This window comes from Burkholderia sp. HI2761 (assembly GCF_002223355.1).
Classification (GTDB): domain Bacteria; phylum Pseudomonadota; class Gammaproteobacteria; order Burkholderiales; family Burkholderiaceae; genus Burkholderia.
Genome location: NZ_NKFN01000007.1, coordinates 631,012 through 688,682 on the forward strand (window position 1 = coordinate 631,012; position 57,671 = coordinate 688,682).

The following is a 57,671-nucleotide window of genomic DNA, read 5'->3' on the forward strand; positions in this document are numbered from 1 at the left end:
TGTTATGCCTTAAACACAAAATTCCTGACAGGCCCACCCGTTCCACTGCTCGCGCAGCGTATCGATCAGTGCAGCAGGCAGACGCTCTGCAAGTCGCCCCAACGCCGCCGGAATCTCTGCGTCGAGCTTCACCCGGCCCCGGCTCATCACCTCACCATATTCGGCCATCAGTCCGCGAAGTCCGTTGATCTGCATCGTGCGGAACTTCACCAACTGCTCACGCATCCTGTGCAACGCCAACATTGCTTGCTGCATTTCTGTCTTCACCGCCACCGGCTTGCCCGGCTGCTGCACTGCTAGCCAGATCGCCCGTGCATCCGCCGCATCATTCTTATTGCGGATGTTGAACGCCTTCACGAACGCGGCTGGCATCAATCTGACTTCGTGACCCAATCGCATCAGTTGCCGGGCCCAGTGGTGTGCACCGCCGCAGGCTTCCATTCCGATTAGGCATCTGGCTCGGTTAGCAAAATGCTCCAGAAATTTGGCCCGCCTGATCGGCTTGTTCACGATCTCGCCCGTTTCCGGGTCGATGTAATGGACCTGAAACACTTGCTTGGCGATGTCGACGCCCACAGCGATACTGTTCATGGTGGATCCTCCGGTTGCCTGGACAATGCGTGCATTTTCCATCTGGGCACTTCGATGCCGTCGGCCCGTGAGGGTCCACCTTTTCCGTTCCTCTCACCGGACCACGGGGTGGGACGCGTTCATTTCATTCTCCTTGGCCATCAATTTATGCCTCACACACAAACGTTCGGATAGGCCCGTCGTCGTCGCCGCCAGCGTCACAGTGTCGAGACGGTCGCGGGCAAATACGCAAAACCGGGAGTTGACGACTTTGCTTCGCTCTACGAATGCTGCGTTTACGAACCTGAGTCACTCGCTCGATGGCGGCCCGGACGTCAGCGTGTGCAACTGGGGCGCGGGGACGCATTACCATATCAGAGCTGGGTTGCGAACATACTCTTCACCATCGTCCACAATTTGCTGAACGCTGGCGCGGTGTATAAGGCATCGGTTAGTACCGACTACAACTTCACGCCCCCGTTGAGCGCCGGCGCTTCGTATATGTATATGAAAGGCAACGATGTCGAGGACAACCACCACGGGCATCAGCTGGCGGCGATTGTCAACTATGCCGTGTCGAAGCGGACCAGCGTGTCCGTAATCGGTCTCCGTCAGCGCGCGAGCGACGGTGGGCTCGCAGAGCTGAATGGGATGAACACGCCGGACGATGCGTCCTCAGGGGCGACTCAGGATGTCGCCCGCATCGGCCTGCATACGCACTTCTGAAGCGCCTCAGCGCGCGGCCGTAGAGCCGGCTCGAAAGGCTCGTACGGCACGAACCGCCGACGAGAGTCCAGTTCGCCATTCGTTTGTGCTGTTAAGCCGCCTGGTCCGCCGGCAATTCGGCACCATCTGCTTCATCGAACCCAATATTATCGATACGTTCAGCAGGTAGCGCGTAAAGGTCCCGTGTTCAAGGAAGCGATCCTGCAATAGCCTTGTTTGTCGGAGAAGAAAGTGAAAATTGCTGCCCCGGAAATCGTCCAGCTCGCGTCGGCAGCAAGCTGCCGCCCATGCCCGTCAGGCCCATAGCCTTTCGGGTGCCGGGATGGTCGTGGCCGCCCTGCGCGAAGAAGGCGTCGATACGATATGGGGCTATCCCGGCGGCGCAGTGCTGCCCATCTACGATGCGCTGCTGCCGGAGCAGTCGATCACGAACATCCTCGTGCGCCACGAGCAGGCGGCCGTGCACGCGGCGGACGGCTACGCCCGCGCAACGGGCAAGGTCGGCGTTGCGCTCGTCACCTCTGGGCCAGGTGTGACCAATGCCGTGACGGGCATTGCGACGCCGTACTTCGACTCTATTCCGATCGTCGTGATCTGCGCCAACGTGCCGACGGATGCCATCGGCAAGGATGCTTTTCAGGAGTGCGATGCGGTCGGCCTGACTCGTTCGATCGTGAAGCACAATTTCCTCGTTGTGGAGGTCAGTCAGCTCGGCGCGACGTTGAAGAAAGCCTTTCATATTGCCGCCACGGGGCGGCCCGGTCCCGTCGTCGTCGATATTCCGAAGGATGTTCTGCTGGCGCAGGAGCCATTCACGTATCCGCGAACCGTCGAATTGCGCTCGTACAAGCCACGTCTCGACGGTCACGCCGGTCAGATTCAGCGCGCCGCCGAAGCGTTGCGTCGCGCACAGCGGCCCTGCATTCTCATGGGAGGCGGGGCCATTGCTGCGGGCGCGGTCGATGAACTAGCCACCCTCGCACAGCGTCTTGATGCGCCGGTCGCATGCACGCTGACGGGACTCGGCACATTTCCCGGTAAGCACATCCAGAGTGTCGGCATGCCGGGCATGCACGGGACTTACGAGGCCAATCTTGCGATGCAGCATAGCGATGTGCTGATTGCATTCGGTGCACGTTTCGACGATCGCGTGATCGGTAATCCAGAGGACTTCTGCAAGGCCGACCGCACGATCATCCAGATCGATATCGATCCGGCGACCATCGATAAACGTGTCCGCGTCGATGTGCCGATTGTGGGCGACGTCAAGGCGGTGTTACGCGCCATGCTCGCGCTGCTCCCGGCTGAACCCGCGGCCTCGCCTGCGCGTGCCGCATGGTGGCGCGACATCGACTCGTGGCGCGCGCGGCGTTGTCTCGCCTATTCACACGACACCACGGTCATCAAGCCGCAGTTCGTGCTGGAAAAACTGTGGGAACTCACGCGCGGCGACGCGTTCGTTTGCTCCGATGTCGGTCAGCATCAGATGTGGGCCGCACAGCTCTTGACCCTAGCCCACAAAACTGTCCCATTCGGAAGTGGAAAATTCCGGCATGACGTTGTCATCGAGACCAGGAGGTCATGCCGTGAAGAAGAGCAAGTTCAGCGAAGAACAGATCGCCTATGCGTTGAAGCAGGCCGAACTGGGCACGCCGGTCGCAGAGGTCTGCCGCAAGATGGGGATCAGCGACGCGACGTTTTACAACTGGCGGACCAAGTACGGTGGGCTATCGCCCTCAGAGCTGCGCCGGCTGAAGCAGCTTGAGGAAGAAAACGCGAAGCTCAAGCGGCTCGTGGCCGATCTGTCGCTGGACAAGGCCATGCTGCAGGACGTGCTGTCAAAAAAGCTCTGAAGCCTTCCCGGCGCCGTGAACTGATCACGGACTTGATGCAGCGCTTTGGCGCGAGCCAGCGGCAGACCTGTGCGTTGTTGCAACTGTCCCGCACGGTCTACCGTTACGAGTCGGTCGCGCGGGATCAAAGTGCGCTGGAGATGCGCATCAAGGAGATCACGGAAGTGCGGGTGCATTACGGTGCGCCACGCGTGTACGTGATGCTTCGCCGGGAAGGCTGGCGAGATAACCATAAGCGTGTCGAACGCGTGTACCGCGAGCTGGGGCTTTCGTTGCGCCACAAACGACCTCGACGTAACAAGTCGGCCAGACGCCGGCAGCCAAAGCAATCCGTGAGCGCAATCAACGAAATCTGGAGTATGGATTTTGTCGCTGACGCGCTGTTTGATGGTCGGCGCTTGCGCACGCTCACGATCGTGGACAACTACACGCGCGAATGTCTGGCTATAGAGGTCGACGGCTCACTGCGTGGCGAGCACGTTGTCGCCGCACTGACTCGGCTTGCACAGCGTCGTCCGCTTCCCCGCTATATCAAGGCAGACAATGGCAGCGAATTCATATCGAAGGCGCTCGACAAGTGGGCGTACGAGAATGGCGTGGAAATTGACTTCTCGCGCCCAGGCAAGCCGACCGACAACGCGAAGAACGAATCCTTCAACGGACGATTTCGGGAGGAATGCCTCAACGCACATTGGTTCTTGTCGCTGGAGGACGCCAGACGCAAAATCGAAGTCTGGCGCGAGTACTATAACGAGACCCGTCCTCACTCTGCGCTGCAGTGGATGACGCCGGCGGAATTCGCCCGCGAGTGCACCGATCGGGCCGATCCGGCCCACCCCGAAGAGCCGGAATTTTCCAACTAAGACCGGGACGGAAATTGGGCCAGCCTCAGCTCATCCTGACCTCCTCGGTTGCCATAAATTATGGCTCGAAGATGTCTACGAAAGGCTGGCCGGTCCAACGGACCATAGATTTATACGTTTGACAGATTCCCCACTGCACCCAGCGGGGAATCTACACACTGATTCTGTACTTATCAAGCACGATAAAATTACCTTACCCGATAGCCGAACGCACCCTCGAACTGTTGTCCGGTTGCGCGTTAAAGCTAATGCGACTCAACCTCTCTGAAGCATCACGATCTGACCAGCTGTCATCGGGATGCTCAGGATGTCGGTTCCCATCGACGAAATATCGATCGAACCTCGGACCGAACCACCAAGATTGTGCTTAATTTTGATGGTGCCCCCGACTTCGCTGAAAATCGTGATCGACTGATTCACCCCTCCTTCCCGTGTTGCTGAAATTAGAAAAGCACCGTCCGTGCGGAAATTACTGAACGAAACATTCTTCCAACTACTCGGCACTGCCGGGAAAACACGCGTGACACCGCTAAAACACTGCAGACTCAACTCTTGCAAGCTCGTCATCATCGACAGCGGCGATTCGATGACCGGGGAGGCCAAATCGCCGATATCGCTCACTTCCCCATACAGCGTATTCGCATGGACGGGGCTCTCGGCCATGTGCAAGAAGGTCGTAAGCTTGTCGATTGCTCCGTCGCCATCGCCCATCATCGCGAGCATTGATCCCCAACCGGTGAATGAGTAACCACGAAACGCGTTTGTGGTTTTCGTCCAAGTATTAATCGATTGTTTCATCAAGGCGATTTTGTCAGGTTGATCGACTGTGACAAGACAAAGTGGGTAAATCATAAAAAGATGCGAATAATGTCGATGCGGAACTTGAAATGGATAATCAATCGATATTCTATACCCTGTTGCGCTGTCGCTTGAGTAATCGACATAATTATCCAGAAAATTTCTCCACGAGGATGCGTCTGGGCTATTCATCCCCAGATCGCGATCCAGTTGAAGCAGCGCACCCAAGCTCCACCTCACAATCGCAACATCGTAGTTCGGGTTATCGAATGCGCTCCTCCCATTCGTTGCCGAATACTCCGGCGAACCGGTCTTGACAGCCAGCTGGTACCGCCCCGCGCTGTTCTTTTTCGACAAATGAACGGCATACTGAACGCTTCTTCGCAGCAGCGGGTATAGTTTTTTGCCGATCGCAGGATCCATCGTAAATCGATAATGCTGATAAACATAGAATAGCAACCATGACAAGTTGCCGAGATATTCCCCGCTGCCGGAAGTTGAACCCGTGGTACTATCGTACGCAAGCGACACGATACCAATGAGATCATTAGAAGTGGTTGTAGTCAATGCAGCCGAATCAGCCTGATATTGGGTCGGTACATTCTTAGCGAGATTGGTTTCATTTTCAGTTAGAATGTCGATCAGTGTCGTCGCAATATCCAGCCGATTGGCAGCGTAGAGCGGTGCGTAAGTTAGCTGCATGTTCAAATTGAACCAATATCCGGCCCACCAGGTTGTGCCGATGGCCCAAGGCCCCTGCAAATCAATTGCCGGCCCGCCGCGGCGGCCTGCACACCCAAACTTGTAGACCTGCATATCGTAGAAACTTTGAAATTCCGGGTCTGGAATTCGATACGTCGAAAGTGCGTAATATTGATGCCAGCCATTGCGATGTGCATCGATTTTTTCTGGCAATTCCTCAAGGGAAAATGCTGCCAACTTGGCAACAGCATCATTGCCGGCGGCGGAATCTGTCGTTGAATAGAACGTCAGCGCGATCACTTTGATACACGTGGTCGTTTCGATTTTTCTATAACAGATTCCGTATGCCCCCCCCGCACTCATCGGCTGAGTACATAACACGCAATCGCCAATGCTCGACGTCGTTGGAGCCGGGTTACCACCAACGTAACTCGCTAACGGATGATTCGAAATTCTCGGACTCACGGAGGGAGCCGGCATCCAACTAACGTTAATTGCCGGCCCGGTCGCGGACTTGCTCACATCGATAATGACGAAATCCTCGTCGCGAAGCGTCGTCGTCGATATCTGAACGTTTCGAGCGGTGGCCGTCGTAAATGTGCCTGCTGCGTAGGCATCGTACAAATACATGGTCCCCGATTTTTTTGTAATCGTTTCGCCTATGTCGACCAGGAAGTGCCCCAGAGGCAATCGTGGGCTAGTATACAGTACGGTGTTGCGTGCCCCATGTGGCCGATGATCGTAAAGATCGGTACGGCCCACATCGACCCGCACACCTGTTGCTGGATCTCGCGACGCAATGTAGGTCATCGTTCCAACCAACCCGTTTCCGGTGAACACCCCGTCGAAAATGCTGGTCTTCAATTCACTTACTGTGAAGTTGCCAGGTACATAAGCAGGACCCGACGGCGCGTTGACCGATGTCGACGTCGCGACCGTCGCCGGATTTGGTGGTGGCAATGCCACAGGCGTCGTCGGATCTAACATGACGGCCTGACTCTTCTGATCGCCATCGCCGCACCCACTCAATAACCCGCCCACGGCCAGCCACGTACTGTTCCTGAGGAATTTCCTGCGATAACGATTCGGTTTTGTCATCTCTTCACCTGATGTAAACGTGGAGTTCAAAGTTAATTACAACGACCGGCGCTTTCATGAAATCGATGTCGGCGCTCCAATTGTTTTTCCTCCTTCTTCTTGGCGATGGTTTTCGCGACTTGCGCCCCTTTCTTAATCGAATGCCCACTCGAAGCTACTTCGTAATTTTAATATCTTGGCCGATGATGATAATGAAAAGTTATCTTAAATTTCAGAGATGGACAGCACGGTGCGTATTTCTGACAATAATTTAGCCTTTCAGGTGTCGCGAAGTTGAAAATAGGCGTTCGTATCCGTGAACTGAATTCCGCTCGCACGGCCAGCAGGCGTTGTGCCGTTCCCGTTCGTCGCATTCGATAGTGAATACTGCCCATGTACGTCGAAGCTGTGGAATTCCAGCGACTGATATAGCATGTTGCTGCTGTTTCGTGATCCAGTTACGGCCACGCACCAGCGAGGCCAACGACCAGTCCGTCTGACCGAACGGACCGAAGTCCCCTACGCCGTTCGTGATCACTGGTTCTTGGCCCCAGCAACAACGTGCCGTATCGATAGTTCGGCAGCCCGACCGCCACAAAACGATTCCGGTTCGTGCCGTCCTGGCCGAGCGCCCTCGTCACCGCATTGAATCCGTCTTCCAGGCGGAATACCGCCTTGGTTTCGGCACCGGGGTCCTCGCTCCCGTTCAAGCCCCCAAATGGGTGCCCGAGTCTCCACTCCCCGCGCTTCAGCGGCTCATCGACCCACCGCAGCTGGTCGTGAGGCCACTCATATTCTCGATCCTGCATCCGGACGACCGTACAGCGTCACGCCGCTCTGCGCGTGCGCCATTCGCCAGGAAGCCGGAAGCCGGAAGCACCATAGCAATCATCGTCATTCTCATTGTCGAAACACCGCGCCGAACCTGCATGAAGTCCAAGCGCAAGAGGCCACGTCAACTAAAAACCCAGATATACAAGAGAGGTTGCGCTACCTGATTCCAGTGCGGAATTTTTATCTACACTGCAGACAATTGGGAAGCAAAGCTGCGACTCGGCCGCAATTCCGCCCCTCTGAATTGGGCCCGTCTATTTTGACGTACATTTAACCGGACCATTGGTCCATCCAATGGTATCTATTATTCTGGCGCGTGTGTTGCACGTCTACCTAGGGATAGTGCTAAGAACTTTGAAAAATTGACTGTAAATTTCTCGTCAATCGCGTAGATTTTCAAACCACTTTCAACAAATGGTATCGAATAAGTCGCTCGCACTCGCGGCGCAGCACAATCGTCGCGCCACTAAAACGAGTATGGAAATTTTCAAGCTAGTTGTCGCCTCAACGAATAAATAGCAGGCGGCCTTTCTCTCTTGCGGCGTTGTGGTGTGACATCCAGGTTATCAATGCGATCAGGATTCAGATGCACGGCGTCCATCGCGTCATGCGCACGCACGGGTTGCTGATGCAGCGCCGGCCGCTTCCGCCTCGCCCCCAACGTCGGCACGACGGCAAGGTGGCCGTCGCGCGCAGCAATCAGCGATGGTGCTCCGATGGATTCGAGTTTCGCTGTGACAACGGCGAGCCGCTGCGCGTGACGTTTGCGCTGGACTGCTGCGACCGCGAGGCGATGAGCTGGGCGGCTACGACGGCAGGTCACAGCGGTGACATCGTGCGCGACGTGATGCTGGCTGCAGTGGAAAATCGGTTTGGCAACGAACTGCATACACCGTCCGAAATCGAGTGGCTGAGCGACAACGGTTCGGGCTATACGGCCGACGATACGCGCCGGTTTGCAGCGGCCATCGGCCTGAAGCCATTGACCACGCCGGCGTGCAGCCCACAAAGTAATGGGATGGCCGAGAGCTTCGTGAAGACGATGAAACGCGACTACGTCGCCTTCATGCCGAAGCCAGACGCAGCGACTGCTGCACGCAACTTGGCCATCGCGTTCGAGCATTACAACGAGAAGCATCCCCATAGCGCGCTGAAATACCGCTCGCCTCGCGAATTCCGGCGCTCGATGGATTCAACAACCTTAGTGTGACGCTGTGTCCGATATTACAGGGGCAACTCCACTCCGCGATAAAAATTTCAGCTTCGCCTGTTTCTCCAGGCCTACAAGCATGTGGTGGCGGCCCGGGCTGAACGTCCCGTAGTACAGCGGACGTCCATGTGCATTTCGGCCGGACTTTGCAGTTCGACGGTCGCGCATTCCGTGTGTCCAAAGTAGCTCCCATCACTTGAAATAACGGACACTACTTTGGACACCGGCTTCAGCTTTATCCAAGCGGCCACGGAATAACGCTAATCTCGCGATCGAACTACTTTGAGAAATCAACCACCATCGCCTGCACTGGAGGCACTGTGAAGGTGTAAGTTCCATCAGCATTCGCTCGAGACGCTGCAGTCCATACACCACTCCACGCACCATCGCTTGCCACGCCGCTTCCGCCAAGCGAGATTCCCGTAGGTGACATAGGATTCGATCCGCTTTGCGCCAAACTCATAGTACGGGCAGTGGAGTAGCCGCTCGGGACAGTGACCGTTGCAATCACTGGATCGTTACCGTTGTCTGTCCAGTTTCGGTTGATGATTAACATGCGAAGATGCCCGTCAGGTTGTAATGCTCCGAATACTGAAATACGAGAAGTCAATCCAACGACCGACGGAACGATAATCTTGCCTCCTTGGTTGAATTGGCCGTATGTGAGCATCCCGTATCCGTCCGCCTTGAGCGTCGGCAAAGCGTTATTACCGCTACCATTCGTGAATGGAGGTGTAATCGGCGAGTAACCACCGTTGGTCGCACCCAAGTGCAGGTTCAATCCCGCCAATTTACTGTTCTGTGCAAACCAACTCACGTTATTCAGCGCCCACAATGCCGCAGCGAAAGAGTCGCCAGCTCCAGCAATTCCGCCGCCGTACATGCTGTTTATCTCCATCAACCTAGGCGAGAGATTTACCTTCGAAAGCGTCGCCGTGAAATTCGAGGGGTCATACGCTCCCTGCGCCAACAATTTACTTACCAGCGAAAGACATGTCGTCCCCGAGCCAGTCACACCGGGCGCGAGACATGGGGACGTATACCCGCCACCCAACGGATATTCATGGGTATTTACATACGAAATAAGTGATTTAACCCCTGCTATCTGAGCCTCCGAAATATTATCCGTCACAAAATAAGAGTCGTTAACGATATTAGAATTCCACCCTTGACCGGCTGTGCTTGGTCCCGTAAAATAAAGATTTTTCTTCAGAGAATCGGAAGTTAGCTTATAAATTCCCGAAACATAAGATTTAAAGGAGGCCAGCCAAGAGGCATAACTCATCCTCGTATTGTTGTCCTCATTTCCAATTTCGAAGATAAGCTTTAGCTTTGGATATGTTGAATTTTTGTACTCCAATAATGAGGCAGCGTAGTTAAAATATGTCGATACGTCCACCCCATAAACTGGAAGGTTCCACTCAAGTTCAGTCAAACCGACTTCCTTGGCGAAATCAATCACGTTTTTGGCTGTTTGGAGCGGCGGATAGGCACGCGAGCTTGCATCCCCAACGCGCTGCTTGACGCTGTCTGCTGAAGTTCCTCCAACACGAATATTTTTTATATTCAGACGCCGAATCAAATTATTGAAATTGTCTTGAAATGCTTGTGCTGTCGCTGAAGTTTTTGTGTTTTTCGATCCCACTCCTAGCAGCCCCTCATTTCCGCCGGGTGAATCTTTATCGGAATTGCAGCCGTTTTTCCAATTTGTAATTTGCATTCCGTTATTTATGCCACTGGTGTCGGGAGGGGCGTAAGCGACCAGCCAACCCGTCTTGACGAGCGAGTTTAGGCGGCAGTCGAGAGAGGTTGCCAACGATGCGGCAGTAGCGCGTCGATGTCGTTGGCCTTGTGGGTCGGCAAGCGTGTGAGGACGTCCTTCAGATAGGCGAGCGGATCGAGCCCGTTCAGTTGCGCCGATCGAATCAAGCTCATGATGGCGGCCGCGCGCTGACCCGCACGCAGTGATCCGGCGAACAACCAATTGGACCGACCGACTGCCCACGGTCGGATCTGGTTTTCGACCCAGTTGTTGTCGATCGGCACATTGCCGTCATCGAGATAGCGCGTGAGTGCGTCCCATCGTTTCAGGCTGTAGTCCAGCGCCTTCGCAATCGCCGAGCCGTCCGCAACGAGTTTGCGCTGCGCCATCAACCATTGATAGAGGGCGTCGCACACCGGCTTGGCCCGACGCTGTCGAAGCCGCTGCCGTTCGTCGACATCCAGTGCTGCGGCCTCGCGTTCGATGTCGTAGAGCGCGGTAAAGAACGGCAGGGCCTGCCCCGCAACATGGCTGCTGTGGTTGGCATGCAACTCAAAGAACTTGCGTCGAGCATGGGCCGCGCATCCGATCTCGGTGATGCCGTGCTGGAACGAGGCCTTGTACCCGCTGTAGTCGTCGCATACCAGTTTGCCGTGCCAGCCCGTCAGGAACGTGCGAGCGTGCGCACCGGCGCGGCTCTCGGCGAAGTCGTAGACCACCGCGCGCAGTTCGCTGAACTGAGTCGACGTATACGCCCACAGGTATGCCCGGTGCGTTTTGCCCTTGCCGGGACTGAGCATTTGCACCGGCGTCTCGTCGGCGTGCAACACCGCCTGTTGCCGGATGGCCTGGCCGAGTGCGTCGACCAACGGCTGCAACTGCATGCCACACCGGCCCACCCAGGCACCCAGCGTGGATCTCGGGATGGCCAGTCCCGCACGACCAAAGATCTGTTCCTGGCGATACAGAGGCAGGTGGTCGCCGTACTTGGCGACCAGCACCTGCGCGAGCAACCCGGCGGTGGGCATGCCCTTGTCGATCACATGCGGTGGAACCGGCGCTTGGATCAGCGTCTCGCACGCTTTGCACACCCACTTGCCGCGGATGTGCCGTTCCACCGTAAACAGGCCCGGCGTGTAGTCCAGCTTCTCGCTCACGTCCTCGCCGATCCGTATGCGTTCGCAACCGCACTGGCATGTTGTGCTGTCCGGTTCGTGATGGACGTCGGTGCGTGGCAGTTGCGGCGGCAGTGGTGCCCGTTTCGGCTGCTCGCGTTGCCGTTCAGCTGGCGTAGGCTCGAGTTGCTCAAGCTCCATCTCGATGGCAACCAAGTCGCCATCGATCGCCTCGTCGAGCAGGTTCATCTGCTCGCTGTTGAGCTGTTCGCTGCGCCGGCCGAACTGCTGGCGCTTGAGGATCGAGATCTCATGGGTAAGCTGGTCGATGCGGGTCTGCTTGTAGCGGAGTTCCCGATCTCGTTCACTGGCTTCCCGCTCCTTCTCGTGGATCGCCTGGTCCTTCGACTGGACCTCTGCAATCAGTTGCGCAGTCAGGGCGCGCAACTGTTCCGGGGTGAGTGCGTCGAGGTCAGCGGGATTCATGCAGGCCAGTCTGCCAGAACGCTGTAGGCGGTGGAAGCTGAACTGTTTACGCCTCTGTCGTACTCAGACGACACGGATCACGCCACTCTCGCCAATGCGTTGCCACGGCAGGCCCAGCACCAGGCCGGCCAGTTGTTCGTGCGTCAGTTCATGCTGCTTCGATTCGCTGCCGGCGTGCGGCCAGGCAAATTGCCCCTGATTCAGACGTCGTGATGCCAACCAAATGCCGATCCCGTCGTGGATCAGGACCTTCATGCGGTTGGCGCGGCGATTGGCGAACAGATAAGCATGGTGCGGGTGCGCGGCACCGAATACCTTGACCACGCGCGCCAAGGCCGTGTCGAAACCGGCACGCATGTCTAGCGGATCGGTCGCCAGCCAGATCTCGTCGACGCGGATCACCGCATCCACTCGCGCAGCCAGGCGGCACACTGGGCGGCTTCGGACACGGGCCAACTGACCGTGATCGACTGATCGCCCCGGCGCACCTCGATGCGGATCTCTGCCGAGTGCGGACTCGGCGCTCCCAACGGCACCGACACAAAGGCTGGCAGCGACGGTGGCGTGGCCGGTGGACGACCCAGCGGTCTCTTGGGAAGTCGCCCCTCCGCCTGATCGATCCAGCGCCGCAGCAGATTCGCGTTGAGCCGGTGTTCCAGTGCGACCGCAGCAACCGATACGCCGATTCCCTGGCACGCAGCTACCACCTGCGCCTTGAACTCCTCGCTGTACCGTTGCCGGCGACGACGCTCGGGGAGTGCTTCCGATTCGATAGTGTTCACGTGTCCGCTTATTCGTTAGGTGGACACGATACTCCCAAGAGCTTTACCCCAACTCAAGACGGGTTGCCCGGCTGCTTACCGATGAGCGGCGAGCGCACCGACAAGCACGCGCCAGGCCCTTGCTCGATCAACTCCATGCGTGGCTGAGCGCCACACTGGAGACGCTCTCGCGCAAATCCGACACGAGTCGGGCGATCCTCTACGCGTTGAACCGGTGGGAAGCGCTCATGCGCTACTGCGACGACGGGCATCTCGAAATCGATAACCTGCCGGTCGAGCGCGCGTTGCGCGGAGTGGCTATCGGGCGCCGAAACTACCTGTTCGCCGGCGCGGACTCAGGTGGGGAGCGTGCTGCCGCGATCTACAGCCTGATCGGGACGGCCAAGCTCAACGGCATCGATCCCGAGGCGTATCTGCGCGTCGTGCTTGCGCGCATTGCAGACCATCCGATCAACCAGGTCGAAGGCCTGCTGCCCTGGAAAATGACCACCCCGGCATCGTAAGGCGATAATGCCGCTGGCTTCCCGTTCCCCGGAGATCAGATGGCGAAATCGTTCCAGCGCTTTACCCTGCACGTGCAGCTTCAACACATCGAGCCGCCCATCTGGCGCCGGCTCGAGGTCGAAGGAACCGAGTCACTGCGCAAGCTGCACCATATCCTGCAGGCGGCCTTCGGCTGGGAAGACTCCCACCTGCACGACTTCCTGATCGACGGCATGACCTACGCCATGTTCGAGGTCGATGACGTGCTGGACTTCGCCGATCCGGGCACGACCGCCGATGACCGCAAGGTTCGACTGCAGAAGGTCCTGAAACCTGGCTCACGCTTCCTCTACCGGTACGACTTCGGGGACGGGTGGGATCACGCCATCGTCGTTGAGAAAGTGGAAATCGTTGAAAGCGAACCGAGGGGCGCGGCCCAGGTCATCGATGGTGCTCGTGCCTGCCCGCCAGAAGATGTGGGCGGCCCGCCTGGCTACGACGCGTTCCTGAACACGCTATCTAACGATCCGAATAGCGAAGAGGCAGAACATTACCGAAACTGGGTTGGCCCCGGATTCGATGCCGAACGGTTCGATCTACGTGCTGCCAATGCCACGCTGCTACGTATGGCATCCAATCGTTGGGGAAACCGGTAACTCACCCCGTCAAGATGGTATCGGCTCCACGCTTACGCCACAACTGGGAAGGCATGCTCGTCACGGTTTTCTTGAGTGCATTGGCCATCGTGACAGTGACCTGCCCCCGGTTTTAGTCCGAACTGCAGTTAGAGTCCGAGGTTAAAAACTGCTGCTTCGCGTCGTGCGCCCGGGCGAACTGCGCAGGCGTCAGATAGCCGAGCGAACTATGAGGCCGCTCGGTGTTGTACTCGATACGCCATTCTTCAATCAGCCGCTTGGCGTGGCGCATTGAGGCGAACCAGTGCTCGTTCAGGCATTCGTCGCGGAACCGCCCGTTGAAGCTCTCGATATAGGCATTCTCCACCGGCTTGCCAGGCCGAATGAACGACAGCGTGACGCCGGCTTCGTAGGCCCATGCATCCAGCACCTTACCAGCGAACTCCGGCCCGTTGTCGACCGTGATGGATGCGGGTAAGCCTCGCATCTCCTTGAGTCGCGCGAGCACTTGCTGCACGCGTAGGCCCGGCAATGAAGTATCGACCTCAATGGCCAAGCACTCGCGCGTGTAGTCGTCGACCACGTTCAGGCATCGAAACCGCCGACCATAGGCCAGCCCGTCAGAAACGAAGTCCATCGACCAGCTCTGATTCGGGCCTGTTGGTAACGGCAGCGGCGTGCGCTCGACAGCCGCAATACGCTTGCGTCGCCGCTTGCGCACGCTCAGTCCCGCCTTGCTGTACAGGCGCCAGATGCGCTTGTGGAAAGCAGCCATCCCGCTGCAACAACACGTGAATCCGGCGATAGCCGTAACGGCGCTTCTGCGCGGCGATGGCCATCATCCGGCCAGTCAGCGCTTCGTCGTCAACTCGGCGGCGTGATTCGTAGTGGAACAGCGAGCGCGAAATCCCTACCAGCCCGCAGGCCCGGGTAACACCCATGGCGCGTTCGGTCATCAATATCCGGACCGCTTCGCGCTTGGCCTGCGGGCTTGCTACTTTCGAGCCAGCAAGTCCTTCAGCGCGGCGTTGTCGAGCATTGATTCGGCCAACAGGCGCTTGAGCTTGTTGTTCTCCTGCTCTAGTTCCTTCAAGCGCTGCGCTTCGGAGACAGTCATCCCGCCGAACTTCGCTTTCCAGTTGTAGTAGGTCGCTTCCGAGATGCCGTACTTGCGGCACAGCTCCGCCGGCTTCAGGCCAGCCTCGGCTTCCTTCAAGATGCCGATGATTTGTTCTTCGGTGAATCGCTTTTTCATTGCCGTTCCTCTCTGGAACGGACTCTACACCGTCACCGTACTAAACGCGGGGAGCAGGTCAGTCAGTCGAAACAATCACACCGTCACCTGATGGCAGTTGCGACGCCCTGACTAACCCAGGTTCACGAGGCAGGGCACTGTAGTTGCGGAAAACCCCAGTCCGCCATATCGAAGCCGCTTTGCCCTCCGGATCTACCGATCAGGTCGTCAAGCTGGCCACCAGCCTGACCTAGTACGATCAGCCTCAACATCGAAACTTTTGAGACGTCGATCTTTATTTTGTTTGCAGCAGTTCCTTTCTGCATGATGCCACTATCGTAGAGCTTGTTTCCATCACCCCACACTTGGAAACTCACGGCAGCAGCAACATAGGCATTGTCATCGATACCGACGCTAGCCGAAAACGTCGAGCACTTTTGATCGAGGCGGTAGGCGATCTGCGTCGGCGCACCGAGGATACCGAACCCCTGAACGTACGGAATACCGGCAATCGACATCGTACCGCTTGGAGACGGGGTACCCAACCACCCTGCAGTCATGACACTGTCTGCCGGATTAGATGGCGCATTGATTTGCGCATTTGAAGCTGGAGGGGCATGGTCGACAAGAATGTTGGACGTGTATGGGGAAGAGCCGATCCGGTTGAACACCGCGTAAGCCCAATGCACTTTGTCGAGCTGAACGGTATTGGACAAGACCGGTTCTTTACCCTGTATCGTGACAAGAACCGTTGCGTGCGCGCGTACATTCTGTGCGGTATACGACGACGTGAATTGACCAAGATCCTGATGGGCCCATACGTCTCGAACTGAGGCGGTCCCACCGGCCAGCCCGAGATCCTGAAAATTGACTGTGATATTTGCTGGTGTATTCCCTTCATTCAAAAGGGCGACGGCGCGCGAACCCGTTTTCGTTAATGGCTTGGCCAGAACGTGAATTGAGGATTGCGTACCTGCCATCAAGCCAATTTCAGATGCTCCAAAATGGAGCGGATCCTGATCAATGGCAATCACCTCACTATTTAGCAAATAACTGAGTGCTCCATTGTCGACCGACAGGTCATTGCCAGCAATCAGCGGCGCAGACATGATCGACCAGATTGACATATGCGTTTGGGCTTCGTCAGCGGTTAGCCCACCGTTTCCGATCTCGAGCGAGTCCAGATCACCGAAGAAGCCCGGCAGGTTGTACGCCGGTGCGATCGTTCGGGCATCGTCAATATTATGCTTAACGCTTCCCCAATTGGCACTGATGTCACTGGCGATACGGGCAGAATCCCCAATGCTTGTTGCCGCCCAGCTATCGGGAGTCTGTAAAAATGAATCTGGACGCGTGACGTAATGGATATTGAGGTAGATTTTTTTTCCGCCATTCTGGGCTATCGAGTCGAGAGCAGCTCGCATCCTGTCGAAACTATCTGCAGGGCCGTCGCAGTTATCGAATTTTAGAAAGTCGATACCCCATGCTGCGAATGTGGCGGCATCCTGGGCCTCGTGGCCAAGGCTACCAACATAGGTAGGTGCGCCACGGCGGCCACGCCCTACACACGTGACCGAGTAATTCGTTGAATAGATGCCCAGCTTCAGCCCCTTGGCGTGTATGTAATCCGCCAGGGCTTTCATGCCGTCTGGGAAGGTATTCGGATTCACCTGAATGTTGCCATTGCTGTCACGGCCCTGCATCCAGCCATCGTCGATATTTACATATTGATAGCCAGCCTTAAGCATGCCGTTAGACACCATCTTGTCTGCTATTGACTTAATGTTGGTCTCACTGACATTTTGGCCAAAATTGTTCCAACTACTCCAGCCGAGCGGCGAAAGATTAAAGCCCACCCCAGACGCACCTGATGCAGTAGTCGTACTAGCTCCGTCAGGAGAACTAGCCCCACCGGGCGGCGATGTTGTGATGGAGCTTGTAGCGGGACTGCTACCCGCTGTATTAGTGATATTGCTTCCAGTGATAGATGAGCTGGGAGGGTGATCCGCGTCACCACCACACCCCGCCAATCCCGTAGCTGCGGCGATGGAAATCGTGATTGTAAATAATTTTGTGCTGTAGCCCATCACGTTAACGTCTCCTTCGGTGGTCGCGGCCTCCTAAATTGCCGCGAATTATTGAGCGGAAGTTTGTGCGACACCGCCGTCTTTCATCTGCTCTTTGCTAATCATGTGCATGACATCGACACGACCGGGAACGATGCGGGCACAATGAAAATTCTTGAACCCCAGCATCAGGCGGGTGCACCGCGTGATGGCCCGGGGATCTTGCTCGACGATGTTGTTCAGACACTTCTTCTGACGGATTTTGACGGACGTTTCCCGCTCAACGTTGATCGGCCTGCCGGTTGCCAGATTCGATCCGCTTTTGCCGATCGTCGCGACCTCCGGTTCGCCGTTCTGGTCGATAGCCTTTCTAAAGTAACGCCCGGCTACAGCCTGCCCCACCAGGCGCGCAGCAGAAATCGACCGTGTTGCCGGCCTTGTCGACGACCCGTCTGCACCGCCGGAACTCCTTTTCCAGAACCGGCAATCGTTTGAGCGACCAGCGGTGAACGGTCGAATCATCGAGAGAAATACCGCGCGTGTCCATCATCTCTTCAAGATGCTACAAGCTTCAGCGGATACGCGACGTACCAGCGCCCGTACAGCGCGATCACGTCCAGCGGATAGTGCAGCCGCTTGAACACTTTCATCATCGCCGGAGTCAGGATTTACTTCATCATCGGATCGCTCGTTCGCACCCTGCAGCATCGCAGACCGCCTTGTTGCGACAGAAGCGAACATAAGGTCGACGAAAGCGCGAACGCAAGTAATCTGCCACCGCACTAGATAGTGGGAAGCGAGAATTTTGAGATAAGCATTCCTGAATTGGCATTCCGCGAAACCCTGTCGCTAATCTTTGCTAGCGACAGGGCACCGTTTTCTGACCAAACTACCATTTCACGAAACGCGTCACACGAGATCGTCACGCCGCTGTCATTCCGCTCTCTATAATCTCCGGATGTCCAATCGTCCGCTCCCGTACCCCGATGCCGCATCGCTGGCCGCGCGACGCGCCTGGTACGCGGGTGTCGGTTCGCGTGACGCCATCGAACGTTATCGCCCGGATCAATTTGGCGAAGGCAAATCGGCACTCAGCGTGCTCGGCCGGATCCGGCGTCAGCTCGCGGATTTCGCCGTCACCCGTCATCGCGATGATCTGACGAAGCTGTTTCAGCGTGCAGCAGGCGAACGGACTCGCCACAGCAAGGCCGTAGTACGCGCGCTGGACAACCTGCCGTCTATACCGGTCCCGCATCCCCAGGTCAGCGATCCGATCGATCCGTGGCTCCCATCCCGGGCCGTCGTGGCGTTACGTGAGCACGGCATCAGGACGCTGGCCGATCTGACCGTGCGCATCCCGCGGCGCCGCCGCGGGTGGCTCGCCGTCCCGGGACTCCGTGTGAGGAGTGCTTGCGGCATCGAGGCCTTCTTCGCCACTCACTCCAGTCTGACAGAGCGGGTCCGTGCACTGGTCCCGGTCGTATCGCAGGAACCCGTGGTGCCATGGGAGCGCATCAATCTGCCTCACGAGGTCGACGGCTCGCGCGGCACGTTCCGTGGGCCACGACGGATGTGGACGCTCGACGCCAGCAACGACTATCAGGCGATCGGCGCCTGGCTCGCTCGGCACGAAGCCGCAGAAACACAGCGCGCGTACCGCAGGGAAGCTGGACGTCTGCTGCTCTGGGGAATCCTCGAGCGTGGAAGGCGCTGTCCTCGCTGACCAGCGAAGATGCGACTGCGTATCGCGCATTCCTGCGGCACCCCGCTCCGCGTGTTCGCAGGGTCGCACCAGCTCGGTCACGATCATCGTCTGAATGGCGTCCCTTTACCGGTTCACTGTCGCCGGATTCCGTTGCATATGCATTGCCGGTCCTCGGTGCGATATTCCGCTGGCTGATCGAACAGCGTTACGTGCTGGCGAATCCGTTCGCCGGTCTGAAGGTCCGTGGTGCGCGACGAAGCGGAAAGATGGACGTCTCGCACGCCTTTACTGCGGGCGAATGGGAACTGGTCCGGACCATTGCTGACGGGCTCGAATGGTCTTACGGGTGGACGATCCCCGCTGCACAGCGCCCGCGGTTCCTGCTCGACTTCGGCTACGCGACCGGCCTGCGTGCCGGCGAGCTGGTCGGCGTGGCGCTCGGCGGCATCGAAGCCGGCTCGCGCGGCGAGCACTGGCTTCATCTGAGCGGCAAGGGTGCGAAGCCCGGCAAAGTGGTCCTGCCGCCGCTCGCACGTTACGCGCTGGATCAGTACCTGATGCAGCGCGGTCTGCCCGTGAGCCCGTCACGCTGGACTCCGGACACGCCGCTACTGGGCAATCTGGAGGAACCTGGCGGCATCACTACACCGCGCCTGCGCGAGGTGCTGCGCCGGTTCTTCACCACTGCGGCAGATTCGATCCAGGCCGATCATCCGGCACTCGCTGAAAAGCTGCGCCGCGCAATGCCGCACTGGCTGCGGCACTGCCACGCAACCCACGCACCCGACGGAGGGGCAACCTGACGACCGTGCGCGACAATCTGCGCCACGCATCGATGACGACCACTTTGATCTACCTGAACGACGACGAAGTTCAACGTACGCGGCAAATCGAACAGGTATTTGCGGGGCGAGGACCGGCGTGACCACCGCGCACGAATCCATCTAGCCGATCCTGCCCGCCGAGCCAGCCGCGGCGGGGTTGAAAGTGGCGTTCACACCAACTGCGGCGGAGATCCGTTTCGTCCGCCGTCAATCCCGTCAGGAGTCAACGGCGGTCCTGATCATGGTGAAACTGAAGCTCCTGCAGCGTCTCGGATATTTCCCGATGCTGTCGGATGTGCCGCCTGCCATCATCGATCACATCCGCACCGCTCTTCGAGTTCGCGCGCTACCCTGGGCGGCGATTTCGCGTTACGACCTGTCCGGTACCCGGACCTGTCACCAGAAGTTGCTGCGCACGTACCTCGACATCCAGCCGTTCGACGCCACACAGGCCCCGTGGCTGAACGAACTCGCGTGCGGGGAAGCCAGGACGAAGGACGAGCTGCCCGACATCGTGAACGTACTGATCGAGGAACTGGTTCGTCGCCGTTGCGAACTGCCGCCGACGCTGCAGCGCATCGCCACGCAGGCCCGCAACGACGTCAACAAGACGATCTATGTGGCCATGACGGATGCGCTCGACGATGCGCTCATCGCGAGGATCGACGTGCTGCTGGTCGTCAAGGCCGGCAAATCAGGCTGGGAGGATCTGAAGCGGGAACCGAAGCAGCCCGCTGCACGTGAGATCGCCAGCTTCCTCAAGCATATCAATGGGTTCCGGGCACTTTCTGAAGGTTTGCCTGCGCTACCGGCAATGCTATCCGTCAGCAAACGGACCCAGCTGATCCCGAGGCACGTGCACTCGACGTCGTGGAAATCCGTGCGCTCAAGCCGGGGAAGCGGTACGCGCTCGCGACACTCTTCATTCAGGCTCAACTGCAGAAGGCGCTCGACGATGTGGCCAAGATTTCGTCAAGGTGACGCGCAGGTACGAGTTCTACGCCAAAGCCCGACTGCAAAAATACCAGCTTCACGCGGGTGTGCTGGAAGGCCTGGTCGGGCAGTTCCGAGACGTGCTGCAGATCCTCCAAGATGAGGACGTTCCTGGCCGTCAGCGGTTGCCGAAAATACGCGAGTCGCTCGGCGACCCGGCTGCGGCACTCAACCAGTGCAACGTGCCCATCGCCTACGTCGGGAATTTTGATGTGCCGTTCATGCTCGTGCCGTACCGCAGCCAGCGTTCACTGCTGTTCCAGTGCCTAGACGTGCTACCGCTGAGATCGAGTTCCCAGGACCGCTCGGCGCTGATTGCGCTCGCGTGGCTGCAGGGCTTCCGCAATGCGCACCGCGAATACCTGCTACTCACCGACAACGACCTCAGAAGCCTGCCGCTGGACTGGTTGCCGGAGAAAGTCGAATCCGGATTAGGGGCTCAGCCACAGTTAGATGATAGAGGGGGATTGGATCGATCTTCATAAGGGACGATTTAAGATTCGTTCTTTGTATTTTGCAATTCACATTTCGTGATGTAGATTATCAATAATTGTTGCCATACTTGCAGTGATGAGGCATTGGCGAATCGGAAAGCCTGGTATGGACGTTGATTCAATGGAATATTAACAATATTTAACATTCGTCGTTTATTGATAGATCGGCGATGTTTCGTAGCCTGGCGCACCATCATCCCGCCAAGTACTTATTACAGTTGGGAAAGGTCGCAAAGCAACTCGAAGAGCATATTTCGTCCACATCGGAATGTGAATTTTTGCACGACCTCGGACTTATGAAATTCTTCTGGTGACGAAAAATGAACTGGAATAACAAGATTGATTTTTCGTCGCGATAGCGTACGCAAAATCGATGCCCTGCCAGATGGGTTATCTGGTTTATTAAGGAGAAGTTTCGTGAAAGAACTTACCCAACAGGAAATCGCTGCTGTCTCTGGCGGTTATTATGACGGCGGTAGCCTCTTCGACTCAATCGGTAATTTGAGTGAGGCGGTTGGATCCGCCGGAGAGTCGATCGGCAATACGCTGACGTTCGGCCTGTTTTCGCCGATTGGGAAAGCCGCTTACGGAATCGGTGAAGCGATTACCACGTTGTTCGTCAATCTGGGCAACGGAATCTTCGGCGGCAAGCATTATTAACGTATTCAATTCGATCGATTTCTGATCGAGTCGAATATTGAGCGTAACCGGCAACGGGGTATTCACTCCGTTGCTGCATTTCGGCAAGCGTGGGGTCAATCCGCAGGGACCACAATGAAAGAACTTACTCAACAAGAAATCGAACAGGTTTCCGGAGCCGGCTATTTTACCGGGGGCAGTGTTTTTGATGGCCTCGGTAACGTGATAGAGGCGATTGGGGTTGGAAGCGAAAGAACGGGAAACGCGTTGACACTCGGCTTGTTCGCCCCACTTGCGCGAGCCGCGTTCGGTGTCGGCAAAGTACTGACGACTACCGCGGTGAATACGGGAAATTCTCTGTTGACGAACCTGTTTGGAATCCCGACCCAACAATATGTGGTTACGCCATTTAGCAATGACATTACATAAACTGGCGTTTCCCCCTCAAGCATGGTGCATGAAAAGCGAGGTCTGGCGGGGTGGGGTCGGCATTTCCGCGAGAAACGGTGTGCCCCAAATGTGCGTCCGGCGTTTTCCGGAACGGAATGTCGCGTCGTTCGTCGATGCACGCAAGGGCATCGCGCGCGCTTCGCCGGTGGCTTTTGGGCCTTTCTTCGCGAAATACATGGACGGCCTGCGCATACCCGCAGCGCGGCCTTGTATCCGTGTCGATCCGCGTCGCAAAAGCAGGCTTCGGATGATGCAAGGCGAATGTCCGGCCATGCGTCGGCACGCGTCTTTTTTCGGTTCGCTTCGGATCAACCAGGCGAATTTGTACAAGAGGTATCAACCAGTATGAACTGGGCGGCGCATACGCTGTTTCGCCGTGCTGCATTTGCAGCACAGCGTGGATCGATGATCGGCGAGATCGTGCTGGTACGGCCGGTTTCGCTAACATTTCTCGTCGGCGCAGCCGCATGCATGGCGCTTTCGGTTGTTCTTCTGTTCGTGTTTGGCGGATACACGCGTCGAACGACGGTCACGGGCGTGGTCATGCCGGATTCGGGGCTGGTGAAGGTGTATGCGCGCCAGCCCGGCGTCGTCGTCGACCGCAGCGTGAAGGAAGGGCAGCATGTCGATCGCGGGCAAATGCTCTATACGGTGTCGACGGACCTGCAAAGTGAGGCGGAAGGGGCGACACAGGCCGCGTTGATCGCGTATGCGCAACAACGCAAGGCATCGTTGCTGTCGGAACTGGGCAAGACGCGCGATCTGCAGCAGGTCGAACGCGATACCTTGCGGGCGAAGATTGCGAACCTGTCCGGCGAACTCGCACGGATCGACGATCAGCTCGCGATTCAACGAACGCGCACGTCGATCGCGGCCGACGCCACAAAGCGTTATCGCAGTCTACTCGAACAGGACTACATCTCAAAGGACCAAGCCCAGCAACGTGAGGCCGACTTGCTCGACCAGCAGTCAAAGTTGAACGGTCTGCTTCGTGAGCGCGTCTCGACGGCGCAGTCGCTGACGGAAGCGAACAACACGCTTGCGGGGCTCGGCCTCAAGGAACAGAACCAGCTGGCGCAGATTGACCGCAACGTGATCGACGTCGACCAAAACCTGATCGAGAGCGAGGCCAAGCGTCGCATCGTCGTGACCGCGCCGGAAGCCGGCACCGTGACGGCAGCGATCGCGGACATCGGCCAGTCGGTCGATACATCGCGCCCGCTCGCGAGCGTCGTGCCGCGCGGGGCCCACTGGCAAGCCCATCTGTTCGTGCCCAGCGGAGCGATCGGCTTCGTCCGCGTCGGCGAGTCCGTGCTGATCCGCTATCAGGCATTTCCGTATCAAAAATTCGGCCAGTATCGGGCGGTGGTCACATCCATTGCGCATACCGCGCTGTCGGCCGAGGAACTAGCGAACGAAGGCGGTGCGCCGGAAGCGGCAAGCGCTGGCAAGGACGCGACGTTCTATCGCGTGACGGTCGCGCTCGATGCGCAGGATGTCGTCGCGTACGGTAAAAAGCAGCCCTTGCAGGCCGGCATGTCGTTGCAGGCCGACATTCTGCAGGAACACCGGCGCCTGTACGAGTGGGTGCTCGAACCGCTCTACAGCCTGACCGGCAAGATCTGACGGAGGCGAGCATGTCACTACTTGATCGACTCTCGTTCGGTATCGGCCGCAAGTTACCGATGATCCTGCAGAACGAAGCGGCGGAATGCGGGCTCGTGTGTCTGGCGATGGTGGCGGGGTTCCACGGTCATCACCTGGATATCACCACGATGCGGGCGCAGTTTCCCGTGTCTATGAAAGGAGCCGGGCTCGGGCGCGTCATGGAAGTCGCGCAGCGCCTGGAACTGGGCGCACGAGCGGTAAAACTGGAGTTGGAGCAGCTCGGCCAACTCCGCACGCCGTGCTTGCTTCACTGGAATTTCAACCACTTTGTTATCCTCAAGGAAGTCAACGCTAGGACCGTGACGATTCACGATCCGGCGCACGGCATTCGCAAACTGCCGCTGTCGGAGGTGTCGCGCGCGTTCACCGGCGTCGCGCTCGAGCTGTGGCCGACCTCGGCGTTCAAGCCGCGCGCCGCACGCCCGGCTGTCAAGCTGCGCGAGCTGCTCGGCCCGATATCGGGGTTGTCGCGCTCGCTGGGTCAGATTCTCGTGCTGGCTATCGCACTTGAGATCTTCATGCTCGTTCAGCCGTTCTTCCTGCAATGGGTGATCGATGAGGTGATTGTCAGCGCTGATCGCGACCTACTAACAGTACTGGCGCTCGGCTTCGGGCTGCTGCTGCTGATGCAGCAGGCGACCAACGCGATCCGCGCGTGGACGCTCATGTACGTCGGCGTCACTCTGAACGTCCAGTGGCGATCGAACGTATTCACACATTTGCTCCGGCTGCCAGTCCGCTATTACGAGCAGCGCCATCTCGGCGACGTCGTCTCGCGGTTTGGCTCGATCGACACGATCCAGCAGACACTGACGACTTCCTTCCTCAGCGCCGTGATAGACGGCCTGATGACGGTCGTCACGCTCGCGATGATGTTGATATACAGTCGCGTGCTTGGCCTCATTTCGCTGGCGACGATGCTGCTGTACGCACTTGTCAGATGGATGTGGTATGGCCCGTTGCGCCGGGCCACGGAAGACCAGATCGTGCATGCGGCGAAGCAGCAGAGTCACTTCCTGGAGACCGTGCGCGGCGTGAAGACGATCAAGCTGTTTAACCGACAGACGGAGCGCCGCGCGCGTTGGGTCACGCTGCTGGTCGAGCAGATAAACGCAAGTTTGCACGTGCAGAAGCTGCAGATCTTCTATCAGCAGATCAATGGGCTGCTATTCGGCATCGAGAACATCCTGATCATCTGGTTCGGTGCGCGGATGGTGATGGACGGCCAGTTCACGGTCGGCGTGCTCATGGCATTCAACGCCTACCGGAGCCAGTTCGACAGCCGTGTCGGCAACCTGATAGACAAGTATTTCGAAGTGAAGATGCTCCAACTGCAGGGCGAGCGGCTGTCCGATATCGTGTTCGCCAAGCCGGAGCCGGACGCCGGCGCCCGTGGCGTGCCGGGTGAAGCCGAGGCGCTCGACGCGAGCATCGAGATTGACAACCTCTCGTTCCGCTACGCGGACGGCGAGCCACTGGTGCTGGACGGTGTGAGCGTGAAAATAGCAGCGGGCGAATCGGTCGCGATAGTGGGCCCGTCAGGCTGCGGCAAGACGACGCTGGTCAGCGTGCTGCTTGGCATTCACGAACCAACCGGTGGGACCGTGAGAATCGGCGGCCTCGACGTCAGTCGTCTCGGGATCGACCGCCTGCGCGAAATCGTCGGCACGGTGTTGCAGGACGATGCGCTATTCGCGGGGTCGATCGCGGACAACATCAGCTTCTTCGACCCGGACGCTGATGAGCAATGGGTGGCCGAATGCGCGCGGACGGCTGCGATTCACGATGACATCATCGCAATGCCGATGGGCTACAACACGCTCGTTGGCGACATGGGGACGGTGCTGTCCGGCGGCCAGAAGCAGCGCGTACTGCTTGCGCGTGCACTTTACAAGCGACCCAACATCTTGATGCTGGACGAGGCGACGAGCCATCTCGACGTCCAGCGCGAAATGCAGGTCAACGCGGCCGTCACGCAACTGGCAATGACACGGGTTATCGTCGCCCACCGGCCGGAGACGATTGCATCGGCGCAACGCGTGATCGTGCTCCAGGGCGGTAGGATTGTGCTCGATCAGTCGACGGAGGCCATGCGTATCGCGCAGGCCGCGTCACCGGAAGACTCCGACCTGACGCCCCGGTACCGGCCTGCCGGTTACGAGACACCGATCGCCGATTCTGCGGCGCCGGCGATGAAACGGTGAGCGTCATGCGGAAACCGCCATTAATTCTGACCGCTGTCGCGTTGACGGTGTTCATGGCACCGGCGTGCGCGCAGATGCTGGACATCTATTCGACACGCAGCGAGGTTCCGGCGGAGCCGTCGGCGTCAATGGCGTCCGTAACCGCATGTGGCACAGCGCGGGAGCGTGACAAGCTTCGCGCGCTGACACTGGAAGACGCGATCCTGCTGTCAATCTGCTCGCATCCGCAGTTGCGGCAGACCTGGTCGAACGCGCGCGCTGCGGCGGCCGATGTCGGCGTGTCGAAGGCCGCCTACTGGCCGACGCTGAACGTCACGGCAGGTATCCAGCGCGACAACCTGACGAGCACGTACAGCATCGGTTCGCAAACTCAGAGAAGCACCAGCCGCTACGAGATGATCAACCTGAGCTGGGTGCTGTTCGATTTCGGCGCGCGCGGCGCGAATCTAGACCGCGCGCGCGCATTGCTGCGCGCGGCCAATGCGACCAACGACGATACGCTGCAGAGCGTCTTTTACGACGCGGCGCAGGCGTTCTACCAGATGCGCGACGCACAGGCAGCGGTGGACGCCGCGTACGAGGTCGAACGCGCCGCGCAGGAAAGCTTGGCAGAAGCCACGGCGCGGCATAGCGGTGGCGCAGGCACCCTCGGCGACGCATTGCAGGCGCAGACGACCTATCGCAAGGCATTGCTTGATCGCGTGAGCGCGGAGGGCGACATGCAGGCTGCCGTCGGCTCGCTCGCGACGACGCTCGGGGTCGACGCCGATACGCCTCTGCGCATCGACGACGTGCAACCGATGCCCGACCGAGCCGAATTTACACGCGGCGTGTCCGATCTTATCAGCGAAGCAAAGCGTTCCCATCCGAAACTGATCGCCGCCCGCGAGCGGCTCGAGGCCGCTCGCGATGAGGTTCGCTCGGTGCGCGCGCAGTCGCTGCCGACGATTTCGCTGACGGGCAGCATGGGGCGCAACAACCCGTCTTATCAGCAGCAGGCATCGTTACTGCAATTGCAGAGCAGCCGTAGCAATTCGATAGGCATCCAGATCTCCATTCCGCTGTTCGAAGGTTTCGCCTCCGGCTATCGGATAGCCGGAGCTCAGGCACGGGCCGATGCGAAGGAAGCCGACGTCCGGAACACGGAGCTGCAGGTGTCTCTCGACGTGTGGAAGAGCTACCAGAGTCTGCAGACCGATACCGCAAACCTGGACAACTCGCAGCATTTGCTCGAGACGGCGCTGCATTCGCTCGACATCGCACGCGGACGCTACCGCGCCGGTGTCGGCACATTCACCGATCTGCTGAACGCGCAGTCAGCGCTGGCGGACGCGCGCCGGCAGCGCGTGCTCGCCGTGTCGAAATGGAGAATCGCGAGACTAAAGCTGGCCGAGAGCCTCGGGAGACTGGGATTATGGAACGACGCGGGTTGAACGGCGCCGCACCACATTCGGCCGCTGGTGCGCGCGGCTGCGCGTTCCTGTTTCCCGGGCAGGGCGCGTTTCATGCCGGCGCGCTGCGGCGGCTCGCCGACGAGCACGCGAGCGTGCGCGAGTTGCTCGAAACGCTCGACTCGGTTGCCCTAACGCGTGTCGGCTGCCGGCTGACAGGTCCGCTGTGGCGTGACGGCGCCGATCTCGACACGTGGTTGCAGGACGCCCCCGACCTCCTGCAGTTAGGAATTTATGGTACGTCAGTCGGTCTGTTCGGTGTGCTGCGTGCGCGCGGCATCGTGCCCGACGTACTAGTCGGGCACAGCTTCGGCGAAATTGCCGCGCTCGTATGCGGTGGCATGTATTCGATCGAACAGGGCGCGCAGATCGTCTGCGATCGGATCGCATCGCTGCAGGCCGCGGCGCCACGCGACGGAATGATGGCCGCCGTTTCTGTCGGCGCCGGCGCCACCCGAGAGCTGATCGAAGCAAGCGCGTTCACGCACGGTGTTCGCGACATCTGTGTCGCGGTCGAGAACCATGGGTCCCAGACTGTTGTCTCCGGCCCGTGCGATGGGCTCGCGCGTTTTGTCGAAGCGTGCACGGAGCGGGGCGTCGGCGTGCAAACCCTTCGGTCGCCGTATGGATTCCATCACCCTGCTCTGGACGGCGCGCGAACACTGTTCGCGGCGCGTCTCGCCGGTTACCCCCGGCGTTCGCTCGCGATTTCCGTGCACTCCCCGATCCTGGGTCGCTGTTACAGCGATGCCGACGATGCGGGCGCCCTGCTTGCATCGCACTTTGTGCTGCCGGTGCGGTTCGCTGATGCGATCCGTGCCGCATGCGCGGAGGGCATCGGGTGCTACGTCGAATGTGGCGCGCTCGGCGCTCTCGCCCGGATCGTCGTGCGTGTCGCGGGACCCGGCACGGTCAGGACGTTCGGTGGACCGACGGGTGCCGACGACGCGACCGGCGCCATCGCAGCGATCACCCGTTATTTCAAAGAGGACACCATCATGAAAGATGATATTCGCATCGACAACGCCGGCCAGGGATTCGACGCGTTCTGGAATGCGCGCGGGTCGCACATTGTGGAGTGGCTTAAGGGCGAACTACGTCAGGCGTTCGAGGTCGGGCAGGCGGCGCCCGTCGTCGCGTCACCGGCATTGACGCCGGCGCCTGCACCGAACCTGTCGACCGCGGCAGCGGCGCCACGCGCGCCGCTGCCGGTTGCGCCGGTGCAGCCTGCGATCATTCCGCGCGACCGTCTGTTCACGGAACTCGTAGATCTCTATGCGGAAGCGATGGAGTATCCGGCGGAGGTGTTTACCGAAGAGATCGAACTCGAAGCCGAGCTGGGCATCGATTCGGTTAAGCAGACGGAGATCATCCAGCGCATCACCGCGCGTTACCGCCTGCCGCCGCTGCCGGCCAATTTCCGCAGCGGCGACTTCAGGGCCATGGGCCAGATTGTCGATTTCGTCTACGCGAACCAGGGGAAGGCGCTCGCGTGACGGTAGCGAGCCGTTGAACCGGTCGGCAGGGGCCCCTGTCCGGTCATGACACATTCTCGATAAGCAGGCGATTCATGTCGAACTCCACTATGCGTGGCAAGCTCGTACTTGTGACGGGCGGCGCGAAAAATGTCGGCAAGGCGATCTGCCGGCGATTTGCCGAGCAGGGCGCGCACGTGATCCTGAATTTCTTTCACTCGCTCGAAGCGTCGAAGGAGACCGCTGCGGAGCTGCGCGCGCTCGGCGCGACGGTCGACGTGATTCGCGCATCGGTCGCGCAGCAGGCGCAGGTCGACCGGATGTTTGACGAGATCGAGCAGCGTTTCGGCAGGCTCGACGTGCTCGTCAACAATGCGGCGTCCGGCGCATTGCTCGGTATCGACGAGATCGGCGCCGAGCATTTCGACCGCGCGCTCGACACGAACCTGAAGGGGGCGTTCTGGTGCGCGCGGCGCGCCGCCGCACTGATGGCGCGCTCGGGCGGCGGGGCGATCGTCAACGTATCGTCGGTCGGCGCGACGCTTGTGCCGGCCAACTATCTCGTCGTTGGCACGGCGAAGGCGGCGCTTGAATCGCTCACGCGCTACCTCGCCGTCGAATACGCAGGCAACGGTATTCGCGTGAACGGAGCGTCGTCGACGTTGATCGATGGCGACGTCGCAGCGCAGTTTCCCGATCCGGAAAACACCAAACGCTCGAGCATCGCGGCAACGCCGCTGAAACGGCTCGCGCGCGCCGACGATCTGGCGGATCTCGTAGTGTTCCTCGCGTCGGACTCGGCGCGCTGGATCACCGGGCAAGTCATCGTCGCCGACGGCGGTCTGTCGCTGTGCAGCGAAGGATTGTCACCGCGTGCCGAATGGGCGGCGGGCAGCTCTGTTTCGCCCGCGAACGCGGTAGAGGCGGATGCAGACACGGATTTTGCAAGGCGCGATGCGGCGATGCCCGAAGCGGCTGCCGCACCAGCGGCAGCGGCGCCCGGATCCCGTGACGACACACCTGATGGCGACGACATCGCGGTGGTCGGGATGGGGCTCGCGTTGCCCGGCGCGAGCGATCCCGAGACATTCTGGCGCGCGCTGCTGGACGGTCCGGAACTGTTCAGCGACGTGCCGGCTGATCGTTGGGACTACCGATCGTTTCACTGTGCCGACACGTCGGCGGAAGACAAGAGCTATCAGACACGCTCCGTCTTCATCGAAGGGTTCGAGCCGTGGCCGACGGTGCGCGCGGAGCTCGACGCTGGCACGGCGCCGGCCGAGCTGACCACGCTTTGGCTGCGTCATGCGCTGTGCCAGTCGCTCGATGGCGTGGCGCTGCGCGGTGCCGATCGCGTCGCGTTTCTCGTCGGCTACACGGCAGACGGGAGCCAGCACCTCGAGGAAGGCATGGTGCTGGCTGCCGCGCGAGCGCGATTGAATGCCGTACTGGCCGACACCGGCGTAGAGGCGGCCGAGCGCGAGCGCCGCGTGGCGGCGATCGATGCGGTACTGAGCGCGCGCTATGCTCGTGGCGCAGGCGATCTTGCGTCGTACTTTCCGAACCGCGTTGGCCTGAATGCGATGAAGGGCATCTTGCCAGGCGACGCGCAATGCATGATGGTCGACACCGCATGTTCCTCGTCCCTGTATGCAATCGATCTTGGGATCAAGGCGCTGCTGCTCGACAAGCATGATGTCGTCGCATGTGGCGGCGCATTCGCGCTGGCGCCGCGCGGCTCGATCCTGTTCTCGAAACTGCACGGGCTGTCGCGCAGCGGCGAGGTGAGGCCGCTCGATCGTGACTGCGACGGTGTGCTGTTCGCGGACGGTGCGGGGGTCGTGATTTTGAAGCGCCTGAAGCGCGCCCGTGCGGACGGCGATCGCATCCTCGGCGTGCTGAAATCGTTCGGCTCGTCGTCGGACGGCAAGGGCAAGGCGATCTATGCGCCGAGTTCGGCCGGGCAGAGTATCGCGATTCGTCGCGCCTACGCGCAGACTACCACGGAGCCCGCCGACGTCGACTGGGTCGTCGCGCACGCGACGGGCACGCCGGCCGGCGATCTCGCCGAATTTCAGAGCCTACGCGAGACGATCCGGCGCGACAAGCCAGTACAGGTGACGTCGAATAAGTCGCTAATCGGCCATACCGGCTGGGCGGCAGGCGTCGTGTCGGTGATCCAAGTGCTGCTCGGGCTCCGGCACGGCACGATTCCGCCGCAGCATCGCTTCCGCGAGCCGCCTGCGGATTTCGACCTGGCTAACACGAACCTGCGAATTCCCGTCGCGCCCGTCCCATGGCCGCCGAAGGTGGATGCGCCGCGCGTCGCTGCGATTTCCGGTTTCGGCTTCGGCGGCACCAACGGGCACTTGATCGTTTCCGAATATCGCGACGATCTGCCCGTCGGCGGCGCGAGCGGCCGGTTCCGCCGTGAGCCGCTGGCGATCGTCGGCTGGTCGGCGAAATTCCCTGGCCTCGACGACGATGCGGCGGTCGCCGCGTGGTTGCGCGGCAGCGGTCCCGGACCCGAAGCGAGTTTCGGTATCCGCTATCCGCTGCCGAGCTTCGAGCGCGTGAAGATGCCGCCGGCGGTACTGCGTGCGCTCGATCGCTGCCAACTGATGGCGCTCGACGCCGCGCACGACTTGCGCGAACAGCTGGGCGCGTTCTGGCACTCGCATGCGGAGTCGATCGGGGTGGTGATGGGCCATATGGGACCGACGCGCAACGCGGCGCTTTATGCGAGCCGCTGTTACCTCGACGACGTCTCGACCGCAGTGCGCGGCGCGACGCCGCCGCACGAGCGCGATGCGACTGAGCACCTACTGAATCGATTTCGCGACGCGACGCGGCAACTGGTCGCGCCGACGACTGAAAATTCGTTCCCAGGGATGATGCCAAACGTGATTCCTGCGCGCGTTGCGAACTATTACGACTTGCACGGAATGAACATGACGGTCGATGCGGGCCATGCGTCAACGTTCGCCGCATTCGATGCGGCAGAGCGGTTCCTGTGTAGCGGCGAGCTCGACATGGCGATTGTCGGCGGCATCAACGGCAACGCCGCCGACGAAATTCAGCCCGCGTTCGACCTGCCGCTCGCGGAAGGGCTCGTGATGTTCGCGGTAACGACGCTGCGGCGCGCGAAGGCGGCCGGGCTGTCGGTACTCGCAGTGGTTGGCACCGGTAGCGCTGGTGCGGCCGTCGAGCCGCCCGCGCTGCGCGACGCAGCCGGCCGGACCGTCACGTATGCGGGCGCTGACGCCGCGCTCGACGTGCTCCGCGCCCTCGTCGCACGAGCGCCGGCGACGACGGTCGCGCGCGACAGTGGCGGCGACCGCGCACGATACGCGCTGCACGTCGCGTGCGGGCTGCAGCCAGCAGCGAATGAATCGGCGCGCAAAGCCGCGCATGCGGATGAGTCGGCTGCGCACGTAGCAACCGCCGAACCCGCCCCCGATGTCGTTTTGCGCGGCACCCTGCGTCGCACCGGAATCGCGGCAGACGGCGAGCCGCTCTGTGTCGCACGCTACCGAATCGACTGGATGGATGCGCCATGGCGGCCGGCGCGTCCGGCGACCTCGTTCCTCGTGCCACGCTGCATCGTCGTCACCGACATGCCTGACGTACTGGCCCGGCAGGCCGATCCGGGCTCGGGCTGCGTGGTGCTGTCGACGCGGCCGATCGCCGGGCCCCGCCCCGGCTGGCACTGGATCGAGCGCATCGACGAAGCCGCGCTGGACACATTGCCCGTCGACATCGCCCACGTCCGCGTGCTGACATCGCTGAATGCCGCTGCGCTCGTGCCCGGCGCCGAGGCGCCCGCGTCTCCCGCGCTGCTCGCGGTGCACGACCTGATGTTTCTCGCGATCAAGCACTGCCACGGCGCGCTCAAGCGCGGCGGCACCTTCGCTGCGTTGCTGCTCGATGCGCTGGTCGGCGAGGTCCCGCACCCCGATGCGGGATTGTTTACCGGGCTGGTGAAGGCGCTTGCGATCGAAATGCCGGAGGCACGCCCGGTCGCAGTCCTGACCGATGCGCGAACGCTCGCCGACGCGCTGGTCCAGGCGGAACGTGAGAGCGCCGCGCAGCACTGGCTGCCGGTCGTCGCGCTCGGCGCGGGTCGCCGCCGCACGCCGCGCGTGATTGAGGAGCCGGGCGAACTGCGCGCGGACGAGGGTCTGTCGCTGGGCCCGGACGCCGTCGTTGTAGCGGTCGGGGGCGCGCGTGGCATCACCGGCGAGTTGATGAAGACGCTGGCCGCGCACGTGCGGCCGACGCTGTACCTGCTGGGCAGCAGCGCGCTCGACGCGGTCGACGAAGATATCCTGTGGCTCGACAACGAGGCGTTCGCAAAAAGCCGGCCCGACTATATCCGCGAGCAGAAGGCGCTGCATCCGGAGCAACCGCTGCCGGCGATCATCCGCGCGTTCGAGCGCCGCGCCCAAGCGCGCACGGCCCATCTGAACATCAGAGCGATGCAGGCGTTCTGCGGCGCGCACCGCGTGACTTACGTGCGCGTCGACGTGCTCGACGGCGCCGCCGTGCACGAGGCTATCGACGAAATTCTCGCTAAGGAAGGGCGCGTCGACCTGCTCGTCAACGCAGCCGGCCTGAATCGTTCCGCGTCGGTGCCAGCGAAATCGCTCGAAGATTTCGTCGCGGTACGTGACATCAAGGTGCGCGGCTACTGGAACCTGCGTGCCGCGTTCGGCGCACGGCAGCCGCGGCTGTGGTGCAACTTCGGTTCGTTCATCGGGCTCACCGGGCAGGCTGGGGAAACCGATTACGCGTCGGGCAACGATTTTCTCAACACGCAGGCGTCGTATCACCGGGAGACGCGCGGCGACGACGAATTCACGATCGGCTGGACGTTGTGGCGGTCAGTCGGACTCGGCTCGAATCCCGTCACGCGAGCGTTTCTCGAGAAGAGCGGGCTGTTCACAAGCATGCGTACCGAGGAAGGCCAGCATCATTTCATGCGCGAACTAGGGCTGGAAAGACGCGCGGCGATGTCGGTTCATCTCGGTGACGCCGAGCGGCGTGCGATCGAAACGCATTTGCCCGGCTTTTTCGACGTGAGTCCAGCTGCGCCGGGGGGCGCGGTGCCACGCGAGCAGGATTTCTATCTCGATGCAGAAATTGCCCGCACTGACGACGGCGCGACGTTCGAGCGCGTGTTCGATCTCGAGCGGGACGCGTATCTGCAGCATCATGTCGTCAACGGCTTTGCCACGTTGCCCGGCACGTTCGTGCCCGAAATCGCGGCCGAGGCGGCGCTGCGCGTTGTGCCGGGGCTGAAGATCGTTGGTTTCTCCGACGCGGTGTTCCTGCATTTCCTGCGCGTCTACGATGCGAAACGCGCGAGCACGAAGCGCATTCACGCCACGCTCGTGGCGCGCGACGGCGATACCGCACAAGTGCGCGTACGCATTTCGGGCGACGTTCTGGCGCCGGGTGGCAGGGTGCTCGTGCACGACAAGCCGCACTTCGAGATCACCGTGCACCTCGCGGCAACCTACGCACCGGCGCCGTTGTGGAACGAAGGGTCGGGCGGCGTATTCACGCCGGTGGCGGATCCGTATCACTTCGACGCGGCACCGGTGCGCCTGACCGGCATGTTCGTGTCGACCGCCGACACTGGGATGAACGAAATCGGCAAGCAGGCGTGCTTCAAGCTGAACGTCCCGGACGGTGATCCGGTGTTTTCTCGGTTCGTGGTGCCGAGCATCCTGCTCGACGGGTTGGCCCGCGTCGCCGCGCTCGATCATGTGGCGCGCGACTACATCCCGCTCGCGGCGCCGATGTCGATCGGCCGCATCGACCTGTACGAACCGGGCAACGACGGCGAGCTGTGGCGGCGCCACGGCGAACTTGCGTTGCGCGTGACGCCGCGCGAATTCGTGCTCGAGGGGCCGGGCAGCAGCGGCAACCGGTTCGTCGCGGTGCGCCACGACGGGCGGGTCGTGATGCAAATGTGCGACGTCGCCGGCATCGTGATCGGCTACGTACACCGTGTCACCGGCGCGTTTTTTACGCGCGGCGAAATCGACGCGCGGCTGGCGGCGTGCGCACGCGACGAACAGGTGACAGCATGAGCGCGAAACGTATCGCCCCCGGGCCGCGCGGCACCTTCGTGATGGGCAATCTCGCGGAATACAAACGCAATCCGGTCACGATGCTGCTCAAGCTGCAGCAGCAGTACGGCGACATCGCGCGCAACCGGCTCGGCCCGTTCCTGACGCACGCGCTTGCGCATCCCGAGGGTATTCAGCACGTGCTGCAGGACAACCACCGCAATTATGTGCGCGGACGATTCTACGACAATTTCAAGATGTTCTTCGGTGACGGGCTGCTAACAACCGACGGGGATTTCTGGAAGCGCCACCGGCGGGTGGTTCAGCCGCTGTTTCATCGCAAACAGGTGGAATCGCATGCGTCCGCGGTTGGCTCGGCTGCGGCGGGACTCGTTGAGCGTTGGCTCGCGCGTCCCGGCTCTGCACCGTTCGACGCGGTCGAGGAAATGATGTGCGTGAGCCTGCGCATGCTCGGGAAGATGCTGTTCAACACCGATATCTCGCGGCATGCCGACGACGTCGGGCCGGCCGTACGTTTCGGCATCGAGGCGATGATGCCGCAAGGCAACATGAACGACTTCGTGCCGCGCTGGATGCCGACCCCGTTCAATCGCCGAATCGCGCGTGCCCGCCGCGGGATCGACACGATCGTCGATACGATCGTTGCGGAGCATCGTGCGGGGCGCTGCGCCACGAGCGATGTGATCTCGCTGTTGCTCGGCGCCCGCGACCCGGATACGGGCGCGCCGCTGACCGAGCGCGAAGTGCACGACGAGGTGATGACCGTATTCCTCGCCGGCCACGAAACAACCGGCAGTGGGATGGCGTGGGGGCTGTATGCGCTTGCGCAACATCCCGACGTGCTGCGTCGGCTGCGCGACGAACTCGATGCAGTGCTCGGCGGTCGCGCGCCGGATGTCGAAGATCTCGAGCGCCTGCCGTATCTCGTGCAGACCGTCGACGAGATGCTGCGCGTCTATCCGCCGATCTGGGGCTTCACGCGCGATCTCGTCGACGACGACGAGATCGGCGGTTATCACGTCGCGGCCGGCTCGTCGGTATTCCTATCGCCGTACGTCACGCATCGGCATCCGGAGTTATGGGCAAATCCCGATGCGTTCGACCCCGAGAACTTCGGCGTGCATGCGCCCACTCGGCACAAGTATGCGTATTTCCCGTTCGGCGGTGGGATGCGCAAGTGCATCGGCTACCAGACGGCGCTACTGCAGATGCGTGTGCTGATCGCCGTCGTCGCGCAGCACGTCGATCTGAGCGCTGTGCCGGGGCATCCGCTCGACACCGGTGCGACGATATCGTTGCGGCCGCGCGCCGGCATCCGGCTGATCGCGAAACCGCGCGCGCGCGCGGCGCCGTCTGGCTTGCGGCAGGCAGCAGCGCTACCCGTGTCGCCGCGCTGCCCGGTTGCCGCCGCGCGCGAGCCGCACACGCGCGGCGGCCCGCAGCATGACGGTGCGCCTCCATCCGTGCCAGTGCGCGTGGCCGGTCCGACGCTCGCGGCCGACGTGTCGAACTTCCTGCGGCACGGCTTGAGTGCGCACGACCCGGCACCGCGCGCCGGCGATGCGCCGACGCATCGGTTCACTTGGCGTCCCGTTGAAATCGAATCGCTGCCGGATGCGCCGGCCGCCGAGTTGAGCGGCAAGCGCATCGCGATTGTCAACGGCCGCGGTCGTACGGTCGAGCGTGTGGTGGTGGCGCTAACGCGTGCATGCGCGAAGGTGAGCGTATTCGCGCCGGCGGACGGCGCCGATTGCACGGTGGCCGCGAGCGCGCTCTTCGTGCAGTCGGGGCCGTTCGACGGGATCGTCGACCTCGGCGTCGAAACGGCGTTCTCGCTCGAGGCGGGCGATCAATGGGAAGCGCCGTTGCGTCGCACCGTCGCGCTGCTGCAGGCCTGCTACGGAGACTGGTCGCGGGAAGCGTCGGCGTCGCGCCTGTTCTATTTAGCCGTGACTTGGCTGGACGGCCTGATGGGGTATGGCGACGACACCCCGGTGCAGCCTCTCGGCGGATTATGGGCCGGGCTCGCGAAGACGCTCCCGCAAGAGTTGCCGAATTGCAACGTGCGCGTGCTCGACATCGCGCCGGACGAAGCGGGGCGCGTCGACCGGCTGCTCACACGCGAACTGTATCGCTGGGGGCGCTTCGAGATCGGTCATCGCGGCGGTCGGCGCTACACGCTCGTGGCCGCGCGCGCAGACATGCCGGCCGGCGCAGCCCCTTGCTGGGGGCCCGGCGATGTCGTGCTGTTCTCCGGCGGCGCACGTGGCATCGGCTTCCTGGCCGCCTGCGAGATCGCCAGAAGCCGCCGCTGCACGGTCGTCGTCACTGGCCGTGAGCCGCTGCCGGCCGGTGACGAGCCCTGGCTCGGGCTCGACGCGGCGGGCTTCAAGCGCTACGGGCTCGACCGGCTGCGCAAGGCGACAGCCGAGTGTCCGCCGAAGGTGATCCGCCATATGCTGCAGCAGCTCGAACGCCGTCGCGAGCTGAAAGCGTCGATCGACGCGGCCGCAGCGCTTGGTTTGCCTATCCGTTATCGCGTTTGCGACGTGACCGACGCCGTTGCCGTGCGCGCGCTCTGCGAGGAGCTGGGTGACCGCTTGCGCTGCGTGATCCACAACGCCGGCGTCGACCGGCCGGTACGGCTGACGCGCAAGCGCGCCGATGAGTTCGTCGATACCGTGCGTGTGAAGGTGGCCGGCTTCATGAATCTGTATGCGGCGATCCGCGATCTTCCCGGCGTCGACGGATTTTTCAACGTGGGCTCGCTGACGGGGCGCTGGGGCGGCATGACGGGCGAAACGGATTACGCGGCGGCGAACGAGGCGCTCGCGCGGCTCGGCCTGTGGGCGCGGCGCGACACGGGCGATCGCGTCGTGAAGACGCTCGCATGGCCGACGTGGGACGGCATCGGCATGATCACCAACCTCGCGGTCACGCGGCGTTATGTCACACCGATGCGTATCGGCGACGGCGTGCGGCACTGGCTGACGGAGCTCGCGTCCGCCGACAGCGGCGAAGTGATGTACATGGGCGCGGTTGGTCGTGCGTTGACGCCGGTGCAGATCCGCGGGTTCGGCCCGGTTGACGGCTTGGCGAATCTGCGCGAACTGGCCACGCGCCTGCATCACGCCGGCGAGCCGCGGGCATTCCTGCCATTCGCGCACTTCTCGACGCGCTTCCGCGCCGTGGGCGCACCCTACGCGCGCGCGTTCAGCTTCGGTGGCCGGACGGCCGCTCCCGCTTCGCTGTTGCTCGAGCATGCACGCGTCGTGGCCGACTGGGTCGCGCCGCCGGATGGCGAGCACGTGTGTCTGCACGACGTCATCGACGTGTCGATCCGGCTCGATGCATTGGCCGATGTGCTCGATGCGCACGGCGAACTGACGCTCGACACCGACGCGTCCGGCCAGATCGGCGACGGCGCCTGGCACGTTGCGGTACGTTGCGCGACGCGCGACGGCCGTACGGTGCTCGACGCGACCTTCGTGTACCGGAACAGGTCGCCTGCCTCGGTGTCCGTTGCGCCGCCGCACGAGCCGCACGAGCCGCACGAGCCGCACGGCGAACCAGTGCGGCTGGTCGGGTTCGCGAACTGGCGCGCGGATTTGCTGCCGCCGGCCCGATGGCACGGCCGACATGCATGGGTATTGGCGGCCGATCCGGACACGCTATGGCGTACGCCGGGTACCGGCGACGCGCCGAGTCCGGCGCTGTGGCTGCCGGTCAACCATTTGGAAAACGTGTTGCGGATGTTGTTAGCCGCATGGACGGGAGATGACGAACTGCCGTGCGTCTGGCATATCGAACGGTTATCGCTCGGCGCGGCGAGCGCGGAACATGCAGCGCTGCTGCTGCGCGACTCAGACGGCCGCTTCGCGATCACCGATCGCACCGGCGCACTGGTAGGCCGCATGCACGGCACGCGACTTGCCAGCGCTGCCAAATTGCGTGCCGCGACGGCAGCCGCCTGAACGGAACAAGGAGGGTCATATGACGGAGCGCAACGATAGCGCAAGGTACTGCATCATCGGCGCGGGCGCGGCCGGCATCACTGCGGCGAAGAACCTTCTCGAGGCCGGGATCGGGGTCGACGTGATCGAACGCGAGGACGACGTCGGCGGCAACTGGTATTACGGCCGGCCGAGTGGAGCGGTCTATCGATCGATCCACATGATCAGCTCGAAGCGGTTTTCCGAATACACCGACTTCCCGATACCGGACGACTTCCCGACCTATGCGCGCGGCGACCAGGCGCTCGCGTATCTGCGCGCGTATGCACGCCGCTTTGGCGTGTACGAGTTGATCGAGTTCGGCCGCTCAGTGGTCGAGATCGAGCCTGTACCAGGCAGTACGCAATGGCGGGTCGAGCTCGATCGCGGCGAAGTGCGGCGCTATCGAGGCGTGATCGTCTGCAACGGGCATTTGTCGCACCCTCAGCTTCCCGACTATCCCGGCCGGTTCGACGGGCTGCTGCTGCATTCGTCGCAGTACCGCACGCCCGAGATATTTCGCGACAAGCACGTGCTGGTGATCGGCGCCGGCAATTCCGGCTGCGACATCGCGGTCGAGGCGTCGCATCATGCGCGCGCTGTGTTCCACAGTACGCGCCGCGGCTACTACTACTGGCCGAAGTTCCTGTTCGGGATTCCGGCCGACCAGTGGGCCGAATGGCCATTGCGGCTCCGTATGCCGCTGTGGGCGCGCCGCTTCTTCGGCGCACGGTTGCTGCGCCTGACGACGGCCGGGCAGCCGGAAGAGTACGGGCTGCGCAAGCCGGATCACAAGCTGTTCGAGTCGCATTTCATCATCAACTCGACGCTGTTCTACCACCTCGGCCACGGCGACCTGGCCGCTCGGCCCGATGTGCGCGAGCTGAAGGGCGATCGCGTCGCATTCGCCGACGGCAGCGAGGAGCCGGTCGACGTGATTGTGTATGCGACCGGCTACCAGCCGAGCTTCCCGTTCATCGATCAGGCGCATCTGCAATGGCACAAACAGCAGCCGAGGCTGTATCTGAACATGTTCGACGCGGCGCATCCGGACCTGTTCTTTATCGGCCTGTTCCAGACGTCGACTGGCAATTGGCCGCTGATGGATTATCAGGCGCAGCTGCTCGCGCGCTACCTGCGTGCGCGCGAAGACGCGCCGCGCCAAGCGGCGCGCGTCGACCGGTTGATCCGGCGCGGTCGATCCGACTGGAGCGGTGGTATCGCATTCCACCGGACGCCGCGGCACGTGATCGAGGTCGAGCACTTCGCCTACCGGTTGCGCCTCAAGCGGCTGATGCGCGCGCTGCCCGCCACAACTGGAAGCGCTCGTGCGTCGCGCTCCGCCGCGGGTGCGGTGCGGACCGGAGGTGCATTATGACCCTCGTGCGTATGGAGCATCTCTCAAGGACCTATTTGCTGGACAGCGTTCGCGTGACGGCCCTTGCCGACGTGTCGGCGACGCTCGAGGCCGGGCGTTTCATCGTATTGAGCGGCCCCTCGGGCAGCGGCAAGACGACGCTGCTGAACATTATCGGTTGCATCGACCGATCCGACAGCGGGCGCGTGATGGTCGCCGGCGAGGACACGGCGTCGCTGTCCGACAACGAGCTGTCCGATTTCCGCGCGTGCCGCATCGGCCACGTGTTCCAGACTTTTAACCTGCTGCCGGTGCTGTCCGCATACGAAAACGTCGAATACCCGTTGCTAATGGCAGGCTGGGCGGCGGCACGCCGCGCGGCGCGGGTGCGCGACCTGCTCGACGCCGTCGGGCTCGGCGACAAGGCCGCGAACTGGCCTAGGCAGCTGTCGGGCGGCCAGCGCCAGCGTGTGGCGATCGCCCGGGCGCTGGCCGCAGAGCCCGCGCTGGTTCTCGCTGACGAGCCCACCGCGAACCTCGACAGTGTGACTGGCCACGCGATCATCGCGCTAATGCGTACGATCCAGCGCGAGCGGGACGTGTCGTTCATTGTGTCGTCGCACGATCCGGACGTGGTGCACGCGGCCGACGAGGTCGTGCGGATTCTCGATGGCCGCGTCGTCGGTCACGAACGGGCAGACGACGCGACGGCTGCGGAGGGGCACCGATGAACCATACGCTGATGCTCGCGCTGCGCAATCTGCAGCGCAACCGCCGGCGGTCGGTCACCACGCTGCTCGCGATGATCGTCGGAGTCAGCGCGATCCTGTTGTTCGGCGGATTCAGCCGCGACATCACGCTCGGCCTGCAGACCGACTTCGTGCAGCGCAGCGGCCATCTGCAGATCCAGCGGCGGGGCTATTTCCTGTACGGCACCGGCAATCCGGCGGCGTACGGGATTCGCGGCTACCAGACGCTCATTGACACGCTGCGACGCGACCCGCAGCTTGCGCCGCTGATCGCGGTCGTCACGCCGACGTTGCAGTTCGGCGGCATCGCCGGCAATTTCGATGCTGGCGTGTCGCGCACCGTCATGGGAACCGGCTTTGTTCCCGACGACCAGTACCGGATGCGGCAGTGGAACGCGTACGCGTTTCCAATCCCGGCGAGCCGGTTCGCGTTGCGCGATACGGCGGACGATGCCGCGGTGATCGGGCTGGGCGTCGCACGCGTGCTGCACTTGTGCGGGCCGCTGCGCGTGGCCGATTGCCGCAATGCGCCGGCCGCGCCCGATGCACCCGGCAGCGGCGGCGCGAGTGCGCCGGCCGACGTCGTCGCGCTTGCGCGGGGTGAAGCAACGCATAGGTCGGCCGCCGCAAGCGCGACCCACATCGAGGTGTTGACTGCCAGCGCGGGCGGTGCGCCGAACGTTGGCCGCTTTACGGTCGTGCAGGCCGAGCAGCAGGGCGTGAAGGAGCTCGACGACGTGCATCTTGCGGTGCGTCTGCCGCAGGCTCAGCGGCTCGTCTACGGCGGCGCCGAGCCGCGCGCGACGGCCGTCGAGATCCAGCTGGCGCGCACGTCGGACATGCCGGCGGCACGGGCGCGCATCGCCGGCCTGCTGCGCGGCGGTTTTGATGGCCAGCCGCTGGATGTCGTCGATTTCGCGACGCTGAACCCGTTCTACGACCAGACCAACCGGATGTTCGCAGTGATCTTCGGGTTCGTATTCGTGTTGATCAGCGCGATCGTGCTGTTCGTGATCAGCAACACGATGAGTGCCGCGATCATCGAGCGCACAGTCGAGATTGGCACGCTGCGTGCGATGGGCATGCGGCGCGGCGGCATCCAGGCGCTGTTCGTGTGCGAGGGTGCGCTGCTCGGTATCGTCGGCGCGTCGCTCGGCGTGCTGGTCGCGCTGGCGATCGCAGCGGTGGTCAATCACAGCGGGCTCGCATGGACGCCGCCAGCCCGGATCGACGCGGTCGCGTTGACCGTGCGCGTATGGGGCGAGTGGCGCAGCATCGCCGTAACCTTTGTCGGGCTAGCGTGCGTGGCCGGCCTGTCCGCGTGGCTACCGGCGCGTCACGCCGCACGGTTGTCGGTCGTCGATGCACTTCGTCACGTGTGATGTCGCTTCGTTCATTTCATTTCAGGAGAGCCTACGTGCGTCGTTTGTTTGTTTCATGCCGTCTTGGTCTTGCGCTTCTGTCCGGTGCAGCACTCGCGCAGCCGGCAACTGATCCGCAGAAACTGCTCGCGGCGAGCGATGCGGTCCGCGCGCCGGAGAAATCCTTCATGCTGACCGCGACGCTGGTCGAGTATCGGTCCGGCAAACAGATAGACAGCAATACGTTGTCGATCTATTCGAAACCCGACGCGCCTGGCGGCTCATTCCGCACATTGGTGCGGTTCGTTGCGCCGGCGCGCGACACCGGCAAGCTGATGCTGAAGAACGGCAACGACCTTTGGTTCTACGACCCCGCGAACCAAGCGAGCGTGCGCGTCTCGCCTGACCAGCGACTGCTCGGACAGGCCGCGAACGGCGACGTCGTTACCGTCAATCTCGCGCACGACTACACGGCGGAGATGAAGGGCGCGGAGGACATCGCCGACGGTGACCGGCAGACGCGCCGCGCGTACCGACTGTCGTTAACCGGCCGGGACGAAGGGCTGACCTATGCTCGGATCGAGATCTGGATCGACGCGGCGAACAGCCGGCCGCTGAAGGCGCGTTTCTATTCGGCAAGCGACCGTCTACTGAAGACCGCGTTCTATCGCCGCTATACATTGCAGCTCGGCGTGGAGCGGCCCACAGAAACCGTCATCATTGATGGGCTCGATAGCAATTGGGTCACAGTCATGCGATTTTCCGACTATGCGTGGCGCGACATTCCCGATGCGTGGCTGCAGCGCGATTACCTGTCCCGCTTCCAAGCGCAATGACGATGGGGCGCCGATACGGCGCGGTGGCGGTCGTGGTCGCACTGCTGCCTGCGCTTGCAAGCGCGGAGGGCCATGGCGGCGAGGGCGCGGCCAATGCGGCGGAAGCGGCGGATGCGGCCGATACCGCGGCGCTCGATCTCGCCGATCGTTCCGCACCACCGCAAACTGCGAGCGACAAGCCGTGGAAGTTCGACGTGCAGGACGCGGTACGCATGAGCCGCTATGGTGCTGGCGACGACGCCGGCCGCAACCAGCTGTCGATTGAGTTCGAGTACGGGCAGTGGCTCACACCGTCGTTCGCCGCGCACTTCTCGATGCGCATCGACCGTTTCGATTCGTTGTGGACATCGAGTACTTCCGCACGCAACGTGACGCTGGTGAAGGAAGCGTACGCGAGCTGGCGCGCGTCGCCGGCATTCCTCGTCGACGTGGGGCGCCTCAACGCGCGGCTCGGCGCCGCGATTGGCTACAACCCGACCGATTTCTTCCGGGCCGGCGCGGTCAGCCTCGACGTGCCTCCCGATCCGGACAGCCGGCATGCGAACAGGCTCGGCACTGTCGGGCTGCGTGCGCAACAGGTGTGGGCATCCGGTTCGCTTGCGCTGCTGCTGTCTCCGCGGCTCGCGAGCCGCAGCGTGCCGGGCGACTCGACGGCGGGGTCGGACCTGCAGCGTACCAACGGCGTCGACCGCTGGATGCTAGTCGTCAGCCAGCGGCTGAATCCGGCGATCCAGCCGCAGTGGGTCGCGTACGGCGAAAGCGGGCGGGCGCCGCAGTTCGGGCAGAATCTCAGCCTACTGCTCGGCAATGCGGTCGTCGCGTATATAGAGTGGACAGGTGGTTACCGACCGTCGCTGGTTGCGCGCGCAACCGGCGATACCGATCGCGCGTTTCGGGCGAGTTCATCGGTCGGCGCGACCTGGTCGCTGCCGATCGACTTGTCGTTGACCGCAGAATTCCAGAGCAACGGCGCCGGCGCGAATGCGCCGCGATGGCGTGCGCTGCGGGGCGCCAACTTGAACGCATGGAGCGAGGCTGTGCGAACGTCGGTCGCGGCGCAGGAATTGCAGACGCGGCACGGATGGTTCCTGATGGCTGCGTGGCACAACGTGGGCGTGCGGCGTCTCGACCTGACGGGGTTCGTCCAGGCCGACCTCGGCGGTGGCCGGCAGTACTGGATTGAGTTGCGTCGCCGTTTCGACAGGTTCGACGTTGCGTTGCAATGGCTGAAGCAGGGTGGTCCGTCGTGGAGCCGCTTCGGCGCGATGCCCGAGTCGAGCAGCATCCAGGTGCTCGGCATTTTTTATCGATAATTCGAGGAAAGTCCGAATGAGCAAACGCGCCCTCCAGGCCGCTACGGCCGTACTTGCACTGGTCCCGTCGATCACCGGCGTGTTCGGCATGATGGGTATCTCCGATCCGCTATATGCGTCACTCGGCATCGCGCTGCCGGCGAATGCTACGCTCGACGGCAATTTGCGCTTCTATGCCGGCGTGTGGCTCGGTCTCGGCCTCGCGGCGTTTTCGGTGATTCCCCGCATCGAGCTCGAAGGTCGCCTGTTTGCGACGCTGTGGACGATGATTTTCATCGGCGGCATCGGACGGCTGGTTTCCGTCGCGGCGCTCGGGGTGCCTTGGCTGCCGTTCGTTGGCTTCACGGTGCTGGAGGTCGTCGGAGCGCCGCTGTTTATCGCGTGGCAGCGACGGGTCGCTGCCGCTGCTACGCGGAAGACGGCGAACGCATGACGCACGTGAAGGCGAGCGGGCAGTTCACGCCTCGGTGTTCGCGCCGCGCGGCGAATGAACCGGCTCCGGGATACCACGCAGGGCGCGCTGCGACGACCGCCGGCCCGCAGCGACGCGAGACCACGGTGTTGCGCGCAGAAGTAACTATTCGTCATTTTCGACGATTTTTGCATTCGACCCTTTAAATCATAACTCATATACCATTTAACGATTGTTTACGCATATCTCAGTCGCGGGCGGGTAAATTGCGTTCACTGGTCCAGCCATTGGACCGGTGACTCAGCGCAGGATGTCGGCCGTCGCCGAATTAGCGTTTGCGATTCATCGCTGGCGGCTGTTGGGTATGTGGTTGAGGTAATTTGTAATCGCGGGCGGGCATTTGGAAATTTTGTCGCGGCGCGATCGACGTTGCAGGATGGGCGCGGCGATGAAAACGGAAAGATCGGGATGCAGAACATAATGTCGAATACCGAAAGACGCCGAAGATTGGTGTACTGGACCAATTACCCGGAAACCGTGCTGATCGACGGATTTTCTAGACGCGGCTGGAGCGTATCGATCGCCCGTGACGGCGACCTCGGCGTGTCCACGAATAACGCTGTAAGAGGGGGTGTACTGGATCTGGGCGGGCGGGACATCCATGAGCTTGAAGCTACGTATTTGAAATGTGCTGCATGGCGAAACGTGGCGTGGGTCGCATTGATCGACAAGCATCAGTCAGAGATGGAAATCGTCCGGGACATAATCAGAAATTACTGTTTCGATTACATCAGTTTGCCGATGCAGGCCGGCAGGATCGTCGACGCGGTAGGGCACGCGTACGGGATGGAAAGTCTGCTCGCCGCCAATCAGCCGATTCGGTTCGCGTCGAAGTTAGGGATGATCGGCGAAAGCGACGTGATGTTGAAACTGTACGAAAAACTGCGTCGCGTGGCCCGTACGGACGCACCAGTACACATTTTCGGCGAGACCGGCACGGGCAAGGAGCTGTCCGCAGCTGCGATTCATCAAAATTCCGCACGATCGTCGGGGCCGCTCGTTGCTTTGAACTGCGGAGCGATACCGTCGCATTTGCTTCAGTCCGAATTGTTCGGTTACGAGCGGGGCGCATTTACCGGTGCCAGTGCGCGGAAAAAGGGCTATATCGAGTCTGCAAATGGCGGCACGCTACTGCTGGACGAGATCGGCGATCTACCGTTGGAAAGCCAGGCCAGCTTGCTTCGTTTTCTACAGGAAGGAACGATCTTCCGTCTGGGCAGCTCAGTCCCTGTGCAGGTTGACGTCCGGATCATTACCGCCACACACGTCGATCTCCACAGGGCGTCGCTCGAAGGGCGGTTTCGTGCCGATCTCTATCATCGCCTGTGCGTTCTTCGGGTCGATCAACCGCCGTTGCGAGCGCGCGGCAAGGATATCGAGCGCCTCGCGCGTCATGCGATAGAACAATTTAAAGGCGACTGCCACGGACGGGTCTGCGGGCTGTCGGCGGATGCGATCGCGGCACTGCATCGCTACGAATGGCCCGGCAACGTACGCGAGTTGATCAATCGCATTCGGCGTGCGCTCGTCATGACGAATCGCCGCTTTATCACCGCGCAGGATCTCGAGATCGAGACTCGTGTCGATCTGAACGTGAAAAAACCAGTCTCCGAAATTCACGAATCGATAATGCGGCACGTCATCAAGAACGGGCTGCTCGACAATCGCGGGTGTGTGGCGCGCACGGCGCGCGAGTTGGGTATGTCGCGCGCGACGCTTTATCGATGGATGAAGTTGTACAACATAGAGCGTGTGGCATGAACTGCGGCCGGGGCAGTTTGCGACGCCCGCGTCCCGACGCAGGGGACGCGATGACGCGCCCCTTTTTTTTGGTGCGCCCAGCATGGGTGCACTCCTGCGGGTGCAAGTCCCGCCATAAGCTGGTCACGGCGAATGAAGTGAAGCGCAACTGCGTGAGGGCGACCGAGCGTGGGGAGGAAGCGTGGAGCGTAAATCGCGAGCCGATGAACAAGAACTGCATAGAAGGCGCTGCTGAGCAGGGCGAGCGGGCCAGAAACCGCGAAGCTCTCGTGATCAAGGCGAAGCAGTGTAGATGCGGCGGTTGTGCGATGAAGGAGTGCGTTCTTACCTGGGGAGGCCTCGCCTCATGCCTGAACGGGCAACGGCGTCGAGCCGGAGCGAGGAGTCAGCAGAGGTCGTAGTAGCCGCAGGATAGGCCGGGAAGGCCGAGGCTAGTGGCGAAGGACCAAACGAGGAGGAGTGTTCAACGACATGCCGACGCAACAGGCAAGGCGTCAGATGCCCGGGCGAGCGGGGCGAGCGGTGGCAGCGCGCGGTGAAGCTGTGCGTGAAGCCGTGAGCGACGAAGCCTGCGGCTCGCGGCATGAGACGAGGAGCACAGGGTCGGCGTTGCTGGAAGCGGCGCTGACGAGAGAGAACCTGCGGCAGGCGTTCAAACGGGTGCGGGCCAACAAGGGTGCGTCGGGCGTTGACGGGCTGGACATTGACCAGACCGCGCGGCATCTGGTGACAGCTTGGCCGGCAATACGTGAGCAACTGCTGCGGGGGGCGTACCGGCCCATGCCGGTACGGCGGGTGGCGATCCCGAAGCCGGATGGAGGTGAGCGTGAGCTTGGCATCCCGACGGTGACGGATCGCCTGATCCAACAAGCGTTGCTGCAAGTGCTACAACCGATTCTAGACCCCACGTTTAGCGAGCACAGCTACGGCTTCCGACCGGGGCGGCGTGCGCACGATGCGGTGTTAGCCGCGCAGTCGTACGTACAATCGGGCCGGCGGATCGTGGTGGACGTCGACCTGGAAAGATTCTTTGACCGTGTCAATCACGACATACTCATTGACCGCTTGCAGAAGCGCATCGGGGACGCTGGTGTCATCCGGCTGATCCGGGCGTACCTGAACGCGGGTGTGATGAGCGATGGCGTGGTGCAGGGGCGGGACGAGGGTACGCCGCAAGGCGGACCACTCTCACCGCTGCTGGCGAACGTGCTGCTCGATGAAGTGGACAAGGATCTGGAGCGACGGGGTCATTGCTTCGTGCGCTACGCCGACGATGCGAACGTGTACGTTCGCTCTCGCCGTGCGGGCGAACGGGTAATGGCGCTGTTGCGGCGGCAGTACGGGCGGCTATGCCTGAAGATCAATGAAGCCAAAAGCGCAGTGGCAAGCGTGTTTGGGCGCAAGTTCCTGGGCTACAGCTTCTGGGTAGCCGCAGGCCGTGTGGTCAAGCGCAAGGTGGCAGACAAACCGTTGGCCACGTTCCGGCAACGCGTGCGGGAACTGACGCGTCGAGGTGGGAGCAGCCTGCAACAAGTGGTGGAGAGGCTGAGGCCCTACCTGCTGGGCTGGAAGGGCTACTTCCGTTTGGCGCAGACGCCGGGCGTGATGCGGGACCTGGACGAATGGTTGCGCCATCGCCTGCGCGCGCTCCAACTAAAGCACTGGAAGCGCGGCACGGCCATGTACCGTGAACTGCGCGCACTCGGCGCAGCGCATGATGCTGCGCGCCAAGTGGCGGCCAACAGCCGTCGCTGGTGGCGCAACAGCGGGCAGTTGCTCAACGGCGTGCTGCCCATCGCATGGTTTGACCGTCTGGGCCCGCCCCGTCTCTCCTGACCTCAACTCCTCGAACCGCCCGGTGCGGACCCGCATGCCGGGTGGTGTGGCAGGGGCGAAGCCTGCTGGCTTCCCCCTATGCCGATCAGGAACAAAGGGTGCTTTCGGCAGAGTGGACCCGCCAGCCTTTCGTAGACATCTTCGAGCCATAATTTATGGCAACCGAGGAGGTCAGGATGAGCGGCAAGCGGTACACGGATGAGTTTAAGATCGAGGCAGTCAAACAGGTAACCGAACGGGGTCATTCGGTGGCGGATATGGCGCAGCGGCTGGGCATCACGACCCACAGCCTTTACGCTTGGAAACTGAAGTTCGGCAGGCCCGACATCGTGCGGCAGGCGGAGCTGGATCAGAGCGCTGAGGTTCGGCGACTGAAGGCCGGGCTCAAGCGCATGACCGAGGAGCGCGACATTCTAAAAAAAGCCGCGGCCGCGTACTTTGCAAAGGGATAGCGGCAAGGTACGCCTTCATGCGAGCCCATCTCGGCGAGTTCCGCCTGCACTCGATGTGCCGAGTCCTTGGCGTGCATCGCAGCGGGCTATTACGTCTGGCAGCGGCGACAGTCGGTGCCCGCAAGCGTGAGGATGATCGATTGCTCGGTCTGATCAAGCATTCCTGGCTGGCCAGCGGCGTCTATGGCTACCGCAAAGTCACAGTGGATTTGCGTGAATCGGGAGAAACGTGTAGCCGTCACCGCGTCCATCGCCTCATGAAAGGCGAAGGTCTGCGGGCAGAAGTGGGCTATGGCAGCAAGTCCCGCTATCGGGGTGGTCCGGTCAGCGTAATCGCCAACGTGCTGAACCGTAAGTTCGCGCCAACCGCACCGAACCGGGTCTGGGTAACGGATATCACATACATCCGGACCTACGAGGGCTGGTTGTATCTGGCGGCTGTTATGGATCTGTACTCGCGCCAGATCGTCGGTTGCGCGATCGGTAAGCTGAAACGGCGCACGCGCTGGCTGAGCCCGGCACCGACGTGAGGCCGCTGACGTGCGCGAAACGCCCGCCCATTTCGCGCTGTACTGGGCGTACTTCGAAGGACTTGACGAGACGACGTGCACGCTGGCGTCGGTGGATCGGGTACCTTAAGGGCATTTCATCCAAGCTAGGGCCTGGCGAAGGAGATCGCGAAATGACACATCCGATGACCGCAGTCCAGCAGACGTTCATTGAGTGGTGCATCGGCTACGTGAAATTCCGGATCGCCGACGCGATGTCGGTCGGCCTGATGTCCCTCGAGACCGAGCGTTACGACGCACTGTGGACGATGCTGGAAAGGGGACGGTACGGCTTCCTCTGGGGCGACATGATCGAGATCGGCCGTCGCCTGTTTCCGGATGCGCCGAATGCACCGGAGGGCTCCGGCCTCGACGCGGCCTACGAGCACGTGTGTACGGCTCTCGACGACTGGTTGCCGAGCTTCGTCATCCCGCCCGGCCAGGTCTCGTTCCTGCCGGACCCCGATCCGCCGGACGGCGAGCCCGCTGCGTGAGCGGCCGGCGCGATGGAACCCACCGTGCGAACCCACAGGATCTCGGCAATGAACGTGACAGCATGGCAGTTCAAGGCAGGCGGGTGGGGCAGGGCCATGGCGGCCGCGGCGCTGCGGATCGCGGAGGCGGCCGTCGACCGGGGCCTGTCGGCTCTGTGGCCGGCCAGGTACGGGCTGTACACCCGCTGGCGGCGATCGTCGCGGCGAACATGCCGCTCCTGGCCGTGTACCTGATCATGCGGTCCTGAGTGACGGGGAACCCGGCTGCGGCCGGGTTTTTCTGGCGTGTCGTCAATGCCGATATTTTTTCTTATCCTTCCGGTATCTGTTCAATGGAATCAAGACGCAAGACAGTGGCCGTAGTCGCGCCCGCGGGCGTGCCCGATCCGCAAGGCATCGAGCGTGGCATCGCGCTGGTCGAGAGCTGGGGGTTCAAAGTCACGACGGGCGCACATCTCGGCAGCCGGTACCGCTATTTCGCCGGTACCACCGAGGAGCGCGCGGACGATCTGCGGCGCATGCTGATGGACCCGTCGATCGACATCGTCTGGCTCGCGCGGGGAGGGTTCGGTTGCGCGCACTTGCTCGAGCACCTGCCCGACGAGATCGCGACGCCGAAGACGATCATCGGTTTTTCCGATGCGACGTCGCTGTTCTGCGCGCTCGCCACCCGGCCCGGCGTGCGCTTGTTGCATGGTCCGACATTCCACAGCCTGTCGACCAAGGTCGACGACGCGACGCGTGCCGACATTCGCGCCGTGCTGACCGGTGGCAAACGCGCCCCGCTGAGCCTGCGGCATTTGTCCGGCGCCCCTGGCGCGGTGCAGGGACGTCTGTGGGGCGGCAACGTGACGGTGCTTGCGAGCGTCGCGGGTACACGCTGGTCGTTTCGCTCACGCGACGCGATCGTACTGCTCGAGGACGTGACGGAATTCGGCTACCGGCTCGACCGCAGCCTGACGCAACTGCGTCTGACCGGCGCGTTCGACGGAGCCCGCGCGTTCGTGCTCGGGCAATTCACGCGTTGCCCGATTCCGGACGACGCGGATTTCACGCTCGAGCAGATGCTGGTCGATGTACTGGGCACCCTTGATCTGCCGATATATTCGGGCTTGCCGATCGGACATGAAAACCGAAACATCACTTGGCAATACGGCGGCCAGGCTGTCATCGAGAGCGGTGCGATCCGATTCGACGCATAGGGGCCGGATGACGCGGCGGCGCCGCTGCAAGCTGCGCGGCACTTGAAACCGGTCTTCGCGGCGCCACGCTTGGTGACAACTTTATTTTGGTCTACGGCAACTGCGCACGCGCCCGGTGCCGCTGACGCTCGAAACCGCGCCGGCCGACACGCCGCTGATCGCGCACCTGGTGACCGGCGAAGCACTCCATCCGGACGTGGTCGGCCGGCTCTTCAAGGGGATTTTTGCGCGGTCCGCTGACCAGCTGGCGCCGACGTACCCGAATGCGGCCGCCGACCTCCGCCGCGCGAGCGCGCACTGGCTGCGCCACACCTTCGCGAACGACGGCCTCGATGCCGGTGCCGACATCCGTGACATGCAGGAGCTGTTCGGCCATGCAAGCCTGGGCACCACCACGCTTTACACCAAGGCCGACGCGGTGCGGCAGTTCCAGTCGGTCGAGACGTTGTTCAACGCGGCGCTCGATAGCGCAGATCCGCCGGCGATTGCGGCCGTACCAGTCGCGCCCTCGCCGGCGACCGGCAGCGCGACACCCGGGGCGAACGCGGTGCAACGCTCGTTTTGCCACACTGGGCCAGTTGTGTCGACGCAGAAACCGTTCGGGGTCGGTGCCTGCGGACGAGCGATATTGAGCGCATGGCTGGCAATCGGTGAACAATCGTTAAACGATGCCGACGAACGAACCTGCTCTGCTACGATGCAGAGAAGTTTCGAGAGCGTGCTCATCGCTTTTGCTCGCTTGGCGATGGGCAACCGAACCTCCCGAAGCCCAGAGGGCTGTCACGAGGGCCATAGTGGCGGCCCTCGTTTCACGGTAAGGCTCATGCCTACGTATTTCAAACGCTACGATTGATTCGCTCTCGACTCGATAAATTCGAGATAAGCGTGCGCGACGCCCGGTTAGAATCGCTGCGTCTACCCATGAGCACGGTACCGATTGACAGATCGGCGTGACCATCTGAAACGCGTATGGCCATCGAACCCGAGGATCTTCTACCGCATTTTGAGCGTGAGTTGGGTCTGCTGCGCCGCTCGACGCGCGCATTCGCCGAGCTTTACCCCAAAATCGCGGCTCGTCTTGCGATGTCCGGTGAGCACTCGGATGACCCACACGTCGAACGGCTGCTGCAATCGTTCGCGTTGATGTGCGCTCGGCACGACATCCGACTCGAAGATGAGGTGCCAGAGTTTACTCACGCGTTGATTGACACAATCCACGGCGCGTTCCTGCGGCCGTTTCCATCTTGTGCGATTGCCCAATTCCGCGTGGATCGAGACAGCAAGCAGACCGAGCCTCGAATAGTTCCACGCGGCACCCAATTGGTGGCGCCGAATAGCCGCTTGGTGTGCCGCACTGCCGCCGACGTCACGTTGGTGCCGTTGACCGTTTCCGCTGTACGTTACGCGACGTCGACCGTCGCGCCGATGCAAACGACACTGCCGTCCGACACGACGGGGATTTTGTCTTTCACCCTTGAGCTCACGGCGCCGTCAGCCCAGTTCTCCATCGCTCCCGATATGCTGCGGTTGCACTTGGCGGGGGAGAGGGAGGTGGTGGCTGCGCTCGCCGACGGTGTGCTGATGCACGCCACACGTGCCTTCGTTGAACTGGACGGCAACGGGCGCTGGCGTCGGCTGGACATGCCGCTGACGGCCGCAGGTTTCGACGATGCCGACGCGCTGCTTCCGCCGCCTCGCGACAACACGACTGCTCCGTTTCATTTGTTGATGGAGTACGGCGCCTTTCCCGCTCGATTTGATAACCTCGATCTGGATTTGGCGCGGTTGAAACGGTTGGCGGGCGGTGCGCGCCGGATCACGTTGCATTTGGCCCTTGCCGGCGTCCATCCCGACTCACGTCGCGCCCAACGACTTATTGCAGCGTCGGCCGACAATGTCCGGCTGTTTTGCACGCCAGTAGTCAACTTGTTCTCGAGCAATGCTGAGCCAATCGAAACGAAGGCTGGGCAAGCGTACTATGCGCTGAAACCGTTTTCGCTGAAGAGCGCAGCCACGACCGAGATCTGGTCAGTTGATCAGGTCCGTATCACGACCGCCCAGGGTGCCGCGCTTCTGCCGCCCTTCGAATCCTTGCAGCATGCGCTTGGCGCAGCTCCAGGCCCGTATTGGATCGTTTTGCGGGACGAAGCCCGGCGCGCGCCGAAGCCGCCTTCCGAGCCCGGCAAGCCGGGACAGGAAGCGCTGCGCGGACTGGTAACTGGAGCGCGCCCAGCCGGATTGCGTGGCTTGGAACTCGCGCTTGTGAACGTCCGCGGCGAGCCCGTTGATCCGGCCGCGCAGCGCCAGCTCGACATCGTGCTGTCTTGCACAAATGGCAACCTGGCGGACATGCGCGAGCGCCAGTTGGCCGTGCGCGATGGGGACTCGGGTGACGAGATCGAGTTATTGGCTCAGCCCAGTGCAAGTCCCGCGCCGATTCTTCGCCGCGGCGACCTGTGGGAATTACTGTCGTGGCTGGTTCCGCAGGCAGTGCGGCTAAACGCCGACGGCCTCAATGAGTTCAAGCGCTTGTGCACCCGCTTCGGCATGTCCGCGCCCGACGCAGGCCGGCGATTCGACGCGCTCGTGTCGCTCTCGACTGAACGGGTGCGGCGCTGGATGCCAGGCAAGCCGGCTTCAGCGTTCGTCCAAGGATTGGAGGTCCGGCTCGTGATCGACGAGCAGCGTTTCGTCCAATTCAGTCTCGCTGGATTGGGGCGCGTGATGGATCGACTATTTTCCCCGTACGTTCCAGTCACCAGCTTCGTGCAAATCGTATTGGTCTCGGCAGAGACCGGTGCGGTACTGCGACGCGGTGAACCCTGCGCCGGTTCCCAACCGCTTATTTGATTTGCGGGTGGAAAAGGTATCAGCAGGGAAATTGCAAAGGAATTTCAGGTATCTTTCGCTGGCAAACGTTTTGTCCTACAGTAACGGGGCCTCAAGCTGGTGAGCCAATTGGGGACAGAACCTGAGACGAAAATAAAGGGAATTCAAATGAGTTTCGCCCCGAATGGCGGTATTCCGGCTGGTTCCGGCGGGAATCTGTTGGGCTCGCTGAGCGCGCTTGGCGGCCTTGCCGGGCCGGTCGCATCCACGGTGGCAGGCCAGATTGGCCCGCTCGCCGGCGTCGCGAGTCATATCGATACCGTGCAACGCGCGGTTCAGCTTGCGCAGACCGGTTTTTCGCTGATGAACAAAACACCGGCTGCGATTGCGGACGCGCTCAACAATGCGGCTGGCGGCGTTGCTCGACTGACTCAGCTAAATCGATACGTGACCATTGACTCGCCGCTCGGTCCGGACGTGCTGCTGGTCAGCACCGCGGTCATTGATGAACATGTCAATCGATTGCCGGAAATCCACCTCGATTTACTGTCGCACCAACATGATCTGGTGCCCGATCAACTGATCGGGCAACCGATCAAGATTCGATTCGACCAAAGCGCCCGGCAATCCACTCTCGAGCGCATCGTCTCGTCAGGCGGGGTCGACAGCATTCGCTACTTCGACGGATACGTCACGTCGTTCGACCGGGCGGGCAACCCGGGCAAGGTGACGCAATATCAAATGACGGTGGCGCCGTGGTTCTGGTTTCTGACGCGCTCGACCGACTGCCGGATTTTCCAGAACAAGACCGCTCAGGACATCCTCACCGAGATTTTCCAGGATCACGGGTTCACCGATTTCGAGTTCGACATCCGGACCGCGCAGAAGCCGCTCGAATACATCGTGATGTACCAGGAGTCCTATTACAACTTCTGTGCGCGTCTGATGGAGCAGGAAGGCCTGATCTGGACGCACCGCTACGAGAAGGAAAAGCACTTCCTCGTCATCGGCGATACGAATTTCGTTTTCCGCCCGATCGACGGGCTGGCCAACTTGCCATATGCCGCCAGCGCGGCGAGTGAAGACAACGGTATCGACCAGTTGCATGAAGGCCGGCGTTTCGGTGTCGGCAAGATCGCTTTTCGCGACTTCAATCACCAGAACCCCTCGTCGCCGCTGATGCTGGCGCAGGCCGAGCCGGAGAATCTCCGGCATGCGGGTCTCGAGACGACGGAGCGGTTCGAACACCAGTCGTTGTTCGACCACGGCGATGACGGCGACCGTTACGCCCGCATCGCGATGCAGGCCGAAGAGGCGAGTGCACATCGCTATACGGGTAGCGGCTACGCGTGGCGGATGACAACTGCGGGCAGCGTGACGGTGACGAACCATCCGGTCATGGCCAACAATCAGGAATACGCCATCCTGCACGTTCGTCACGAGGCCGTGAACGACTACACGGAACACAACGCAAAACTGCCGTACCGCAACACATTTTCTCTGCTCCCGAAGAAGTTTCCGTATCGTTCGGCCAGGAATACCCCAAAGCCCGTCATTCACGGCACGCAGTCGGCTATTGTGGTCGGCCCAAAGGACGAAGAAATTCACACGAACGGCAGTGCCGTGAAGGTGCACTTCCTGTGGGATCGCCGCGGCAAGTTGGACGGATCGGATTCGATGTGGATCCGTGTTTCTCAACCTTGGGCGGGCGACGGATGGGGGGCGGCCGCTATCCCACGGATCAATCAGGAGGTGTTGGTCGCGTTTAATCAAGGGGACCCCGACAATCCGGTCATCGTGGGCCGCGTCTACAACGGCGAGCAGGGCAACCCTTATCACGGGGCTGCCGGGCAGACGATGGGGATCAAGAGCCAGACGCACAAGGGCGCCGGCTCTAACGAACTGCGGTTCTCCGACGTGAACGGCGCGCAAGAGGTCTTTCTGCACGCGCAGAAAGACATGAACACGGTCATCAAGGATTCGGAAACGCATACGATCGAAGCCGGCGGGCGCACGGTGTCGCTGCTCAAGGGCAGCGAGACGAAGCAGATCGCGCAGGGCGGATTGAAGGAAACCATTGCGCTGACGCGCGACACCACGGCGAACGTGATCAATACGAAGGCCATCGCAAGCAAGGCCGGGCCCGGCATGCAAAGCCATCAGGCGAGTGACGGCATCGAGCATCGTGTTGGCGATGGCGTCGTGACGATGACGCCGGACAGCATCAAGTTGACCTTCGGACCGTCAACGATCGTCATCAACGCGAACGGTATCTATCTCGACGGGCCGGTCATCCATCTGAATCGCGGCAGTGCGCAGTCCGCGGAACAGGCGCTCGCGCTCGAGTGGGCGGCGGAGCAGGCGACGATCGCGAAAGGGCTGGCGAGCCCCGACCCGGCGACGCGAGCAGCGGCGGCCAAACTGGCGAGTTCGCTGAAGGCGCAGCAACTGGCGAAACTCGCGGACCACGTGTATCACCCTAACGATCCACCGCCGACCGGGTGGAAGATGGCGACCAACGATCCGGAAGCGTTGAAGTCGTTCGGGCTCAAGCCGAGCGACTTCGAGAAAAGCGGTAGCCACTTCGGGTCGCAGATGTATATCCCGGATGCAAATGTCTTCGGCGATAGCATGAAGCCGACGGTCGCGTTCAAGGGTACCCAGCAGCTCTTCGGCGAAGACATGAGCAACAACATGGCGCAGGGGCTCGGCGCCGATGCGCCGTATTACCGCAATGCGGTCACGATCGGCAAGAACATCGAGACCACGGGCGCGTCGGCCGGTGTCGATTTCACCGGGCATTCGCTCGGCGGTGGCCTGGCGTCCGCTGCAGCCGAGGCCAGCGGCGGTTCTGCTGTGACCTTCAATGCGGCCGGCCTCAATCCGGAGACCGTCGCGCAATACGGCGGGACCGCCCAACCGGCCAACATCACGGCGTACCGCGTCGACGGCGATATCCTGACCGGCCTGCAGGAAGGGCGACTCGGGCCGATCAGCGACGGTACGGCGGCGCTAATGCCCAAGGCGGTTGGCAGCCCCGTCACGCTCGACGGTGAAAGCGTGACCACGGTCGGCCGTCACCTGATGGGTGACGTGACGAACGGGATCAACCAGCAGGTCGCGAAGGATCAGCTCGACCTGGTCTCCCAACTGAATTCATCTCACTGATGCGATACAAGAAAGCGATAACCGCCGGCGCGATTGCCGCACTCGTTGGAGTGTCCTCGCCGCTCTGGTGGCCCACTCAAGCCCAAGGGACGAACATGACTGGC

At 61.7% G+C, this 57,671-nt stretch carries 32 protein-coding genes and 9 pseudogenes (1 of these 41 running past the window's edge); 32 read left to right on the forward strand and 9 right to left on the reverse strand.

Going from position 1 to position 57,671, the window contains the following annotated elements:
• Positions 1–36: 36 nt before the first annotated feature.
• A pseudogene (locus CFB46_RS20420) lies at positions 37–591 on the reverse strand (IS110 family transposase); the annotation flags it as partial.
• A 486-nt stretch (positions 592–1,077) separates the two neighbouring features.
• On the opposite strand from CFB46_RS20420, the gene CFB46_RS35370 reads away from it, so the two are divergent.
• The 3 genes and pseudogenes from CFB46_RS35370 to CFB46_RS20435 all read left to right on the forward strand — a co-directional run bounded on the left by CFB46_RS35370 (position 1,078) and on the right by CFB46_RS20435 (position 4,012).
• Entirely contained in the window at positions 1,078–1,296 is a 219-nt protein-coding gene (locus CFB46_RS35370; protein ID WP_143751638.1) for a hypothetical protein, read from the forward strand.
• Between the two features lie 322 nt (positions 1,297–1,618).
• A pseudogene (gene ilvB, locus CFB46_RS20430) lies at positions 1,619–2,797 on the forward strand (biosynthetic-type acetolactate synthase large subunit); the annotation flags it as partial.
• A gap of 85 nt (positions 2,798–2,882) precedes the next feature.
• Positions 2,883–4,012 (forward strand): IS3 family transposase gene (locus CFB46_RS20435; RefSeq protein ID WP_089501045.1). Its coding sequence is split into 2 segments (ribosomal slippage): positions 2,883–3,135 and positions 3,135–4,012, totalling 1,131 coding nucleotides; the frame shifts between segments, so codons are not numbered across the junction.
• Positions 4,013–4,267: 255 nt separating this feature from the next.
• Here CFB46_RS20435 and CFB46_RS35375 read toward each other — a convergent pair.
• Positions 4,268–6,610, reverse strand: coding sequence for a glycosyl hydrolase family 95 catalytic domain-containing protein (locus CFB46_RS35375; protein ID WP_143751639.1), 2,343 nt, complete (start codon positions 6,608–6,610; stop codon positions 4,268–4,270).
• A 1,393-nt stretch (positions 6,611–8,003) separates the two neighbouring features.
• Here CFB46_RS35375 and CFB46_RS20445 point away from each other — a divergent pair.
• Positions 8,004–8,633, forward strand: a pseudogene (locus CFB46_RS20445) (IS3 family transposase); the annotation flags it as partial.
• 277 nt (positions 8,634–8,910) lie between these two features.
• Here the strand turns inward: CFB46_RS20445 and CFB46_RS35380 are convergent.
• The 4 genes from CFB46_RS35380 to tnpA form a co-directional block, all read right to left on the reverse strand.
• Positions 8,911–10,353 (reverse strand): hypothetical protein, encoded by a 1,443-nt coding sequence (locus CFB46_RS35380; protein WP_143751640.1) that lies wholly within the window; start codon positions 10,351–10,353, stop codon positions 8,911–8,913.
• A 68-nt stretch (positions 10,354–10,421) separates the two neighbouring features.
• A complete protein-coding gene (tnpC, locus tag CFB46_RS20450) occupies positions 10,422–11,996 on the reverse strand; it encodes an IS66 family transposase (protein ID WP_089501047.1) in 1,575 nt (524 codons plus the stop codon).
• 63 nt (positions 11,997–12,059) lie between these two features.
• Positions 12,060–12,407: an IS66 family insertion sequence element accessory protein TnpB gene (gene tnpB, locus CFB46_RS20455; protein ID WP_143751641.1), complete on the reverse strand. Its 348-nt coding sequence runs from the start codon at positions 12,405–12,407 to the stop codon at positions 12,060–12,062.
• The gene (gene tnpA, locus CFB46_RS20460) at positions 12,395–12,778 is read right to left on the reverse strand and encodes an IS66-like element accessory protein TnpA (RefSeq protein WP_152778060.1); all 384 of its coding nucleotides are present in this window, start codon (positions 12,776–12,778) and stop codon (positions 12,395–12,397) included. Before tnpA ends, tnpB begins: the two co-directional genes overlap by 13 nt.
• Positions 12,779–12,816: 38 nt before the next feature.
• Between tnpA and CFB46_RS20465 the strand changes: the two are divergent.
• Positions 12,817–13,281: pseudogene (locus CFB46_RS20465) on the forward strand (IS66 family transposase); the annotation flags it as partial.
• 39 nt (positions 13,282–13,320) lie between these two features.
• Positions 13,321–13,917 (forward strand): plasmid pRiA4b ORF-3 family protein, encoded by a 597-nt coding sequence (locus tag CFB46_RS20470; RefSeq protein WP_089501048.1) that lies wholly within the window; start codon positions 13,321–13,323, stop codon positions 13,915–13,917.
• A 112-nt stretch (positions 13,918–14,029) separates the two neighbouring features.
• Here CFB46_RS20470 and CFB46_RS20475 read toward each other — a convergent pair.
• The 3 genes and pseudogenes from CFB46_RS20475 to CFB46_RS20485 all read right to left on the reverse strand — a co-directional run bounded on the left by CFB46_RS20475 (position 14,030) and on the right by CFB46_RS20485 (position 17,849).
• Positions 14,030–15,151 (reverse strand): annotated as a pseudogene (locus CFB46_RS20475) (IS3 family transposase).
• 122 nt (positions 15,152–15,273) lie between these two features.
• A complete protein-coding gene (locus CFB46_RS20480) occupies positions 15,274–17,217 on the reverse strand; it encodes an NPCBM/NEW2 domain-containing protein (RefSeq protein ID WP_089501049.1) in 1,944 nt (647 codons plus the stop codon).
• Positions 17,218–17,265: 48 nt separating this feature from the next.
• Positions 17,266–17,849: pseudogene (locus tag CFB46_RS20485) on the reverse strand (IS6 family transposase).
• A gap of 305 nt (positions 17,850–18,154) precedes the next feature.
• Here CFB46_RS20485 and CFB46_RS20490 point away from each other — a divergent pair.
• The 26 genes and pseudogenes from CFB46_RS20490 to CFB46_RS20615 form a co-directional block, all read left to right on the forward strand.
• Positions 18,155–19,826: pseudogene (locus tag CFB46_RS20490) on the forward strand (phage integrase family protein).
• 26 nt (positions 19,827–19,852) lie between these two features.
• Positions 19,853–21,143: pseudogene (locus tag CFB46_RS20495) on the forward strand (DUF4158 domain-containing protein); the annotation flags it as partial.
• A gap of 486 nt (positions 21,144–21,629) precedes the next feature.
• Entirely contained in the window at positions 21,630–21,872 is a 243-nt protein-coding gene (locus CFB46_RS20500) for a hypothetical protein (protein ID WP_089501050.1), read from the forward strand.
• Positions 21,873–21,986: 114 nt separating this feature from the next.
• Positions 21,987–22,280: a hypothetical protein gene (locus tag CFB46_RS20505; RefSeq protein ID WP_089501051.1), complete on the forward strand. Its 294-nt coding sequence runs from the start codon at positions 21,987–21,989 to the stop codon at positions 22,278–22,280.
• 28 nt (positions 22,281–22,308) lie between these two features.
• On the forward strand, positions 22,309–22,650 hold the full coding sequence (locus CFB46_RS35970; RefSeq protein WP_179235089.1) for a hypothetical protein: 342 nt from the start codon (positions 22,309–22,311) through the stop codon (positions 22,648–22,650).
• On the forward strand, positions 22,647–23,927 hold the full coding sequence (locus tag CFB46_RS20510; RefSeq protein ID WP_179235090.1) for an HlyD family secretion protein: 1,281 nt from the start codon (positions 22,647–22,649) through the stop codon (positions 23,925–23,927). The genes CFB46_RS35970 and CFB46_RS20510 overlap by 4 nt, the downstream gene beginning before the upstream one ends.
• Positions 23,928–23,938: 11 nt before the next feature.
• Entirely contained in the window at positions 23,939–26,173 is a 2,235-nt protein-coding gene (locus CFB46_RS20515) for a peptidase domain-containing ABC transporter (protein ID WP_089501053.1), read from the forward strand.
• Between the two features lie 5 nt (positions 26,174–26,178).
• Complete coding sequence (locus CFB46_RS20520) at positions 26,179–27,606, forward strand: TolC family protein (RefSeq protein ID WP_089502279.1); 1,428 nt, start codon at positions 26,179–26,181, stop codon at positions 27,604–27,606.
• Entirely contained in the window at positions 27,588–29,120 is a 1,533-nt protein-coding gene (locus tag CFB46_RS20525) for an acyltransferase domain-containing protein (protein WP_089501054.1), read from the forward strand. The genes CFB46_RS20520 and CFB46_RS20525 overlap by 19 nt, the downstream gene beginning before the upstream one ends.
• A gap of 74 nt (positions 29,121–29,194) precedes the next feature.
• Positions 29,195–35,197 carry an SDR family oxidoreductase gene (locus CFB46_RS20530; protein ID WP_089501055.1) on the forward strand — a complete coding sequence of 2,001 codons (6,003 nt, stop codon included), beginning with the start codon at positions 29,195–29,197 and terminating at the stop codon, positions 35,195–35,197.
• On the forward strand, positions 35,194–39,171 hold the full coding sequence (locus CFB46_RS20535; RefSeq protein ID WP_089501056.1) for a cytochrome P450: 3,978 nt from the start codon (positions 35,194–35,196) through the stop codon (positions 39,169–39,171). The genes CFB46_RS20530 and CFB46_RS20535 overlap by 4 nt, the downstream gene beginning before the upstream one ends.
• Before the next feature lie 19 nt (positions 39,172–39,190).
• Positions 39,191–40,567, forward strand: coding sequence for a flavin-containing monooxygenase (locus tag CFB46_RS20540; protein WP_089501057.1), 1,377 nt, complete (start codon positions 39,191–39,193; stop codon positions 40,565–40,567).
• On the forward strand, positions 40,564–41,277 hold the full coding sequence (locus CFB46_RS20545; RefSeq protein WP_089501058.1) for an ABC transporter ATP-binding protein: 714 nt from the start codon (positions 40,564–40,566) through the stop codon (positions 41,275–41,277). The genes CFB46_RS20540 and CFB46_RS20545 overlap by 4 nt, the downstream gene beginning before the upstream one ends.
• Positions 41,274–42,677, forward strand: coding sequence for an ABC transporter permease (locus tag CFB46_RS20550; RefSeq protein WP_089501059.1), 1,404 nt, complete (start codon positions 41,274–41,276; stop codon positions 42,675–42,677). Before CFB46_RS20545 ends, CFB46_RS20550 begins: the two co-directional genes overlap by 4 nt.
• A 35-nt stretch (positions 42,678–42,712) precedes the next feature.
• A complete protein-coding gene (locus CFB46_RS20555; protein ID WP_089501060.1) occupies positions 42,713–43,492 on the forward strand; it encodes an outer membrane lipoprotein-sorting protein in 780 nt (259 codons plus the stop codon).
• 2 nt (positions 43,493–43,494) lie between these two features.
• Complete coding sequence (locus CFB46_RS20560) at positions 43,495–44,805, forward strand: hypothetical protein (RefSeq protein WP_373558199.1); 1,311 nt, start codon at positions 43,495–43,497, stop codon at positions 44,803–44,805.
• A 16-nt stretch (positions 44,806–44,821) separates the two neighbouring features.
• Positions 44,822–45,238, forward strand: a complete 417-nt coding sequence (locus tag CFB46_RS20565; RefSeq protein WP_089501062.1) for a DUF4345 domain-containing protein — start codon at positions 44,822–44,824, stop codon at positions 45,236–45,238.
• 459 nt (positions 45,239–45,697) lie between these two features.
• Positions 45,698–47,038 carry a sigma-54 dependent transcriptional regulator gene (locus CFB46_RS20570; protein ID WP_227789653.1) on the forward strand — a complete coding sequence of 447 codons (1,341 nt, stop codon included), beginning with the start codon at positions 45,698–45,700 and terminating at the stop codon, positions 47,036–47,038.
• 471 nt (positions 47,039–47,509) lie between these two features.
• On the forward strand, positions 47,510–48,874 hold the full coding sequence (gene ltrA, locus CFB46_RS20580; protein ID WP_089501063.1) for a group II intron reverse transcriptase/maturase: 1,365 nt from the start codon (positions 47,510–47,512) through the stop codon (positions 48,872–48,874).
• Between the two features lie 176 nt (positions 48,875–49,050).
• Positions 49,051–49,808 (forward strand): annotated as a pseudogene (locus CFB46_RS20585) (IS3 family transposase); the annotation flags it as partial.
• Positions 49,809–50,008: 200 nt separating this feature from the next.
• Entirely contained in the window at positions 50,009–50,368 is a 360-nt protein-coding gene (locus CFB46_RS20590) for a hypothetical protein (RefSeq protein WP_227789654.1), read from the forward strand.
• A gap of 248 nt (positions 50,369–50,616) precedes the next feature.
• Positions 50,617–51,570 (forward strand): S66 peptidase family protein, encoded by a 954-nt coding sequence (locus tag CFB46_RS20595; protein WP_306427317.1) that lies wholly within the window; start codon positions 50,617–50,619, stop codon positions 51,568–51,570.
• A 115-nt stretch (positions 51,571–51,685) separates the two neighbouring features.
• Positions 51,686–52,423, forward strand: coding sequence for a tyrosine-type recombinase/integrase (locus CFB46_RS36505; RefSeq protein WP_306427318.1), 738 nt, complete (start codon positions 51,686–51,688; stop codon positions 52,421–52,423).
• A 116-nt stretch (positions 52,424–52,539) separates the two neighbouring features.
• Positions 52,540–54,420, forward strand: a complete 1,881-nt coding sequence (gene tssF, locus CFB46_RS20605; protein ID WP_089501065.1) for a type VI secretion system baseplate subunit TssF — start codon at positions 52,540–52,542, stop codon at positions 54,418–54,420.
• Between the two features lie 147 nt (positions 54,421–54,567).
• A complete protein-coding gene (locus tag CFB46_RS20610; RefSeq protein ID WP_089501066.1) occupies positions 54,568–57,567 on the forward strand; it encodes a type VI secretion system Vgr family protein in 3,000 nt (999 codons plus the stop codon).
• A protein-coding gene (locus CFB46_RS20615) for an ankyrin repeat domain-containing protein (protein WP_089501067.1) crosses the window boundary here: on the forward strand, positions 57,567–57,671 show its 5' portion. Its footprint extends 765 nt past the window's final position; only the first 105 of its 870 coding nucleotides appear in the window; the start codon lies at positions 57,567–57,569; its stop codon lies off the right edge, out of view. The genes CFB46_RS20610 and CFB46_RS20615 overlap by 1 nt, the downstream gene beginning before the upstream one ends.

Excerpts from the sequence above, each read along its gene's own strand:
- CFB46_RS20545 (WP_089501058.1), top strand. The coding sequence starts at position 40,564 with ATGACCCTCGTGCGTATGGAGCATCTCTCAAGGACCTATTTGCTGGAC.
- CFB46_RS20550 (WP_089501059.1), top strand. The coding sequence starts at position 41,274 with ATGAACCATACGCTGATGCTCGCGCTGCGCAATCTGCAGCGCAACCGC.
- CFB46_RS35970 (WP_179235089.1), top strand. The coding sequence starts at position 22,309 with ATGAAAAGCGAGGTCTGGCGGGGTGGGGTCGGCATTTCCGCGAGAAAC.
- CFB46_RS20560 (WP_373558199.1), top strand. The coding sequence starts at position 43,495 with ATGGGGCGCCGATACGGCGCGGTGGCGGTCGTGGTCGCACTGCTGCCT.
- CFB46_RS20480 (WP_089501049.1), bottom strand. The coding sequence starts at position 17,217 with ATGGGCTACAGCACAAAATTATTTACAATCACGATTTCCATCGCCGCA.
- tnpC (WP_089501047.1), bottom strand. The coding sequence starts at position 11,996 with ATGAATCCCGCTGACCTCGACGCACTCACCCCGGAACAGTTGCGCGCC.
- CFB46_RS20535 (WP_089501056.1), top strand. The coding sequence starts at position 35,194 with ATGAGCGCGAAACGTATCGCCCCCGGGCCGCGCGGCACCTTCGTGATG.
- CFB46_RS20525 (WP_089501054.1), top strand. The coding sequence starts at position 27,588 with ATGGAACGACGCGGGTTGAACGGCGCCGCACCACATTCGGCCGCTGGT.
- CFB46_RS35380 (WP_143751640.1), bottom strand. The coding sequence starts at position 10,353 with ATGCAAATTACAAATTGGAAAAACGGCTGCAATTCCGATAAAGATTCA.
- CFB46_RS20530 (WP_089501055.1), top strand. The coding sequence starts at position 29,195 with ATGTCGAACTCCACTATGCGTGGCAAGCTCGTACTTGTGACGGGCGGC.
- CFB46_RS20590 (WP_227789654.1), top strand. The coding sequence starts at position 50,009 with ATGACACATCCGATGACCGCAGTCCAGCAGACGTTCATTGAGTGGTGC.
- CFB46_RS20520 (WP_089502279.1), top strand. The coding sequence starts at position 26,179 with ATGCGGAAACCGCCATTAATTCTGACCGCTGTCGCGTTGACGGTGTTC.
- CFB46_RS35370 (WP_143751638.1), top strand. The coding sequence starts at position 1,078 with ATGAAAGGCAACGATGTCGAGGACAACCACCACGGGCATCAGCTGGCG.
- CFB46_RS35375 (WP_143751639.1), bottom strand. The coding sequence starts at position 6,610 with ATGACAAAACCGAATCGTTATCGCAGGAAATTCCTCAGGAACAGTACG.
- CFB46_RS20515 (WP_089501053.1), top strand. The coding sequence starts at position 23,939 with ATGTCACTACTTGATCGACTCTCGTTCGGTATCGGCCGCAAGTTACCG.
- CFB46_RS20510 (WP_179235090.1), top strand. The coding sequence starts at position 22,647 with ATGAACTGGGCGGCGCATACGCTGTTTCGCCGTGCTGCATTTGCAGCA.
- tssF (WP_089501065.1), top strand. The coding sequence starts at position 52,540 with ATGGCCATCGAACCCGAGGATCTTCTACCGCATTTTGAGCGTGAGTTG.
- CFB46_RS20505 (WP_089501051.1), top strand. The coding sequence starts at position 21,987 with ATGAAAGAACTTACTCAACAAGAAATCGAACAGGTTTCCGGAGCCGGC.
- CFB46_RS20470 (WP_089501048.1), top strand. The coding sequence starts at position 13,321 with ATGGCGAAATCGTTCCAGCGCTTTACCCTGCACGTGCAGCTTCAACAC.
- CFB46_RS20565 (WP_089501062.1), top strand. The coding sequence starts at position 44,822 with ATGAGCAAACGCGCCCTCCAGGCCGCTACGGCCGTACTTGCACTGGTC.
- CFB46_RS20540 (WP_089501057.1), top strand. The coding sequence starts at position 39,191 with ATGACGGAGCGCAACGATAGCGCAAGGTACTGCATCATCGGCGCGGGC.
- CFB46_RS20610 (WP_089501066.1), top strand. The coding sequence starts at position 54,568 with ATGAGTTTCGCCCCGAATGGCGGTATTCCGGCTGGTTCCGGCGGGAAT.
- ltrA (WP_089501063.1), top strand. The coding sequence starts at position 47,510 with ATGCCGACGCAACAGGCAAGGCGTCAGATGCCCGGGCGAGCGGGGCGA.
- CFB46_RS20570 (WP_227789653.1), top strand. The coding sequence starts at position 45,698 with ATGTCGAATACCGAAAGACGCCGAAGATTGGTGTACTGGACCAATTAC.